Source organism: Janibacter sp. A1S7 (assembly GCF_037198315.1).
In the GTDB taxonomy this organism is placed as follows: domain Bacteria; phylum Actinomycetota; class Actinomycetes; order Actinomycetales; family Dermatophilaceae; genus Janibacter; species Janibacter alittae.
In genome coordinates, this window is sequence record NZ_CP144913.1 from 1763063 (window position 1) to 1820324 (window position 57262).

Annotated in this window: 53 protein-coding genes (2 of these 53 cut by a window edge); 18 read left to right on the forward strand and 35 right to left on the reverse strand. The window is 69.5% G+C overall.

Annotation, left to right across the window (positions count from 1 at the left end):
* Positions 1-105: the 3' end of a phosphoserine phosphatase SerB gene (gene serB, locus V1351_RS08430; protein WP_338747717.1), read on the forward strand. 600 nt of this gene lie to the left of the window's left edge; 105 of the gene's 705 nt are visible here — the last part of the coding sequence; its start codon lies off the left edge, out of view; its stop codon occupies positions 103-105.
* 86 nt (positions 106-191) lie between these two features.
* Here the strand turns inward: serB and fabI are convergent, their stop codons facing one another.
* Both fabI and fabG read right to left on the reverse strand, forming a co-directional pair.
* Positions 192-947, reverse strand: a complete 756-nt coding sequence (gene fabI / locus V1351_RS08435; RefSeq protein ID WP_338747718.1) for an enoyl-ACP reductase FabI — start codon at positions 945-947, stop codon at positions 192-194.
* A gap of 47 nt (positions 948-994) precedes the next feature.
* The gene (gene fabG, locus V1351_RS08440; RefSeq protein ID WP_338747719.1) at positions 995-1705 is read right to left on the reverse strand and encodes a 3-oxoacyl-ACP reductase FabG; all 711 of its coding nucleotides are present in this window, start codon (positions 1703-1705) and stop codon (positions 995-997) included.
* 139 nt (positions 1706-1844) lie between these two features.
* On the opposite strand from fabG, the gene V1351_RS08445 reads away from it, so the two are divergent.
* The 3 genes from V1351_RS08445 to V1351_RS08455 are packed head-to-tail and all read left to right on the forward strand — an operon-like array spanning position 1845 to position 3105.
* Entirely contained in the window at positions 1845-2126 is a 282-nt protein-coding gene (locus tag V1351_RS08445; RefSeq protein ID WP_338747720.1) for a DUF3099 domain-containing protein, read from the forward strand.
* Positions 2123-2335 (forward strand): hypothetical protein, encoded by a 213-nt coding sequence (locus V1351_RS08450; protein WP_338747721.1) that lies wholly within the window; start codon positions 2123-2125, stop codon positions 2333-2335. Before V1351_RS08445 ends, V1351_RS08450 begins: the two co-directional genes overlap by 4 nt.
* Positions 2335-3105 carry an SURF1 family protein gene (locus V1351_RS08455; protein WP_338747722.1) on the forward strand — a complete coding sequence of 257 codons (771 nt, stop codon included), beginning with the start codon at positions 2335-2337 and terminating at the stop codon, positions 3103-3105. The genes V1351_RS08450 and V1351_RS08455 overlap by 1 nt, the downstream gene beginning before the upstream one ends.
* Before the next feature lie 4 nt (positions 3106-3109).
* Here V1351_RS08455 and V1351_RS08460 read toward each other — a convergent pair whose 3' ends face one another.
* From V1351_RS08460 to V1351_RS08530, 15 genes are all read right to left on the reverse strand, one after another.
* A complete protein-coding gene (locus tag V1351_RS08460; protein ID WP_338752487.1) occupies positions 3110-5014 on the reverse strand; it encodes an ABC transporter ATP-binding protein in 1905 nt (634 codons plus the stop codon).
* Between the two features lie 81 nt (positions 5015-5095).
* Positions 5096-5749 carry a sirohydrochlorin chelatase gene (locus V1351_RS08465; protein ID WP_338747723.1) on the reverse strand — a complete coding sequence of 218 codons (654 nt, stop codon included), beginning with the start codon at positions 5747-5749 and terminating at the stop codon, positions 5096-5098.
* A gap of 4 nt (positions 5750-5753) precedes the next feature.
* Positions 5754-6491, reverse strand: a complete 738-nt coding sequence (locus V1351_RS08470; RefSeq protein ID WP_338747724.1) for a phosphoadenylyl-sulfate reductase — start codon at positions 6489-6491, stop codon at positions 5754-5756.
* Entirely contained in the window at positions 6488-8176 is a 1689-nt protein-coding gene (locus V1351_RS08475) for a nitrite/sulfite reductase (RefSeq protein WP_422388960.1), read from the reverse strand. Before V1351_RS08475 ends, V1351_RS08470 begins: the two co-directional genes overlap by 4 nt.
* 50 nt (positions 8177-8226) lie before the next feature.
* Complete coding sequence (locus tag V1351_RS08480; RefSeq protein WP_338747726.1) at positions 8227-9360, reverse strand: iron-containing alcohol dehydrogenase; 1134 nt, start codon at positions 9358-9360, stop codon at positions 8227-8229.
* A gap of 1441 nt (positions 9361-10801) precedes the next feature.
* Positions 10802-12400, reverse strand: a complete 1599-nt coding sequence (locus tag V1351_RS08485) for an ABC-F family ATP-binding cassette domain-containing protein (protein ID WP_338747727.1) — start codon at positions 12398-12400, stop codon at positions 10802-10804.
* Positions 12401-12513: 113 nt separating this feature from the next.
* Positions 12514-13074, reverse strand: coding sequence for an acVLRF1 family peptidyl-tRNA hydrolase (locus V1351_RS08490; protein ID WP_338747728.1), 561 nt, complete (start codon positions 13072-13074; stop codon positions 12514-12516).
* A 13-nt stretch (positions 13075-13087) separates the two neighbouring features.
* On the reverse strand, positions 13088-13417 hold the full coding sequence (locus V1351_RS08495) for a metal-sulfur cluster assembly factor (protein ID WP_338747729.1): 330 nt from the start codon (positions 13415-13417) through the stop codon (positions 13088-13090).
* On the reverse strand, positions 13414-13884 hold the full coding sequence (sufU, locus tag V1351_RS08500) for a Fe-S cluster assembly sulfur transfer protein SufU (RefSeq protein ID WP_338747730.1): 471 nt from the start codon (positions 13882-13884) through the stop codon (positions 13414-13416). Before sufU ends, V1351_RS08495 begins: the two co-directional genes overlap by 4 nt.
* Positions 13884-15164: a SufS family cysteine desulfurase gene (locus V1351_RS08505; protein WP_338752489.1), complete on the reverse strand. Its 1281-nt coding sequence runs from the start codon at positions 15162-15164 to the stop codon at positions 13884-13886. The genes sufU and V1351_RS08505 overlap by 1 nt, the downstream gene beginning before the upstream one ends.
* A 2-nt stretch (positions 15165-15166) precedes the next feature.
* Positions 15167-15946 carry a Fe-S cluster assembly ATPase SufC gene (gene sufC, locus V1351_RS08510; RefSeq protein ID WP_338747731.1) on the reverse strand — a complete coding sequence of 260 codons (780 nt, stop codon included), beginning with the start codon at positions 15944-15946 and terminating at the stop codon, positions 15167-15169.
* 49 nt (positions 15947-15995) lie between these two features.
* Complete coding sequence (locus V1351_RS08515) at positions 15996-16346, reverse strand: non-heme iron oxygenase ferredoxin subunit (protein ID WP_338747732.1); 351 nt, start codon at positions 16344-16346, stop codon at positions 15996-15998.
* The gene (gene sufD, locus V1351_RS08520; protein WP_338747733.1) at positions 16343-17527 is read right to left on the reverse strand and encodes a Fe-S cluster assembly protein SufD; all 1185 of its coding nucleotides are present in this window, start codon (positions 17525-17527) and stop codon (positions 16343-16345) included. Before sufD ends, V1351_RS08515 begins: the two co-directional genes overlap by 4 nt.
* On the reverse strand, positions 17527-18948 hold the full coding sequence (gene sufB / locus V1351_RS08525) for a Fe-S cluster assembly protein SufB (RefSeq protein ID WP_338747734.1): 1422 nt from the start codon (positions 18946-18948) through the stop codon (positions 17527-17529). Before sufB ends, sufD begins: the two co-directional genes overlap by 1 nt.
* A complete protein-coding gene (locus V1351_RS08530; protein ID WP_338747735.1) occupies positions 18945-19670 on the reverse strand; it encodes a helix-turn-helix transcriptional regulator in 726 nt (241 codons plus the stop codon). Before V1351_RS08530 ends, sufB begins: the two co-directional genes overlap by 4 nt.
* Positions 19671-19757: 87 nt before the next feature.
* Here V1351_RS08530 and V1351_RS08535 point away from each other — a divergent pair, with 87 nt between their 5' ends.
* Genes V1351_RS08535 through V1351_RS08545 form a run of 3 tightly spaced genes read left to right on the forward strand, consistent with a single transcriptional unit; the run spans position 19758 to position 22181 of the window.
* Positions 19758-20468 (forward strand): ABC transporter ATP-binding protein, encoded by a 711-nt coding sequence (locus tag V1351_RS08535; protein WP_338747736.1) that lies wholly within the window; start codon positions 19758-19760, stop codon positions 20466-20468.
* Positions 20458-21225: an ABC transporter permease gene (locus V1351_RS08540; protein WP_338747737.1), complete on the forward strand. Its 768-nt coding sequence runs from the start codon at positions 20458-20460 to the stop codon at positions 21223-21225. Before V1351_RS08535 ends, V1351_RS08540 begins: the two co-directional genes overlap by 11 nt.
* 47 nt (positions 21226-21272) lie before the next feature.
* On the forward strand, positions 21273-22181 hold the full coding sequence (locus tag V1351_RS08545) for a COX15/CtaA family protein (RefSeq protein ID WP_338747738.1): 909 nt from the start codon (positions 21273-21275) through the stop codon (positions 22179-22181).
* A gap of 314 nt (positions 22182-22495) precedes the next feature.
* Here V1351_RS08545 and V1351_RS08550 read toward each other — a convergent pair whose 3' ends face one another.
* The gene (locus tag V1351_RS08550; RefSeq protein ID WP_338747739.1) at positions 22496-23446 is read right to left on the reverse strand and encodes a heme o synthase; all 951 of its coding nucleotides are present in this window, start codon (positions 23444-23446) and stop codon (positions 22496-22498) included.
* Positions 23447-23756: 310 nt separating this feature from the next.
* On the opposite strand from V1351_RS08550, the gene tkt reads away from it, so the two are divergent.
* From tkt to pgl, 6 genes are read left to right on the forward strand one after another with little or no spacing between them, the layout of a single operon-like run.
* Positions 23757-25859, forward strand: a complete 2103-nt coding sequence (tkt, locus tag V1351_RS08555; RefSeq protein WP_338752491.1) for a transketolase — start codon at positions 23757-23759, stop codon at positions 25857-25859.
* Between the two features lie 6 nt (positions 25860-25865).
* Positions 25866-26999, forward strand: coding sequence for a transaldolase (gene tal / locus V1351_RS08560; RefSeq protein WP_338747740.1), 1134 nt, complete (start codon positions 25866-25868; stop codon positions 26997-26999).
* The gene (locus tag V1351_RS08565) at positions 26996-28618 is read left to right on the forward strand and encodes a glucose-6-phosphate isomerase (protein ID WP_338747741.1); all 1623 of its coding nucleotides are present in this window, start codon (positions 26996-26998) and stop codon (positions 28616-28618) included. Before tal ends, V1351_RS08565 begins: the two co-directional genes overlap by 4 nt.
* Positions 28615-30156: a glucose-6-phosphate dehydrogenase gene (gene zwf, locus V1351_RS08570; protein WP_338747742.1), complete on the forward strand. Its 1542-nt coding sequence runs from the start codon at positions 28615-28617 to the stop codon at positions 30154-30156. Before V1351_RS08565 ends, zwf begins: the two co-directional genes overlap by 4 nt.
* The gene (locus tag V1351_RS08575; RefSeq protein ID WP_338747743.1) at positions 30153-31271 is read left to right on the forward strand and encodes a glucose-6-phosphate dehydrogenase assembly protein OpcA; all 1119 of its coding nucleotides are present in this window, start codon (positions 30153-30155) and stop codon (positions 31269-31271) included. The genes zwf and V1351_RS08575 overlap by 4 nt, the downstream gene beginning before the upstream one ends.
* A 2-nt stretch (positions 31272-31273) precedes the next feature.
* Positions 31274-32014 (forward strand): 6-phosphogluconolactonase, encoded by a 741-nt coding sequence (gene pgl, locus V1351_RS08580; RefSeq protein ID WP_338747744.1) that lies wholly within the window; start codon positions 31274-31276, stop codon positions 32012-32014.
* Here the strand turns inward: pgl and V1351_RS08585 are convergent.
* From V1351_RS08585 to uvrA, 11 genes are all read right to left on the reverse strand, one after another.
* Positions 32004-32354 carry an RNA polymerase-binding protein RbpA gene (locus tag V1351_RS08585; protein ID WP_338747745.1) on the reverse strand — a complete coding sequence of 117 codons (351 nt, stop codon included), beginning with the start codon at positions 32352-32354 and terminating at the stop codon, positions 32004-32006. The two genes, pgl and V1351_RS08585, sit on opposite strands and share 11 nt — an antisense overlap.
* 26 nt (positions 32355-32380) lie before the next feature.
* Positions 32381-32626 carry a preprotein translocase subunit SecG gene (gene secG / locus V1351_RS08590; protein WP_185992306.1) on the reverse strand — a complete coding sequence of 82 codons (246 nt, stop codon included), beginning with the start codon at positions 32624-32626 and terminating at the stop codon, positions 32381-32383.
* A 98-nt stretch (positions 32627-32724) separates the two neighbouring features.
* Positions 32725-33516: a triose-phosphate isomerase gene (gene tpiA / locus V1351_RS08595; RefSeq protein ID WP_338747746.1), complete on the reverse strand. Its 792-nt coding sequence runs from the start codon at positions 33514-33516 to the stop codon at positions 32725-32727.
* A gap of 2 nt (positions 33517-33518) precedes the next feature.
* A complete protein-coding gene (locus V1351_RS08600; RefSeq protein WP_338747747.1) occupies positions 33519-34727 on the reverse strand; it encodes a phosphoglycerate kinase in 1209 nt (402 codons plus the stop codon).
* Between the two features lie 40 nt (positions 34728-34767).
* A complete protein-coding gene (gap, locus tag V1351_RS08605; RefSeq protein WP_338747748.1) occupies positions 34768-35775 on the reverse strand; it encodes a type I glyceraldehyde-3-phosphate dehydrogenase in 1008 nt (335 codons plus the stop codon).
* 115 nt (positions 35776-35890) lie between these two features.
* The gene (gene whiA, locus V1351_RS08610) at positions 35891-36871 is read right to left on the reverse strand and encodes a DNA-binding protein WhiA (protein WP_338747749.1); all 981 of its coding nucleotides are present in this window, start codon (positions 36869-36871) and stop codon (positions 35891-35893) included.
* Positions 36872-36905: 34 nt separating this feature from the next.
* Positions 36906-37856 carry a gluconeogenesis factor YvcK family protein gene (locus V1351_RS08615; RefSeq protein WP_338747750.1) on the reverse strand — a complete coding sequence of 317 codons (951 nt, stop codon included), beginning with the start codon at positions 37854-37856 and terminating at the stop codon, positions 36906-36908.
* Positions 37857-37858: 2 nt separating this feature from the next.
* Positions 37859-38776: an RNase adapter RapZ gene (gene rapZ / locus V1351_RS08620; protein ID WP_338747751.1), complete on the reverse strand. Its 918-nt coding sequence runs from the start codon at positions 38774-38776 to the stop codon at positions 37859-37861.
* Positions 38773-40713: an excinuclease ABC subunit UvrC gene (gene uvrC, locus V1351_RS08625; RefSeq protein WP_338747752.1), complete on the reverse strand. Its 1941-nt coding sequence runs from the start codon at positions 40711-40713 to the stop codon at positions 38773-38775. The genes rapZ and uvrC overlap by 4 nt, the downstream gene beginning before the upstream one ends.
* 3 nt (positions 40714-40716) lie before the next feature.
* On the reverse strand, positions 40717-41106 hold the full coding sequence (locus V1351_RS08630; RefSeq protein ID WP_338747753.1) for a Rieske (2Fe-2S) protein: 390 nt from the start codon (positions 41104-41106) through the stop codon (positions 40717-40719).
* Between the two features lie 59 nt (positions 41107-41165).
* Positions 41166-44252: an excinuclease ABC subunit UvrA gene (uvrA, locus tag V1351_RS08635; protein WP_338747754.1), complete on the reverse strand. Its 3087-nt coding sequence runs from the start codon at positions 44250-44252 to the stop codon at positions 41166-41168.
* A 76-nt stretch (positions 44253-44328) separates the two neighbouring features.
* Here uvrA and V1351_RS08640 point away from each other — a divergent pair, with 76 nt between their 5' ends.
* Genes V1351_RS08640 through V1351_RS08650 form a run of 3 tightly spaced genes read left to right on the forward strand, consistent with a single transcriptional unit; the run spans position 44329 to position 47694 of the window.
* Positions 44329-46143 (forward strand): glycoside hydrolase family 15 protein, encoded by a 1815-nt coding sequence (locus tag V1351_RS08640; protein ID WP_338747755.1) that lies wholly within the window; start codon positions 44329-44331, stop codon positions 46141-46143.
* Between the two features lies 1 nt (position 46144).
* Positions 46145-46813, forward strand: coding sequence for an MBL fold metallo-hydrolase (locus V1351_RS08645; protein WP_338747756.1), 669 nt, complete (start codon positions 46145-46147; stop codon positions 46811-46813).
* The gene (locus V1351_RS08650; protein WP_422388961.1) at positions 46807-47694 is read left to right on the forward strand and encodes an EamA family transporter; all 888 of its coding nucleotides are present in this window, start codon (positions 46807-46809) and stop codon (positions 47692-47694) included. The genes V1351_RS08645 and V1351_RS08650 overlap by 7 nt, the downstream gene beginning before the upstream one ends.
* Before the next feature lie 18 nt (positions 47695-47712).
* Here the strand turns inward: V1351_RS08650 and V1351_RS08655 are convergent, their stop codons facing one another.
* From V1351_RS08655 to coaE, 4 genes are all read right to left on the reverse strand, one after another.
* Positions 47713-48696: a TerC/Alx family metal homeostasis membrane protein gene (locus V1351_RS08655; RefSeq protein WP_338752493.1), complete on the reverse strand. Its 984-nt coding sequence runs from the start codon at positions 48694-48696 to the stop codon at positions 47713-47715.
* Positions 48697-48913: 217 nt separating this feature from the next.
* The gene (gene uvrB, locus V1351_RS08660; RefSeq protein ID WP_338747758.1) at positions 48914-51001 is read right to left on the reverse strand and encodes an excinuclease ABC subunit UvrB; all 2088 of its coding nucleotides are present in this window, start codon (positions 50999-51001) and stop codon (positions 48914-48916) included.
* Between the two features lie 79 nt (positions 51002-51080).
* Entirely contained in the window at positions 51081-51401 is a 321-nt protein-coding gene (locus tag V1351_RS08665) for a hypothetical protein (RefSeq protein WP_338747759.1), read from the reverse strand.
* Complete coding sequence (gene coaE / locus V1351_RS08670) at positions 51401-52600, reverse strand: dephospho-CoA kinase (protein WP_338747760.1); 1200 nt, start codon at positions 52598-52600, stop codon at positions 51401-51403. Before coaE ends, V1351_RS08665 begins: the two co-directional genes overlap by 1 nt.
* Positions 52601-52663: 63 nt before the next feature.
* Here coaE and V1351_RS08675 point away from each other — a divergent pair, with 63 nt between their 5' ends.
* Complete coding sequence (locus V1351_RS08675) at positions 52664-53968, forward strand: hemolysin family protein (RefSeq protein WP_338747761.1); 1305 nt, start codon at positions 52664-52666, stop codon at positions 53966-53968.
* 78 nt (positions 53969-54046) lie between these two features.
* Here V1351_RS08675 and rpsA read toward each other — a convergent pair whose 3' ends face one another.
* Positions 54047-55552, reverse strand: coding sequence for a 30S ribosomal protein S1 (gene rpsA / locus V1351_RS08680; protein WP_338747762.1), 1506 nt, complete (start codon positions 55550-55552; stop codon positions 54047-54049).
* A gap of 120 nt (positions 55553-55672) precedes the next feature.
* Between rpsA and V1351_RS08685 the strand changes: the two genes are divergently transcribed.
* Positions 55673-56527, forward strand: a complete 855-nt coding sequence (locus tag V1351_RS08685) for a class I SAM-dependent methyltransferase (RefSeq protein ID WP_338747763.1) — start codon at positions 55673-55675, stop codon at positions 56525-56527.
* Between the two features lie 6 nt (positions 56528-56533).
* Here V1351_RS08685 and V1351_RS08690 read toward each other — a convergent pair whose 3' ends face one another.
* A protein-coding gene (locus V1351_RS08690) for a UDP-glucuronic acid decarboxylase family protein (protein ID WP_338747764.1) crosses the window boundary here: on the reverse strand, positions 56534-57262 show its 3' portion. Its footprint extends 267 nt past the window's final position; the window shows 729 of its 996 coding nt (coding positions 268-996); the start codon falls outside the window, past its right edge; it ends in the stop codon at positions 56534-56536.

A 57262-nucleotide genomic window follows, 5' to 3' on the forward strand; every position in this document is an offset into this window, starting at 1 on the left:
GCCATCGACGAGCGCGATCTGCGGCGCGTCCTCGACCTGCTGGGGATCGAGCCCGTGCCGCAGCAAGACGACGAGGGCGGCCACCCCCTCCTCGCACGAGCCTAAGCAGGTGCGAGCCACAACCGCAGGAGCCCAAGCGGTGCGGGCCACAACCGCAGGAGCCTACGCAGGTGCGGAAGAAGGGCCGGTTCTCACAGGCCCATCGCGTGGACGCCGCCGTCGACGTGCAGGATCTCGCCCGTCGTTGCCGGGAACCAGTCGGAGAGCAGCATCGTGCACGCCTTGGCGGTGGGTACCGGGTCCCCGACGTCCCAGCCGAGCGGCGCCCGGTCGTCCCAGTTCTCCTCGAACTGCTCGAAGCCGGGGATCGACTTCGCCGCCGTGGTCTTGATCGGCCCGGCAGCGACGAGGTTGCAGCGCACGCCCTTCGGCCCGAGGTCGCGGGCGAGGTAACGGTTGGTCGACTCGAAGGCCGCCTTGGCCACGCCCATCCAGTCGTAGACGGGCCAGGCGTAGGACGCGTCGAAGGTCAGGCCGACGACGGAGCCACCGTCGGCCATCCGCGGCAGCGCGGCGACGGCGAGGGCCTTGAGCGAGAAGGCGGAGACGTGGATCGCGGTGGAGACGTCCTCCCAGTCGGCCTCGAGGAAGTTGAAGGCACCCTCGGGCGCGAAGCCGATCGAGTGCAGCACCCCGTCGAGCGTCTCGGCGTGCTCACCGATGCGGTCGGCCAGGGCAGCGAGGTCGTCCTCGTTGGTGACGTCGAGCTCGACGACCGGGGCCTCCTGCGGCAGGCGCTTGGCGATGGTCTTGGTGATCTTGCTCGTGCGTCCGAAGCTGGTGAGGATGACCTGCGCGCCGTGCTCCTGCGCGAGCTTCGCGACGTGGAAGGCGATGGAGGACTCCATGAGGACGCCCGTGATGAGGAAGGTCTTGCCGGTCAGCATCTGCTGCCTTTCGTCAGGTGGGTGTGTTGTGGCGAGCGGTGGCCCATTCAGTGCCCCATCCCCAGACCGCCGTCGACGGGGATGACGGCGCCCGAGACGTAGGCGGCGTCGTCGGAGGCGAGGAAGGCGACCGCGCCGGCGACCTCTGCGGCCTGCCCGTAGCGCTTGGCCGGGATGGCCGCCTGGTACTCCGAACGGGTCTTCTCGGGCAGCTCTGCCGTCATGTCGGTCTCGATGAAGCCGGGCGCGACGACATTGGCCGTGATGCCCCGCGCACCGAGCTCACGCGTCATCGACCGGGCGATCCCGATCAGGCCCGACTTCGATGCCGCGTAGTTCGCCTGGCCCGGTGAGCCGTAGAGCCCGACGACGCTCGAGAGCAGGATGACCCGCCCGAAACGGGCCTTCACCATGGCGGTCGAGGCGCGGCGCACGCAGCGGAAGGTGCCGTGCAGATTGGTGTCGACGACCGAGGAGAAGTCCTCGTCGGACATGCGCATCAGCAGGGTGTCCTTGGTCATCCCCGCGTTGGCGACGAGCACCTCGACGTCGCCGTCGAGGTGCTCCCTGGCCTCGGCGAAGGCGGCATCCACCGAGTCACTGTCGGTGATCTCGCAGGCCACGACCTGCAGGCCGTCGACGGGGTCGCCGGACCGGGAAGTCACCACGACCCGGTGCCCCTCGGACTGCATCCGTCGGGCGATGGCCTCGCCGATCCCCCGGTTGCCCCCGGTCACGAGTACGCGGCGTGCGGTCATCGCCTCTCCTAAAGTCGATCTGCTGCTGGATGTGGGTTACATCACCACGGGTGCGACGCTAGAGCACTACCGTCGAGTAGGCCCAAACGACCCTTGGCCCACCGGGGTACGCACAGGGTCCGGGCGTATCCTTGACGACGTGCAGCACTCCACCGTCCCGTCGGTCACGACCGCTCCGGTCACGCTCCATGAGGAGCAGGCCGGACGGATGCGGCAGTACCTGTGGACGATGGCCCTGCGGACTGCCTGCTTCATCGGCGCCTTCTTCTTCGACGGGTGGCTGCGGTGGACCTGCGTCGCGCTCGCGGTGGTGCTCCCGTACTTCGCCGTCGTGCTCGTCAACAGCGTCCGGCCGCGCGGCGTCTCGGAGATCGACACCCCGGCCGGTCAGCACCGGCAGAAGCAGCTGGGGCCATCATGAGCGAGGACCTGGTGTGCAGCCGCAAGGCGTGCCGAGGGGCCGCCACCCGCGCGGTGCTGTGGCGCAATCCCCGCATCCACGACGAGTCCCGCCAGAAGGTGTGGCTCGCCTGCGACGAGCACGAGCACGTGCTGCGTGACCACCTGTCGGTCCGTGGCTTCCCGGTCCGGACGTGCGGGATCGACGAGATCCCGGCTGACGCCGGCTGATGCTGCGCCTGCTGCTGACCCCGAGGTGGCTCGGGTGGCTCGCTCTGGCCGTGCTGGTCGCGCTGGTGTGCACCTGGCTCGGTCAGTGGCAGTGGTCCCGGTACGAGGACAAGGCCGCCCGGGCCGATCGCATCGAGACCCACTACGGGGGCGACCCCGTCCCCGTCACGGACGTGCTCACCACAGATCCCCTGCCGATCGAGCGCCAGTGGACCAAGGTCAGGGCCACCGGCGAGTACCTGCCCGACGAGCAGCTGCTCGTGCGCAACCGCCCCCTGGCGGGGACCTACGGGTACGAGGTGCTCGTCCCCCTTCGACTCGAGGGCGGTGAGCAGCTCATCGTCGACCGGGGCTGGGTGGTCAACAGTCCGAAGGGGGCCGACGTCGCCCCCGACGTGCCGCCCCCGCCCGAGGGCACCGTCACGATCACCGGGTGGGTGCTGGAGAGCGAGCCCGACCTGGACCGGGACATGCCCGCCGGGCAGGTCGCCAGCATCCACCTGCCGGAGGTCGCCCAGCGTGTCGACGGGCCGATCCTCGGCGGCTACGTCTCCCTGGAGTCCGAGGACCCCTCCGTGGCGCGTCCTGCTCCCCTCGAGGTGCCGGACACCGGCACCGGACCGCACATGGCCTACGCCATCCAGTGGTGGCTCGTCGGCCCGGCCGCCTTCATCTTCTACGGCATGGCGCTGCGCCGGGAGGCGCAGTCGGGCGCGGGCCACCTTCCCCGCGAGAAGAAGGTGCGCATCTGGGACGAGGAGGACGGCTGACCCGTCAGCCGACCTCGATACCGTCCCGCTCCGGAGCGAGCGCGGTGGTGACCGGGCCGTCGTACTGTGTCGCGTAGAGCGTGGCGTACAGACCGCCTTGCCCGAGCAGCTGCTCGTGCGTGCCCCGCTCGACGATCCGCCCCCGGTCGACGACGAGGATCTGGTCCGCCGCGCGGATCGTCGACAACCGGTGCGCGATGACGATCGCGGTGCGGCCCTCGAGCGCGGAGTCCAGGGCGCGCTGGACCGCCACCTCGGACTCGCTGTCCAGGTGCGCGGTCGCCTCATCGAGGATGAGCACACCCGGGGACTTCAGCAGCAGGCGCGCGATGGCGAAGCGCTGCTTCTCGCCCCCGGACAGCCGGTGTCCGCGATCACCGACGACGGTGTCCAGACCAGCCGGCAGTGCCGCGACGAGCGAGCGGACCTGGGCGGCGTCGAGCGCAGCCAGCATCTCCTCCTCGGTGGCGTCCGGTCGGGCATAGGCCAAGTTGTTGCGGATGGTGTCGTGGAAGAGGTGCGCCTCCTGGGTGACCATGCCGACGGTGTCCCCGACCGACTCCAGCGTCGCGTCCTGCAGGTCCACTCCCCCGATGCGCACGGCGCCGCTGGTCGGGTCGTAGAAGCGGGCGACCAGTGAGGTGATCGTGCTCTTTCCGGCACCGCTCGGACCCACGAGCGCGATGAGCTGCCCGGGTTCCGCACGCAGGTCCACGCCCCGCAGCACCGGCTCGCCGCTCTCGCGGTCACCCGTCCGGCCGCCGTCCAGGGAGGGCAGGGAGATCTCGTCGGCGCCGGGGTAGGTGAAGTGCACGTCGTCCAGCTCCACCGCCAGCGCCTCGCCCTGCGGGAGGGCCCGGGCGTCGGGCTTCTCGGTGATGCTCGAGGGCATGTCGAGCAGCTCGAAGAGGCGCGCGAAGGAGACGAGCGCGGTGAGGATGTCGATGTGGACGTTGGACAGCGCGGTCAGCGGCCCGTAGAGCCGCGCGAGCAGCGCGGCGAGGGCGAGGAGGGTACCGACGGTCATCGTGCCCTCGACGGCCATGAGCCCGCCGAAGCCGTAGACCATCGCCGTCGCCAGCGACGCCAGTGCGGTGATCGTGACGAAGAAGAAGGCCCGGTTGACCGCGATCCGCACCCCGATGTCGCGCACCCGAGCCGCGCGCAGGTCGTACTCGGCCACCTCGCGCGAGGGCCGCCCGAAGATCTTCACCAGCAGCGCCCCGGCGACGTTGAACCGCTCGGTCATCTGCGTGCCGAGCTCGGCGTTGAGGTTCATCTGCTCCCGGGACAGGCCGGCCAGACGCCGTCCCATCAGCTTGGCCGGGATGATGAAGAACGGGACGAGCACGAGCGAGGCGATCGTCAGCTGCCAGGACAGGGAGATCATCGCCGCGAGGATGAGCACGAGCGAGATGACGTTGCTGACCACGGACGACAGGACGGTCGTGAAGGCCTGCTGCGCGCCGATGACGTCGTTGTTGAGCCGGCTGACGAGGGCACCGGTCTGCGCGCGGGTGAAGAACGCGATCGGCTGGCCCAGCACGTGCTCGAAGACCTCGGTGCGCATGTGGTGGATCAGGCCCTCGCCGATGCGCGCGGAGAGCCACCGCTGCACCAGCGTGGTGACGGCCTCGACGACGGCGATGGCGGCGACGAGGAGCGCGAGGGTGATGACCACCTGCCGGTTGCCCGGGGTGACGCCGTCGTCGATGAGGCGCTGCAGCATCAGGGGCACGGCGACGACGGTGAGCGAACCGAGCGCGACGAGGACGAGGAAGGCGATGATCGTGCGCGTGAACGGCCTGGCGTAGCCGAGCACCCGCCGCGCGGTGCCGGGCGGCAGCGGCGTCGCGGCGATGTCGTCGCTGCGGCTCATCGAGCGCATCAGCGACCACGCGTTGGTCATCGACACCGGCGTCCTCCTTCTCCTGCGGTCACCCGGGGGCGACAACCGTCGAGCGGCCCCGGTGATTCCCGGGGCATCGTCTCAGCAGGAGTGCAGCACCCGCCGGACGACGAGGTCGGCGACGGCCCGGGAGTCGGCCAGCCCACCACGGACGAAGGGGGCGCCCCCCTCGTCGGCATAGGCGGCCACCTTGTCGTGGAGCACGCCCTCGGCGAGGACCGCAGGCACGACGGTGCGCCCGATGGCCGCGCCCAGCCGGGGCGCGCTGAGCGTCGTCGAGCTCCAGGTGCGCCTGGGGCCGTCGGCCACGAGGGAGGCCAGGCTGCGGGCCGCCTCGCCGGAGCTGGAGCCGCCGGCGACGAGCAGGGTCGGCGCACCGGGGTCGTGCCCGGCGGCGACGAGCCGCTCCTCGACGGCGGCGAGGAGCAGGCGGTCACCACCCAGCGGCGCGACCGCGCGCACCCGTGCGCCGTGCGCGGCCAGCGCACGGACGGCCGCCGGCACGTCGACGCGGGCGTGGAGGGCGGGGGTGATGAGCATCGGGACCACGGTGACCGCTCCGGAGAGCTCGCGGCCCAGCTCGGTCGGGGTGGGTCCGTCGTGCTCGATGTGGGCCAGCCGGGTCGGGCCGTGGCCGGCCGCGCGCAGCGGCCCGGCGACGCGCCGCCGCAGCCGCTCGAGGGTCGTGGCGTGGCGTCGGTCCGGGGAGCCGTGGGCGAGCAGGACGGTCGTCACGCGCTCACGTGTGCAGACCGCACTCGACCTTGTCCTGCCCCGACCAGCGTCCGGCCCGCGCGTCCTCCCCCGGGGCGACCGGCCGGGTGCACGGGGCGCACCCGATCGAGGTGTAACCGCTCTGGCGAAGGGGGTTGAGGAAGACGTCCTCCTCGGCGACGAAGCGGTCGACGTCGGCCTGGGTCCAGCCGGCGATCGGGTTGATCTTGACCATCCCGCGCCGCTCGTCCCACCCGACGACGCCGATGTCGGTGCGGGTGGGCGCGTCCTCCCGACGCATGCCGGTCACCCACGCGTCCCGGTCGGCCAGGGCGCGGTTCAGCGGCTCGACCTTGCGCATGGCGCAGCAGGCGTTGGGGTCACGGTCGTGCAGCCGCGGGCCGTGCTCGGCGTCCTGCTCGGCGACGGTGAGCAGTGGCAGGATCGTGCGGATGCGCACCGGGAGCATCTCGTCGTAGGCGTCCCGGGTCCCCAGCGTCTCGGCGAAGTGGTACCCGGTGTCGAGGAAGAAGACGTCGGTGCCGGTCAGCGTCGTGCCCACCAGGTGGACGAGCACCTCGTCGCCCATGGAGCTGGCGACGGTCAGGCCGCTGCCGAAGGTCTCGTCGGCCCAGGCGAGCGCCCGACGAGCCAGCTGCACCCTTCCTTCGTAGGTCCCGGACAGCTCCGACTCGAGGTGGGTGAAGCGCGCCTCCCCCCGGGCAGCGACGGCGCGCAGGTCGGCCGCGGCGACCGCGCTCATCGCAGGTCGTCCTCGTCCGCGCGCCGCGCCCAGCCGTGGAAGGACTCCCCGTCCTCGCGCTGGTCGAGGTAGGTGCGGGCGAGCCGCTCGATGTAGTCCGGCAGGTCCTCCGCGGCGACCTTGAGGGAGCGGGCCTTGCGGGCCAGGGCGGTGTCCTCGGCCAGCGAGCCGCCGAGGAGGACCTGGAAGACCTCCTGGTGGGACCCGTCCTCCTTCTTCTCGAGCATGCCCTTCAGGCCGACGTCGCCGACCTGGCTGCGGGCGCAGGCATTGGGGCAGCCGTTGATGTGGATGCTGAAGGGGATGTCGATGTGCGGCAGGCGCTTCTCCAGCTCCTCGACCGTCCAGCGCGCGCGCTCCTTGGTGTCGGTCAGGGCGAGCTTGCAGTACTCCAGGCCGGTGCACGCGAGCACGTTGCGGCGCCACTCGCTCGGGTGGACGACGAGGTCGATCTCGCGCAGGTCCTGCGCGAGACGGTCCGCCTCCTGCGGTGGGACGTCGAGGATCAGGACCTTCTGGTGGGGGGTGAAGCGGATGCGCCGGCTCCCCACGCCCTCGGCGAGCTCGACCAGCCGGACCAGCCTGTCGCCACTCATCCGACCGGCGATCGGTGCTGCCCCGACCCAGACACGACCGTCGTGCTGCTCGTGGATCCCGACGTGGTCGCGGCGCGTCCCCGGTGCCACCGTCGCGGCCGGTCCGTCGAGGAGGCGGCGACCGAGGTAGTCGTTCTCCAGGACCTCGCGGAACTTCTGCGCGCCCCAGTCCTTGACGAGGAACTTCATCCTCGCCCGGTTGCGCAGCCGGCGGTAGCCGTGGTCGCGGAAGATCGAGGTGACGCCCTCCCAGACGGCGGGGACCTCCTGCACCGGGACCCACACACCCAGCCGTTGGGCGAAGATCGGCTGGACCGACAGCCCACCGCCGACCCAGACGTCGAATCCCGGCCCGTGCTCGGGGTGGTGGACGCCCACGAAGGAGACGTCGTTGATCTCGTGGGCGATGTCGTGGACCGGGGACCCGGAGATGGCCGTCTTGTACTTGCGCGGCAGGTTGGAGAACTCGGGGTTGCCGATCCAGCGACGCTTGATCTCCTGCATCGCGCTCGTCCCGTCGACGATCTCGTCCTTCTCGACCCCGGCCACGGGAGAGGCGATGATCGTGCGCGGGCAGTCGCCGCAGGCCTCCGTCGAGCCCAGGTCGACCGCCTCGAGTCGCCGCCAGATCTCGGGGACGTCCTCGATCCGCACGTTGTGCAGCTGGATGTTCTGCCGGTCGGTGATGTCGGCGCTGCCCTCGGCGAAGTCGTTGCTGATCTCGGCGATGGTGCGCACCTGCTGCGTCGTCAGCTGACCCCCGTCGCTGCGCACGCGCATCATGAACCGGTCGTCGGAGACGTCCTCCTCGCCGGTGTGGGTGCCGTCGAGACCGGGCTTGCGCTGCGTGTACAGCCCCATCCAGCGGAAGCGACCGGTGAGGTCGTCGTGCGAGATCGACGCGAAGCCCTGCCGCGAGTACACGTCGATGATCCGCTGGCGGACGTTGAGGGCGTCGTCCTCCTGCTTGAACGCCTCGTTGTCGTTCAACGGGGTCCGGTCGCCGTCGGCCCAGGCGCCGGTGGCCTTGGTGCGGGTGGGTCGGGTCGTCACAGTCACGCCGCTCAGCCTACGGCGCGACTTATGCATTGCATAACCTGTCGTTATGTCCGTCTCGCCATCCGAGCGTCTCGGCTACCTCAGGCCGTCACCACGTCATAGATGAGGCCACCCACCCCCTCCTCACCGGCACGATGGATGTCTGGATGGCCGCCCCACAACTTCATTGTCTCCCGGGCGCACGCCCCGTAGTCCAGCGATGGTGGCGCCTTTGCCTTCGCGCCAGCCCGATAAGATTTGCACATCTGGACCACGCGCGCCTTGACACAATTAGCCCCTTGACCCAAGAGTGCCAGCCGCTCTGGACTGCCCAACCATGTAGCGCCGTCCTCGATTCTCTCGAAGAGGATTGGCAGCGCCCGCCTTAACAATTCTCCCTTTGTCCACCCGGCATACGTCATCAAAGTATTCTGGATGCACCACCAAGAAGGCATGACTGGATTCCACCCTTCAGTATGGGGCCCAGTCGCGGTCTGTGTACTCAACTCCACCAACGATGCTTGTTCATCGATGGTCGGTGTACGGCCGTCAACTACTAGGCGTTCACCGAGGCTCAGCACCTCCTCCAACATGGTCAGCGCTTGGACGTCCGTCTCGCGCGTACTGGTCTGGGTCACCATGAACGGCCCAATCACCCGGAAGATCATTTCGAAGAGGCCATCCATCCACTGCTCAAGGATCAGCCCGCCACACAGGCCAAGGTCGATCATTACATCGTCGGGCACCAAAGCATCACCAACAATGAGTCGACGAACTGATAATGGATCTGGCGCTATGGCAGCTCGGGGTGCCACCTCCGCCGCCGAACCGAACCTGGTCGGCACGGCGAAGACAGGCACTTCACCCCTTCTCGCGTTCACCATGGAAACAAGTCCACGCTGAGCCCTCATGCTTACGGGATCCAACAGCCATGGATACCGCGTGGCAAGCGCAGCCACCTTGCACGTATCCACAACGCTTCCACCGCCCAGAGCAACGATGCCAAACTGGCCCAACGAGTTGCGAGCCAGTCGATCATGGATTTCTTGGACCCCGGCGACTGTCGCCGCCGCAGACTGCATGAGCACGAGCACGTCGCTGCGCACACCGCCCTCTTCGAGCAACCGACCGATCCGGTACAGATGTCCTGCTGTGCGCACACCCACGTCGGTCACAACAATCACGTGGTCGAAATCCGCGAGGCGGCCCACATTATCGAGCGTTGAGTCTGCCATCAGCGCCGAGGTGACATTACATGCATTATCAGCATCCCAACGCCCACCACGACAAGGACCCAACCCAGTACCTGTCCGCCCGAGACAATTCTATCCACGCCAAGAATTGTGATAAGTAGGCAGCACAGGGCGAAAACATAGAATCGGATCATCGATGCAAATGACTGGTCCTGTTGAGCGCTTTCTGGAGTCTTCACGTCGGGTACACGCACGTTGAGCAAACTGCGTGTGCAGACGCGCAGCATGCATCAACAGCAGCGGGACACGAAGCCATCGCACAGAGGATGCAGGTGAACCAGCCGCTGCACGACAGGCACCCGATGCAACTGACTGTTCCTGCCACACACTGCCACGTCGCTGCCCAGTCGCACTCCTCCGTCATGTGCTTCTCACCACAGGTATTGCCCGGGCCGCACGACAGATTGCACCCTCCACATGGGTCGCTCGCCATATTCAGGAGATCAGCGTCCTGCGGGACAGGCACTGGGACATCTCCGTTGACGCTCACGGCCACATTTTCGAACGACGACAGGTCGCCCGACTCTAGTAGGTCCACGTGCATATGCTGCGCACGGGATACGAATCCATCGACCGGCTCGGTACGACGAGTGTGCGTAAGAAAGATCCGCTGTTCGTGCTGGTAGCACAACACCGTCCGCTCAATTACGCCGTTCGACAACCTGTGCTCAACTCCCGACACTTCGATTGCCCCGGTGCCCGTCGACACACTGCCAGTTCCGTCTCCCGCTTGCTGCAATAGATCCTTGGAAACGCTGGACAATTCGGAGGACTTAGCCTGTGACCCCAGTAGGGCGTGGGCACCGACTACATTCCTCATATCAGTTGAGGCGAAGGCTCGTTCAACCTCGTCAATCAAATCGCGACCTTCGAGATACACCCCAGCCGACTTCGTAGTTGTTGTTGACGTGGGCTTGGCTGACGGCTTTGCCACTGCGTTGCTTGTTCGTGCCAACAACCCGATCCCCACGGCTGCTCCAAGACTACCGCGGATAAGTGCCCGCCGCTGAATGAGGGCCTTCCATGGAGAACCACTGAGAGCGTCGCCACCGAGAGCCGCAAGGATCCGCCAAGTGGTTCGCGTGTCAAGATGGCGCGAAAGCACGGGCGCAATCTGCCACCCCGTCCACGCTTGAATATCTCCTCCCTTCTCCACAACCAGCGTGGGCGCCCAAGGTGGATTCTTGCCCAAGGCTCGCTGTCGCCACTCCTGCATTGCGTGCGACCGCAAGGACATCACTTGGACGCGTTCGCCTGACCCCTCGGTGATCCTTCGTGCTATTCGGGAGCACTCCCCACACGACGCGTCGAAGCCCAGAAAAAGATTCGTCGTAGTGCCCATTTGGCTTTTCCCCTTGGCTCGGTTCAAGCGTGCCTGTACCACCATCACACGAGGCTGGAGGTCGCGCAACCGGAGAAGGTCTTACGCCAAGGCGATGAGTTCTCGATAGTCGGCGTTCCAGAAGTCCTCGATCCCGTCGGGCAGCAGCAGGATCCGCTCCGGCTGCAGGGCGTCGACCGCGCCCTCGTCGTGGGTGACGAGAACGACGGCGCCGGAGAACGTCGACAACGCCCCGAGGATCTCCTCGCGGCTGGCCGGGTCGAGGTTGTTCGTCGGCTCGTCGAGGAGCAGGACGTTGGCGCTGGAGACGACGAGCAGTGCCAGGGACAGCCGGGTCTTCTCCCCGCCGGAGAGCACGCCGGCGGGCTTGTCCACGTCGTCGCCGGAGAAGAGGAAGGACCCCAGCACCTTGCGCACCTCGGTCTCGCCGAGATCCGGCGCCGCGGACTTCATGTTGGCCAGCACGCTGCGGTCGACGTCGAGGTTCTCGTGCTCCTGGGCGTAGTAGCCGAGCTTGAGCCCGTGCCCCGGCTCGACCTGGCCGGTGTCCGGTGCGTCGACGCCGGCGAGCATGCGCAGCAGGGTGGTCTTCCCGGCACCGTTGAGGCCGAGGACGACGACCTTGCTCCCCCGGTCGATCGCCAGGTCGACGTCGGTGAAGATCTCCAGGCTTCCGTAGGAGCGCGACAGCCCCGAGGCACGAAGGGGGGTCCGCCCGCACGGTGCGGGGTCGGGGAAGCGCAACCGGGCCACCCGGTCGCTGGCCCGCTCCCCCTCGACGCCGGCGAGCATCTTCTCCGCCCGCTTGATCATCTGCTGGGCGGCGGTGGCCTTCGTCGCCTTCGCCCGCATCTTGTCGGCCTGCTCGAGCAGCGCGCCGGCCTTCTTCTGCGCGTTCTGCAGCTCGCGCTTGCGGCGGCGCTCGTCGGTCTCGCGCTGCTGGAGGTAGTTCTTCCAGCCCATGTTGTAGATGTCGAGCTCGCACCGGTTGGCGTCGAGGTGGAAGACGCGGTTGACGACGACCTCGAGCAGCTCGACGTCGTGGCTGATGATGATCAGCCCGCCCTTGTAGTTCTTCAGGTGCTCCCGCAGCCAGGCGATGGAGTCGGCGTCGAGGTGGTTCGTCGGCTCGTCGAGAAGCAGGGTCTCGTTGCCGGAGAAGAGGATCCGGGCCAGCTCCACGCGCCGCCGCTGACCGCCGGAGAGGGTCTCGAGCGTCTGGTCGAGACGGTCCTCGTCGATGCCCAGGGCCGAGGCCATGCTCGCCGCCTCCGACTCGGCCGCGTAGCCGCCGACGGCCTCGAACTCCTCCTGCAGTCGCGCGAAGCGGGCCATCGCCCGCTCCAGGGTCTCCGGGTCGGCGCTCGCCATCCGCTGCTCCGCGGTCCGCCGCTCGGTGACGATGCGGTCGAGACCTCGGGCCGAGAGGATGCGTTCGCGTGCGGTCACGCTCAGGTCACCTGTCCGCGGGTCCTGCGGCAGGTAGCCGATGCCCCCACCGGAGGTGACCTCGCCCGTTGCCGCCTGCCCCTGACCGGCGAGCACCTTCGTCAGGGTCGTCTTGCCGGCGCCGTTGCGCCCGACGAGGCCGACCCGGTCACCCGGCGCGACCCGGAAGGTCGCGCCCTCGAGAAGGATCCGGGAGCCAGCGCGCAGCTCGATCCCGGTTGCTGTGATCACGGGGTTGTTCTCCTGCAGGGTCGAAGGGGGTCGGCGGTCAGTGTAGGTCGCGGTCCGTCGGGTCACCGCATTCGCTCGACGACGCGGGCCGGGGCTCCCGGCATCCCGCGTGCTCAGTCGTCGAGCGTGAAGCGCACTGCCCGGGACCGTCTCGCGGCATCCTCGAGGACGGACAGCCGTGGATCGGGCAGGTTCCACAGCGTTCGTCGCTCGAGGTCACCCAAGTGGGCCAGTCGCGGGTCGGTCAGCACCTGCTCGGCCAACGTCCGGTCGCCGCCCAGGACGAGGGCGTCCACTCGCCCGGGAGGCAGGTGCTTGCACGCGAGCTCGGCCACCGCGGAGACGACCGAGTCGGCCTGGTTGCCGCGTCGGCGGCTGTACCGCTGCTGGCTCCACCCACCGGCCTTGGTCCGCGACTGGACGTACCGGGTGCCGCACGTGTGGGAGGTGAGCTCGCCCCCTTCGTCCACACCGACGGCGTGGCCGCCGCGACGCACGAGCACCAGACCGATGTGCTCGTGCTCGAACGTCTCCCCCACGGCACGGGCACCGTCACCGCCGACGAGCAGCACACGGCCCGGCTCGACGGAGCGGGTGACGCCGTCGTGCCGGGCCGCGAAGCCATCGACCCACCGGTCGAGGCGATGCGCATCGACCTCGATGAGGCGGGTCATCGGGCGTGGATGATCAGATGTTGAAGCCGAGGGCGCGCAGTTGCTCGCGCCCGTCGTCGGTGATCTTGTCCGGGCCCCACGGCGGCATCCAGATCCAGTTGATCCGCATGCCGGCAACCAGGTCGGTCAGCACGGAGTCGACCTGGTCCTCGATGACGTCCTGCAAGGGGCAGGCGGCAGACGTGAGGGTCATGTCGATGACCGCATGGTTCTGCGGGTCGACGGTGATGCCGTAGACGAGGCCGAGATCGACGACGTTGATGCCGAGCTCGGGGTCGACGACGTCGCGCAGCGCCTCTTCGACGTCTGCGACGTTGGTGGGGGTCGGTGCCTGGGCGGTCATGCGGTCTCTCCTTCGGTTTCTTTCGCGATATCGACGCCGGCCTGGACGAGGGCGTCGGTGAGAGCCATCCAACTCAGCAGCGCGCACTTCACGCGCGCCGGGTACTGGGCGACGCCGGCCAGGGCGACACCGTCCCCGATGATCTCCTCGTCGCCGCTCTCCTGGCCGCGGCTGGTGAGCATCTGGCGCATGGCGGCGTGGATCTCCATGGCGTCCGCGATCGACTCACCGGTCAGCTCGTCGGCCAGGATCGAGGTGCTCGCCATCGAGATCGAGCAGCCCATCGCCTCGTAGGAGATGTCGGTGATCGTCGCGTCCGGTCCGGTGCCGTCGAGGTGCACCCGCAGGGTGACCTCGTCGCCGCAGGTCGGGTTGACGTGGCTGACCTCGGCCAGGTGCCCCTCACGCAGGCCGTGCCCGACCTGACGCTTCGAGTGGTCGAGAATCAGCTCCTGGTAGAGATTCATCAGGCAGCCCCCCGATCCACACCGAAGATGCCGGGAACGGTGTCCAGTGCCTCCACGAGGCGATCGATCTCGGCCGGGGTGTTGTAGACGGCCATCGAGGCGCGCGTGGTGGCCGCGATCTTGTAGGCGCGGTGCAGCGGCCAGGCGCAGTGGTGACCGACGCGCACGGCGACACCGTGGTCGTCGAGTACCTGACCGACGTCGTGCGCGTGCACGCCGTCGACGACGAAGCTGACCGCCGCACCCCGGTGGACAGTGTCCGCCGGGCCGACGAGGCGCACCCAGTCCCGGGCCGCAACCGCATCCAGCAGCCGGGCGGTGAGCGCCTGCTCGTGCGCGGCGATGCGCTCGACGCCGATCTCGCGCATCCAGCGCACGGCGGCACCCAGGCCGATGGCCTGGCTGGTCATCGGCACGCCTGCCTCGAAGCGGGTCGGAGGGGCCATGTACGTGCTGCCCTCCATCCGCACGATCTCGATCATCGAGCCGCCGGTGAGGAAGGCCGGCATCCGGTCGAGCAGGTCGTAACGACCCCACAGGATCCCGATACCGCTGGGGCCGTACATCTTGTGGCCGGAGAAGGCCATCAGGTCCACACCGAGCTCGGAGACGTCCACCGGCAGGTGGGGTACCGACTGGCAGGCATCGAGGACGGTGATCGCTCCGACCGACGTCGCCGCGGCGACGAAGCGCGGGACGTCACTGATGGCGCCGAGCACGTTCGAGGCGTGGGTGAAGGCCATGACCTTGGTGCGCTCGGTGACCATGCCCTCCAGCTGGTCCATGTCGAGTCGGCCGTCCTCGGTGACTCCGATCCACCGCAGGGTCGCGCCGGTGCGTCGGCACAACTCCTGCCACGGCACGAGGTTGGCGTGGTGCTCTGCCTCGGTGATGAGGATCTCGTCCCCCTCACCGACGCGCAGGGGTGATCCCGCCTCCGCGTTGGAGAAGGCGTAGGCCGCCAGGTTCAGCGCCTCGGTGGCGTTCTTGGTGAAGACGACCTCGCGCTCGGCCGCGCCGATGAAGGCGGCGATGTCCGCACGCGCCTGCTCGTAGGCCTCGGTGGCCTCCTCGGAGAGCGCGTGCGCGCCGCGATGCGGAGCGGAGTTGGCCGTGACGAGGAACTCCCGCTCCGCGTCGAGCACCGCAAGCGGCTTGTGCGAGGTCGCCCCCGAGTCGAGGTAGACCAGCGGCTTGCCCCCGCGCACGCTGCGCCCGAGGATCGGGAACTGGTCGCGCAGTGCGGCCAGCTCCGTGTCCGGGATCAGCTGCTCGGTCATCATCACGCCCCGGTGATCGCGGCGGGCTCCCCCGTCGGCACGAAGCGGTCGTAGCCCTCGGCCTCGAGCTGGTCGGCCAGCTCCGCACCACCCTGCTCGGCAATGCGTCCGTCGACGAAGACGTGCACGTGGTCCGGCTTGATGTAGCGCAGGATCCGCGTGTAGTGCGTGATGAGCAGGACACCGGAGTCGGTCTTGTCCTGCACGCGGTTGACGCCCTCGGCGACGACGCGCAGGGCGTCGACGTCCAGACCGGAGTCCGTCTCGTCGAGGACGGCGAACTTCGGCTTGAGCAGCTCCATCTGCAGGATCTCGTGGCGCTTCTTCTCACCACCGGAGAAGCCCTCGTTGACGTTGCGGTCGGCGAAGGTCGGGTCCATGCGCAGCTCGCTCATGGTCGTGCGCACGTCCTTGACCCAGTGGCGCAGCTTCGGGGCCTCCCCGTCGATGGCGGTCCTGGCGGTCCGCAGGAAGTTGCTCACCGTGACACCGGGAACCTCGACCGGGTACTGCATCGCGAGGAAGAGCCCTGCGCGGGCGCGCTCGTCGACGCTCATCGACAACACGTCCTCGCCGTCGAGGGTGATCGACCCGGAGGTGACCGTGTACTTGGGGTGACCCGCGATGGAGTAGGCGAGGGTCGACTTGCCGGAGCCGTTCGGCCCCATGATCGCGTGCGTCTCGCCGGACTTCAGGGTCAGCGTGACACCCTTGAGGATCTCCTTGGAGCCCTCCTCGGTGTCGACGCTGACGTGCAGGTCGGTGATCTCGAGCGTTGCCATGTCTGTTCGTCCTTCGTATGTGGAGATGATTGGGGTGGGCCGGCGACCGTCAGACCGTGCGAGGCGCCTCGTCGGACAGTGCGACGAACACCTCGCCATCGATGACTCGCGTGGCGTGCACGACCACGGGGACCGTGGCCGGGAGACTGGTCGGTTTGCCGGACACGAGGTTGAAGCGCGAACCGTGCAGCCAGCACTCGATCTCGCACCCCTCGACCTCGCCCTCGGACAGCGACACACGACCGTGCGTGCACTCGTCGTCGATGCAGTGCACGCTGCCGTCCTCGGCGTGGATGATCGAGACGACCCGTCCCTGGATCTCCGCCTTGGCAGCGCCCACGTCCGGCAACTCGTCGAGCCGGCAGACGCGGATGAAGTCGGCCTCGGTCGCGGTGCTCATGCCGTGGCCCCCGAGCTCGCCTCGAGCTCCTCGTCGATGGCGGCCATGACCTTCTCGCTGATCTCGTCGTCACCGATGCGCTGGACGATGCTGTTGAAGAACCCGCGCACGACCAGACGGCGGGCCAGCTCCTGCGGGACACCACGGGACTGCAGGTAGAACAACTGCTGGTCGTCGAAACGTCCGGTCGTCGAGGCGTGACCGGCGCCGACGATCTCTCCGGTCTCGATCTCGAGGTTGGGCACCGAGTCCGCCCGCGCCCCGTCGGTGAGGATGAGGTTGCGGTTGAGCTCGTAGGTGTCGGTCCCCTCCGCGGCAGCCCGGATGAGGACGTCGCCCACCCAGACGGTCTGCGCCGTCTCGCCCTGCAGCGCGCCCTTGTACTCGACGTTGCTGCGGCAGTGCGGCGCCTCGTGGTCGACGAAGAGACGGTGCTCCAGGTGCTGGCCGGCGTCGGCGAAGTACACGCCCAGGCCCTCGAAGGACCCACCGGGACCGGTGTAGGTCGCGTTGGTGTTCAGCCGCACGATGCCGCCACCGATGGAGATGGCGATGTGCCGCGCCGACGCGTCCCGGCCGACGACGACGTCGTGCTGGGCGAGGTGGTGGGTGTCGTCCTGCCAGTCCTGCACCGTGACGAGCGTGACCTTCGAGGAGTCCCCGGCAATCACGGTGACCAGCTCGTTGTAGTCGCTCGACCCGGTGTGGTTGAGCACGATCGTCGCCGAGGAGAACGCGCCGACGCGCACGACGAGGTGGCCGTTCACGGTCTGTCGCTCGGTTCCCTCCAGCGAGATGCGCACCGGCTCGGTGAGCTCGCTCTCCTTCGGCACGTCGACGAGGGAGATGCCCTCACCGTGGGTCGCCGCCAGCGCCGCCGGCCGGTCGATCGGCTTGGGCAGCGAGTCACGGCCCAGCTCCTCCACGGATGTCGTCGTGAGGGTGACGCCCTCCGGCAGGTGCGTGGTCCACTCGAGGGACGCGCCGCTCGCCTCGTCCGCGAGGAGGTTCGTCAGGCGACTGATCGGGGTGAACCGCCAGTCCTCCTCGCGACCCTCGGGCATCGGGAAGTCGGCAACCTCCCACGAGCGGATCCGTTCGCCACGGGAGGCGTCCGGAACCATGGTCTCGCCGGAGTGGGTGTGAGCCTGTCGGCTCGGTGTGTCAGCCAGCAGGCTCATCAGCCAACGGCTCCTTCCATCTGGAGTTCAATGAGGCGGTTCAGCTCGAGGGCGTACTCCATCGGGAGCTCCTTGGCGATCGGCTCGACGAAGCCGCGCACGATCATCGCCATCGCCTCCTCCTCGCTCATCCCGCGGGACATGAGGTAGAAGAGCTGGTCGGCGGAGACCTTCGACACGGTCGCCTCGTGGCCCATCTGCACGTCGTCCTCGCGGACGTCGACGTAGGGGTAGGTGTCCGATCGGCTGATCGTGTCGACGAGCAACGCGTCGCAGACGACGTTCGACTTGGAGTTCGTCGCCCCCTCGAGCACCTGCACCAGGCCCCGGTAGGAGCTGCGTCCACCGCCACGGGCGACGGACTTGGAGATGATCGAGCTGGAGGTGTTCGGCGCGGCATGGACCATCTTCGCGCCCGCGTCCTGGTGCTGGCCCTCGCCGGCGAGGGCGACCGAGAGGGTCTCACCCTTGGCGTACTCGCCCATGAGGAAGCAGGCGGGGTACTTCATCGTCACCTTGGAGCCGATGTTGCCGTCGATCCACTCCATCGTGCCGCCCTCCTCGACCGTGGTGCGCTTGGTCACGAGGTTGTACACGTTGTTCGACCAGTTCTGGATGGTCGTGTAGCGCACCCGGGCGTTCTTCTTCACGACGATCTCGACCACGGCGCTGTGCAGCGATGCAGTGGTGTAGATCGGTGCGGTGCAGCCCTCGACGTAGTGCACGGAGGAGCCCTCGTCCGCGATGATCAGCGTGCGCTCGAACTGGCCCATGTTCTCGGTGTTGATCCGGAAGTAGGCCTGCAGCGGGATGTCCACGTGGACGCCCGGCGGCACGTAGATGAAGGAACCACCCGACCAGACGGCGGTGTTCAGCGCCGAGAACTTGTTGTCACCGGCCGGGATGACGGTACCGAAGTACTCCCGGAAGAGGTCCTCGTGCTCGCGCAGACCGGAGTCGGTGTCGACGAAGATGACGCCCTTCTCCTCCAGGTCCTCACGGATCTGGTGGTAGACGACCTCCGACTCGTACTGGGCCGCGACGCCCGCGACGAGACGCTGCTTCTCCGCCTCGGGGATGCCGAGCTTGTCGTAGGTGTTGCGGATGTCCTCGGGCAGCTCCTCCCAGGAGCTGGCCTGGTTCTCGGTGGACTTCACGAAGTACTTGATGTTCTGGAAGTCGATGCCGGTGAGGTCGCTGCCCCAGGTGGGCATCGGCTTCTTGCCGAACAGGCGCAGCGACTTCAGGCGCAGGTCCCGCATCCACGTCGGCTCACTCTTGCGATCGCTGATGTCGAGCACGACCTCTTCGTTGAGGCCCCGCTTGGCCGACTCCCCGGCAGCATCGCTGTCGGACCAGCCGTACTCGTAGCGGCCGATGTCCTTGAGTCCTGGGTTCAGCTCTTCGATGTTGGTGCTCATCGGGTGGACCTCTCTGTGTGGGATCGCGTCCCCGGTGCGGGGACGAAGGTGGTGCAGACGTGATGGCCCTGGGCCAAGGTGGCCAGACGCTGGACGTGCACGCCGAGGAGGCGGCTGAAGGCGTCGGTCTCCGCCTCGCACAGCTCGGGGAACTCCGTGGCGACGTGTCGGACCGGGCAGTGCCCCTGGCACAGCTGGACACCGACACTGCTGTCCTCGCCGACCGGGCGGGCGCTGGCAGCGTAACCCTCGAGCCCCAGTGCCTCGACCAGCGCCTGCGTGCGGGCGTGCGGATCGGGGCCCGCGGCGTCGAGCCGGTCGCGCACCCGTGCCTCGAAGCCGGCGACCCGCTCGTCGGCGAAGGCACGCACGGCGTCCTCACCGCCCCGCTCCCGCAGGAAGCGCATCACCTCGGTGGCCAGCTCGTCGTACTCGGAGGGGAGGTGATCGTGCCCGGAGTCGGCCACGACCCACTCACGGGCAGGGCGACCGCGGCCCCGCTTGCCCTGGTGGGGTGCCCGGCTGGTGACCGAGGAGTCCTCGGCCAGCTGGTCGAGGTGGCGCCGTACGCCGGTGGCCGTCAGGCCGAGGTGGACGGCGATGTCAGCGGCGGTGATCGGGCCGTGCTCGCTGATCACCGCGAGCACCCGGTCGCGGGTGCTGGCATCACGGGTGTCGACGTCGCCCTGCGACGTCGAGAGGTCCCGCGGTGAATTAAGCACACACCCATGTTACGTAATTCTCCACAGGAGACAACACAGGCACCCCTAACCATGGGACCGCCCCGGCATTGCCTAGACTTGCCCACCGTGACCCGAGCCGTTGTCGTGGAGGACCTGCGCCGCGTCTTCGGTGACGTCATCGCCGTCGACGGGGCCACGTGGGGCGCCGACACGGGCGAGATCACCTGCGTTCTCGGCCCCAATGGCGCCGGCAAGACCACCACCATCGAATGCCTCGAGGGCCTGCTGCGGCCCGACTCCGGCAACTGCCGCGTCCTGGGCGTGACCCCGTGGCAGGCGGGTGCGGCCCACCGGGCCCGCGTCGGCGTCATGCTCCAGGACGGCGGCCTGCCCCAGAGCGTGAACGCCGGGCGACTGATGGCGCACCTCGCTCGCCTCCACACTGCCGACCGCGCAGCCGAACTGATCGAGCGTCTGGACATCACCCCCTTCGCCACCACCCCCATCCGTCGCCTCAGCGGCGGCCAACGGCAGCGGGTCGCGTTGGCGGCCGCCCTCGTCGGAGGGCCCCTGGTCGCCTTCCTCGACGAGCCGACCGCCGGGCTCGACCCCCACGCCCGGTTGGAGGTGTGGGACCTGCTGCGGGACGAGGCCGAGGCAGGCGTCGGCCTCGTCGTGACCACGCACAGCTTCGAGGAGGCCGAGCGTCTCGCGGCGCGGGTCGTCATCCTCGACCGGGGGCGCGTCGTGGCCGACGGGGCACCGGAGCAGATCTCCGGCGGCGGCCGCCTCGAGGACGCCTACTTCTCACTCACCGGAGGCCCCCGTGACCGCTGAGACCGGGACCCACGTCCCCACCCCGGCTCGTCGACCGGCCCGTGTCGCCGCCCAGGCCCGCTTCGAGGCGGGCATCCTGGCACGCAACGGAGAGCAGCTGCTCGTCTCCCTCGTCCTGCCGGCCCTCGCCCTCGTGGCCCTCGTCACGACCTCGTACCCGGACCTGGCCGCGCCGCGGATCGCCGTGGTGGCTCCCGGTGTCCTCGCGCTGGCCGTCGTGTCCACGGCATTCACGGGCCAGGCCATCCAGACCGCCTTCGACCGCCGCTACGGCGTACTGCGCATGCTCGCGACCACCCCCGTCGGCACCGACGGGCTCCTCGCGGGGAAGGCCCTGGCGATCTGCGCCGTGGCGGCCGTCCAGCTCGTGGTGCTCGGCCTGCTCGCCGTCGCCATGGGCTGGCAGCCCGATCTCGTGGGGCTGCTCATCGCCCCGGTGACGGCGGCGCTCGGGGTGTGGGTCTTCGTCGCCCTCGCCCTCTTCCTGGCCGGAGCCATGCGGGCCGAGGCCGTCCTCGCGGTCGCCAACCTCGTGTGGGTGCTCCTCGCCGGCCTGGGTGGCCTGCTGCTGCCCGCTGAGACACTCGGCAGCACGGCCGCCGCGGTCGTGCAGTGGCTGCCGTCGGCGGCCCTCGGTGACGCCTTCCGCGACCAGCTGGGGCACGGGGACGTGCCACTGCTGCCGTGGCTGGTCCTGCTCGTCTGGGGCACCGCACTGAGCCTGCTCGTGGTGCGTACCTTCCGCTGGCGCGAGTGACCGCCCCCGACGACCGGCACCGACGACGCGCCACATACCGTGATGGGGTGTCCGAGTACCCCGCTGCCGCACGCACGTGGCTGCCCCGCCTGCTCCTGCTCAACCTGGTCGTCGAGATCGGCATCGTCCTCACCGGCGGCCTGGTCCGCCTCACCGGCTCCGGGCTCGGGTGCCCCACCTGGCCCCAGTGCGTCCCGGGGTCGTACGTCCCCACCGTCGAGCAGGCCGAGGGGGTCCACAAGTTCATCGAGTTCGGCAACCGCACCCTCACCGGGGTCGTCGGTGTCGTCGCCCTCGTCCTGCTCATCGCGCTGTACCGCTGGGCCCGTGACCGCCCGGAGCTGATCCGCGGCACCTGGGTCGTCCTCGGCGGCGTCGCGGCACAGGCGATCGTCGGTGGCATCACGGTGCTCACCGGCCTCAACCCGTGGATCGTCGGCTTCCACTTCCTGTGCTCCATGGTGATCATCGGCATCTCGGCATGGCTGCTGTGGCGCTACCGACAGAGCGCCGGCCCGACCCGGTCGCTGCTCCACCCACTGGTCGGGCGCACCATCTGGTTGCTGGGCACCGTGGCCGTCGTCGTGCTCGTGCTCGGCACCGTCGTGACGGGCTCGGGTCCGCACTCCGGCGACGCGGACACCCCGGCCCGCACCGGCTTCGACCCCCGCACGATCTCCTGGCTGCACGCCGACGCCGTCATGCTCTTCATCGGCATCGGCGTCGCCGTCTGGCTGGGTGCCAAGCTCACCGAGCGCGCGGACGGTCCTGCCCGCGCCTGGGCGGTCGTCCTCGTGGTCACCCTCGCCCAGGGTCTCGTCGGGTACGTGCAGTACCTCACGAAGCTGCCCGAGGTCCTCGTCCTGGCCCACATGTTCGGCGCGGCCGCGCTCGTCGTCGTCATCGCCCGAGCGATCGTGCTCTCCCGCACGACGGACCCCCTCGTGGCTGACTGACCCGAGCAGGCGGACGCGGGCTCGTCTGTGGCGCGTGTGTGCTCCGTCCGTGAACGGATGCCCCGGATGTCGGGAGATGGCCGGGAAGTCTCACCGTGGTCGAGACACGACGCGGCCCATCCGCGGCGACCCAGTCACCACGAGGCGACCCGGCGGAGGTCTGCGCCCCGGGAGCGGACGAAGGGAGGGTGTGGGCCGGCTCAGGCCACAGCCCGGTCCGACACGACAAGGCGCAGCACAGTCCGAGGGGGCCGGGCCGTGCGCCAAGGCCCGCGCGCGTCCCTTCGTTCGTGGACGCAGGCCGGGAGGGTAACTCAGGCCAGGCCGGGTAGCGGCAGGTGTAGCAGCGGGTCGATGGCCACACCGAGGAAGAGCAGCGTCACGTAGGTGATCGAGAAGTGGAAGAGCCGCATCGGCTTGAGCACCTGCTGGCTGGCGCCCTTGCGGGCCGCCGACATCAGCCGGTGCGCCTCGGCGACGAAGAGCCCACCCGAGAGCAGGGCCGCCCCGAGGTAGATCCAGCCCATGTCGGCCACGGGGACGAGCGCGAGCGAGGTGAGGACCATCAGCCAGGAGTAGGCGACGATCTGCTTCGCCACGGTGGTCTGCTCCTGCACCACGGGGGCCATGGGCACGCCCGCGGCGGAGTAGTCGTCGGTGAAGCGCATGGACAGCGGCCAGTAGTGCGGCGGCGTCCAGAAGAAGATCACGAGGAAGAGGATGATCGCCGGCCACTCGACCGAGTTGGTCACCGCGGACCACCCGATGAGGGTCGGCATGCACCCGGCGATACCGCCCCAGACGATGTTCTGCGCCGTGCGGCGCTTGAGGATCATCGTGTAGCCGACGGCGTAGAGCAGGATCGCCGCGAGCGACAGGGCCGCGGACAACCAGTTGACCAGCAGTCCCAACCACAGCGTGGAGACGAGCGTGAGGACGAGCCCGAAGACCATCGCCCCTCGGGGCGTGGCCTCGCCGGTCACCAGGGGACGGTTGATGGTGCGGCCCATCTTCGCGTCGATGTCCCGGTCGTAGACCATGTTGAAGGTGTTGGCCGCACCGGCGCTGAGCGATCCGCCGACGAGGGTGAGGACGATCAGGCCCAACGAGGGGACGCCGCGCTGGGCGAGGAACATCACCGGCACCGTCGTGACGAGGAGCAGCTCGATGATCCGAGGCTTCGTCAACGCGACGTACGCACGCACGGTGCGCCGCCACGGACGGGTCGCCGGCGACAGGTCGCGCGTCGACTCGAGAGTGCTCACGGACTGCCTTTGCCGAAGGGGGTGGGACGCGGTGGCGCGGTGCGCCGACCGTGCCGACAGTCTACCTGTGTCGAAAGGACCCTCGAGCCCGCCCCCGCACGTCGTGGCACACACCCACGGTCCCACTAGTGTGGGACGTGAGCACCCGACGATCTGCAGAGAAAGGTCCTCCGTGAGCACGGACACCGACAACTCCCCCACGGCCCCCGCCAAGAAGTCGGCCGGTGCCGCGGCCCCCGCGGGAACCACCACGACGGTCACCTCGGCGAACCCCGCCGGTCCTGCGGGGACGTCCTCGCGCTCCAGCGACCTGCCCCGTCCGGTCGCGACGCAGGCCGGCTGGAGCGACCTGGATGTCCGTGCGGTCGACACCGGCCGGGTCCTGGCCGCGGACGCGGTGCAGAAGTGCGGCAGCGGGCACCCCGGTACCGCGATGAGCCTCTCCCCCGCCGCCTACCTGCTCTACCAGCAGGTGATGACGCACGACCCGAGCGATCCGACGTGGCTGGGCCGCGACCGTTTCGTGCTGTCGGTGGGCCACTCCTCACTCACCCAGTACATCCAGCTCTTCCTCTCCGGCTACGGCATGGAGCTCAGCGACCTCGAGGCGCTGCGCACCTGGGGGTCCCTCACCCCCGGCCACCCCGAGGTCCACCACACGCCCGGTGTCGAGATCACCACCGGGCCGCTCGGCTCCGGCTTCGCCTCCGCAGTGGGCATGGCGATGGCCCAGCGCCGTCAGCGGGGCATGTTCGACCCGGACGCCGAGCCGGGCACCTCCCCCTTCGACCACACCATCTGGTGCATCGCCTCCGACGGTGACCTCCAGGAGGGCGTCTCGTCCGAGGGCAGCTCACTGGCCGGTCACCAGGAGCTGGGCAACCTCAACGTCATCTACGACGCCAACCATATCTCCATCGAGGACGACACCGACATCTCCTTCAGCGAGGACGTCGGTGCCCGTTACCGCGCCTACGGGTGGCACGTCATCCACGTCGACTGGCGCCGGACCGGTGACGGCTCGGAGTACGTCGAGGACATCGACGCGCTCCTGGCGGCCTGCACGGCAGCGAAGGAGAACACCTCGGCACCCACGATGATCGTCCTGCACACGATCATCGGCTGGCCCGCCCCCACCAAGCAGGACACGGGTGCCGCCCACGGCGCCGCGCTCGGCGAGGACGAGGTCGCCGGCATCAAGCAGGTGCTCGGCTTCGACGCGGCAGTGGACTTCCCCGTCGAGGAGGCCGTGCTCGAGCACACCCGCGCGGTCGTCGCCCGTGGCCGGAGCGCCCACGCCGAGTGGGACGAGCGGATGACGGCCTGGCGTGCAGCCAACCCCGAGCGCGCCGCGCTGCTCGACCGCGTCGTCGACGCCAAGGTCCCCGAGGGCCTCGACGAGGCACTTCCCACCTTCGAGCCCGACGAGAAGGGCATGGCCACCCGCAAGGCCTCCGGCGAGGTCCTGACCGCCCTCGCCGACGTCATGCCCGAGCTGTGGGGCGGCTCCGCCGACCTGGCCGGATCGAACAACACCACGATGGACGGCCAGCCCTCCTTCATCCCCAAGGGCAAGCAGACCGACACCTGGTCGGGCCACGAGTACGGCCGCACACTGCACTTCGGCATCCGCGAGAACGGCATGGGCATGGCGATGAACGGCATCGCGCTCGAGGGCCTGACCCGCGTCTACGGCGGGACGTTCCTCGTCTTCTCCGACTACATGCGCCCTGCCGTGCGCCTGGCCGCCCTCCAGCAGCTGCCGGTGACCTACGTGTGGACGCACGACTCCATCGGCTTGGGTGAGGACGGACCGACCCACCAGCCGATCGAGCACCTGGCCGCCCTGCGCGCCATGCCGGGTCTGGACGTCGTCCGTCCGGGCGACGCCAACGAGGTCAGCGTCTGCTGGGGCCAGGTCCTGAGGAACACCTCCACCGCGGCACTGGCTCTTTCCCGCCAGGGCACCCCGGTCATCGACCGCCGCGAGTTCGCGTCGGCGGCCGGGGCGGCGAAGGGCGCCTACGTCCTGGCCGAGTCCAGCAGCGACGTGCCGGAGGTGGTCCTCATCGCCACCGGAACCGAGGTCGCCGTCGCCATGGCGGCCCGCGCCACGCTCGAGGAGGCCGGCACCGGTACGCGCGTGGTGTCCATGCCCTGCCGGGAGTGGTTCGACCGGCAGCCGAGGGCCTACCGCGACGAGGTCCTCCCGCCCGCCGTCCGGGCACGCGTCTCCGTCGAGGCCGCGACCCCCTTCGGCTGGCGCGAGGTCATCGGCGATGCCGGCGAGAGCGTCGGGATCGACCACTTCGGCGCCTCGGCGGACCACGCGACCCTGTACGAGAAGTTCGGCATCACGCCCGACGCCGTCGTCACGGCGGCCAAGGCGTCCATCGACAACGCAAAGGGATGAGTGAACATGGCAGGACATCTCCCGACCAAGCCCGCAGCGGTCGAGGCCCTGGACCGGGCCGGAGTGTCGGTCTGGCTGGATGACCTCAGCCGCGAGCGACTCCGCTCGGGCAACTTGCAGGACCTCATCGACACCAAGGGGATCGTCGGGGTCACCACGAACCCATCCATCTTCCAAGCGGCACTGGCCCAGGGAGACGCCTATGACGAGCAGCTCAACGCACTCGCTGCCCGGGGCACGGACGTCGACGAGGTCGTCTTCGCCCTGACCACCGACGACGTGCGCGACGCCTGTGACGTCTTCCGACCGATCCACCAGGCCACCGACGGCGTCGACGGCCGCGTCTCGATCGAGGTCGACCCGCGTCTGGCCCACGATGCCGAGCAGACCGTCACGGTCGCTCGCCAGCTGGCCGAGGCCGTCGACCGACCGCAGGTCTTCATCAAGATCCCGGCGACCGAGGCCGGGCTGCCCGCGATCACCGAGACCCTCGCGGCGGGGATCAGCGTCAACGTCACGCTGATCTTCAGCCTCGAGCGCTACCGCGCGGTGATGAATGCCTTCATCGAGGGCCTCGAGCGGGCTCTGGACGCAGGCAGGGACCTGTCGACGATCCACTCCGTCGCCTCCTTCTTCGTCTCCCGGGTCGACTCGGAGGTCGACGGCCAGCTCGAGCGGATCGGCACCGACGAGGCGCTCGCCCTGCGTGGCAAGGCCGGCGTGGCCAACGCCCGGCTGGCCTACCAGGCCTACGAGGAGGTCTTTGCCACGCCGCGGTGGCAGCGACTCCAGGACGAAGGGGGACGCCGTCAGCGCCCGTTGTGGGCCTCCACCGGTGTGAAGAACCCGGACTACCCGGACACGATGTACGTCACGGACCTGGTCGCGGACAACACCGTCAACACCATGCCGGAGAAGACGCTGGACGCGACCATCGACCATGCCACGGTCACCGGTGACGCCGTCACCGGGTCCTATGCCGATGCCCGGGAGGTCCTGGACGCGCTCGCCGGCCTGGGCATCAGCTACACCGACGTCACCGACACGCTGGAGACCGAGGGCGTCGAGAAGTTCGAGAAGGCTTGGGAGGAGCTGCTCGACGGCGTGCGCGCCGAGCTCGGCAAGGCGGCCACGCGATGACCAGTCTGGCCGTCCTGGCCTCCGGCGCCGCCGCCGACGCGGTGGGCGACCACGTCCCCGACCTGGTGTCGGACCGGGTGGCCAGCCGACTCTTCGAGCGTGATGCCGGCCTGTGGGGTGACGCCGCCCGGGGGGAAGCGGCCCAGCGTCTGTCCTGGGTCGGCCTCGGCCGCACCTCCCGACACCTCGTCGGTGAGATCGGCGCGTTGCGCGAGGCGTTGCGCGAGCAGGGCGTGGACCGGATCGTGCTGTGCGGCATGGGCGGCAGCTCGCTCGCGCCCGAGGTCATCTGCGCGAGCGCCGGTGTCCCGCTGACGGTGCTGGACTCCAGCCACCCCGACGTCGTGCGTGCCGCGACGACCGATGTGGCCCGCACGGCCGTCGTCGTCTCCAGCAAGTCCGGCTCGACCGTGGAGACCGACAGCCAGCGGCGCGTCTTCGAGCAGGCCTTCGCCGACGCAGGCATCGATGCCGCCGCACGGATCGTCGTCGTGACCGATCCGGGCAGCCCCCTCGAGGAGGATGCCCGCAGCAAGGGCCAGCGGGTCGTGACCGCGGACCCGGACGTCGGTGGACGCTACTCCGCCCTGACCGCCTTCGGACTGGTCCCCTCGGGGCTGGCCGGTGTCGACATCGAGGCACTGCTCGACGACGCCGAGGCGGTCACCGACCTGCTCGCCGAGGACGACGAGGCCAACCCGGGCCTGCGCCTCGGCGCGGCCATCGCGGGCACCCAACCACCGCGCGACAAGCTCTACCTCGTCGACCACGGGACGAGCGCGCGTGGTCTCGGCGACTGGATCGAGCAGCTGGTCGCCGAGTCCACCGGCAAGCAGCAGCGCGGTCTGCTCCCCGTCGTCCTCGACGCACCCGGACCAACCTCGCTGCCGGCTGATGCCACCCTCTGCCGCCTGGTCGAGGTCGGCGAGGACGACCATCCCGCCCCGACCGTGGCCCCCTCCACCGTGGACGTCGGCGGCTCGCTGGGCGCCCAGTTCCTCCTGTGGGAGGTCGCCACCGCGGTGGCCGGCCGACTGCTCGGGATCAACCCCTTCGACCAGCCCGACGTCGAGAGTGCCAAGCAGGCCGCGCGTGAGCGGATGTCGGGGTCCGACACCGCCACGACTGCCGTGGACGCCGTGGACGGCCCGGTCGAGATCAGTCACCTCGGAGGCCAGTGGCTGGGCGGAGCGACCACGACCCAGGAGGCTCTCGAGGCCCTGCTCGCCCAGCTCGACACCGAGCACGGGTACGTCGCCGTCATGGCCTACCTCGACCGGGCAGCCGATGCCCCCTTCGCCGAGGCGGTGGACGCGCTGGCTGCCCGCGTGCGGCGACCGACCACCCTCGGGTGGGGGCCTCGCTTCCTGCACTCGACCGGCCAGTACCACAAGGGCGGCCCCCGCACCGGGGTCTACCTGCAGATCACCGACGCACCCGCGCAGGACCTGCCCGTCCCCGGTCGCGACTTCACGCTCGGTGAGTTCATCCGCGCCCAGGCCGGTGGCGATGCTGCCGTGCTGGCCGACCACGGACGTCCGGTCCTCGTGCTGCACCTGAGCGACCACGACCGCGGGCTGGCCCTGGTCGGCGACGCGCTCCGGGGTGGCCGCGCATGAACCCCGCCCGCGTCACCGCCGAGACCAATCCGCTGCGGGACCCGCGGGACAAGCGTCTGCCGCGCATCGCCGGCCCGTGCAGCCTGGTCCTCTTCGGGGTCACCGGGGACCTGGCCCGCAAGAAGCTGCTCCCGGCGATCTACGATCTGGCCAACCGCGGACTGCTGCCGCCGGGCTTCTCGCTCGTCGGCTTCGCCCGTCGCGACTGGGCCGACCAGGACTTCGGCAAGGTCGTCCACGACTCCGTGCGCGAGCACGCTCGCACCCCCTTCCGGGAGGAGGTCTGGCGTTCGCTGTCCGAGGGCTTCCGGTTCGTCCCCGGGGTGTTCGACGACGACGCGGCCTTCGACCTGCTCGCCAGGACGGTGCACGAGCTCGACGAGGAGCGCGGCACCGGGGGCAACCACGCCTTCTACCTGTCCATCCCCCCGGACTACTTCTCCATCGTCTGCGAGCAGCTCCAGCGCAGCGGTCTGGCCACCCCCCAGGAGGACTCCTGGCGGCGTGTGGTCATCGAGAAGCCCTTCGGCCACGACCTGGCGAGCGCGCAGGAACTCAACGGGATCGTCGAAGCGGTCTTCCCGCCCGACGCGATCTTCCGGATCGACCACTACCTGGGCAAGGAGACCGTCCAGAACCTGCTCGCGGTGCGCTTCGCCAACCAGATGTTCGAGCCGGTGTGGAACAGCCACTACGTCGACCACGTGCAGATCACGATGGCCGAGGACATCGGCATCGGTGGACGAGCGGGCTACTACGACGACGTCGGGGCGGCCCGGGACGTCATCCAGAACCACCTGCTGCAGCTGCTGGCCCTCACCGCCATGGAGGAACCGACGAGCTTCGACGCGGGGGCGTTGCGGATGGAGAAGGAGAAGGTCCTCGCGGCCGTCCGGGTCCCGGACGACCTCGGCGCCGCCACCGTCCGCGGGCAGTACACGGCCGGCTGGCAGGGCGGTGAGAAGGTCAAGGGCTACCGGCAGGAGAAGGGGGTCGCCGACGGCTCCACCACCGAGACCTACGCGGCCATGCGGCTGGACATCGAGACCCGCCGGTGGGCCGGGGTGCCGTTCTACCTGCGGACCGGCAAGCGGCTCGGCCGGCGGGTGACCGAGATCGCCGTCGTCTTCCGGCGCGCCCCCCACCTTCCCTTCACGGACACCGAGACCGAGGAGCTCGGCCAGAACGCCGTGGTCATCCGCGTCCAGCCGGACGAGGGGGTGACCATGCGCTTCGGCGCGAAGGTCCCGGGCAACCAGATGGAGGTGCGGGACGTAACGATGGACTTCGGCTACGGTCGCGCCTTCACCGAGTCCAGCCCGGAGGCCTACGAGCGGTTGATCCTCGACGTCCTGCTCGGGGACCCCCCGCTCTTCCCCCGCCACGAGGAGGTCGAGCTCTCCTGGCGGATCCTCGACCCGATCGAACGGTTCTGGACGAGACAGGGCACCGTCGAGGAGTACGCCGCCGGGACCTGGGGACCGGAGGCCGCCGACACGATGATGCAGCGTGACGGACGCACCTGGAGGATGCCGTGATCGTCGATCTGCCCAGCGCGAGCACCGCGCAGGTGGCCCAGCGCCTGATCGAGGTCCGTGAGGACGTCGGCGCGATGGCCCTCAGCCGGGTACTCACCCTCGTCGTCGTCGTCCCGGAGGGGGACGCCGAGGACGCCCTGGCCGTGGCCAACACGGCCAGCCACCAGCACCCCGCACGGATCGTGTGCGTCATCCTGGCCAATGCCCGCGGCAAGGCACGGTTGGACGCCCAGATCCGGGTGGGTGGCGATGCCGGGGCCTCGGAGGTCGTCGTGCTGCGCCTGTACGGAGAGCTCGTCAGGCATGCCCGCAGCGTCGTGACGCCACTCCTGCTGCCCGACTCGCCCGTCGTCGCCTGGTGGCCGACCGAGGGCCCGAAGGATCCCGGGGCCGACCCCGTCGGCGCCATGGCCCAACGCCGCATCACCGACAGCGCTGCCGGCGCCGGAGCCATCACCACCACGCTCAAGCGCCTGGCCCGTACCTACACCTCCGGCGACACCGATCTGGCGTGGAGCCGGGTCACCCTCTGGCGGGGGCTACTCGCCACGACCCTGGATCGGGCCCCCTTCGAGCCGGTCACTGCTGCCACCGTCGTCGGTGCGCAGGACTCGCCGTCGGCCGACCTGCTCGCCGGCTGGCTCCGGTACCGGCTGAACTGCCCGGTCTCCCTCGTCCGCTCGCGCACGGGCACCGGGGTGGTCAGTGTCCGCCTGCAGCGCGACTCCGGCCCCATCGACCTGGTCCGTCCGCTCCTGGGTGCCACCGCGACCCTCGACCAACCCGGCCAACCCCGACGGGCCATCGCCCTCGCCCCCCGGTCCGACGCCGAGTGCCTCGCCGACGAGTTGCGCCGACTCGACGCGGACGAGGTGTACGAGGATGCCCTGACCAAGGGTCTGCCCGAGCTGATCCGACGCAGGATGACGATGACCGAGGCCGTCGAGGAGCACCTCGTACCGTCACCGAGCGACGCCCGGCGCACCACCGAGCGTCTCGCCGAGGGGTCCAGGGGCACCATCCGCAACGCGATGGTCGACGCCGACCCCGAGTCCGCCGGCACGAGCACGGATGCCGTCAAGAACGCCGTGCGCGATCGACTCGACCAGGAGTAACCATGACCGCACCGCTACTCGTCATCCACCCCGGCCCCAGCCGGTTGATCACCCTGGCCGGCGGGCGCCTGCTCACCGCCGTGCAGGACGCCGTCGCCGCCCGGGGAGAGGCACACGTCGCCCTCACCGGCGGCTCCATGGGCTCGGCGGTCGTCGCTGCCCTGACGGACCACCCGGCCGGCGATGTCGTGGACTGGTCATGCGTGCACTTCTGGTGGGGGGACGAGAGGTACCTGCCGGCGGGTGATCCCGATCGCAACGACACCCAGAGCGACGATGCCGGCCTGCGCACGCTCACCGCCACCGCGGAGACCGTCCACCGGGTCCTCGGACCGGACGAGGCCGACTCCGCCGAGGATGCGGCGAGGCGCTACGAGGAGGAGCTGCGCACCCACGGGAACGGTGCCTTCGACGTCGTCCTGCTCGGTGTCGGCCCCGACGGCCACGTTGCCTCGCTCTTCCCCGGCCATCCGAAGCAGCAGGACACCTCCGGCATCGCCGTGGCGGTCCACGACTCGCCCAAGCCACCGCCGACGCGGGTGACGCTCACGGCGGAGTGCCTCTCCCGGTCACGTCAGGTGTGGTTCATCGTCTCCGGTCAGGACAAGGCCGAGGCCGTGGCGAAGGGGGTGGCCGGTGCGCCCGCCGAGGAGAGCAGCACGGGCCTGGTCCGTGGTCAGGAACGCACGGTCTGGCTGGTCGACGAGGCAGCAGCCTCGGGTGTGGGTCAGGTCAGCGGATGAGACCGCGGTTGCGCAGCTCCCCGAGACGCTCCTCGAGGATGGCCTCACCCTCGGAGTCGGAGCGGCGTTCCTTCACATAGGCCAAGTGGGTCTTGTAGACCTCGGCCGTCGGTGCTGCCGGGGGGTTGTCCCTGTCACGACCGGCCGGTAGCCCACAGCGCTTGCACACCCACTCGGCCGGGATCTCCACGCCGTCGTCGACGGAGAAGGACGGAGTCATCTCGTGGCCGTTGGCGCACCAGTAGGAGACGAAACCCCGGGCAGCAGCCTCGCCGCGCTCTGCCTCCCCCATCGGGCCGGCGCCGATACGGCTGCCGCGGATTGCGTTGCCACCTGCCATGAGGAACTCCTAGATCGAGACGGGGATCAGGCGTCGAAACGGTCGACGAGTCCGAGGCCGACGATCGAGGTGAACCACACCAGACCGATGACGACCGTGAAGCGGGTGAGGTTGCGCTCCGCGACCGACGAACTGCCCAACGAGGCCGACATGCCGCCACCGAACATGTCGGAGAGGCCACCACCCTTGCCCTTGTGCATGAGGATGAGCAGGATTTGGATCAGGCCGGTGATCACGAGGATCACCTGGAGTCCGATGCGGACGGCATTCACTCGATCAGGTCCTTGTCGGTCGGGACGGTCGGTCGGTTCAAGCGGGCACCCGAGACGAGCACCCGGGTCAGGATACCTCCCCGGTCCGGCTGTCGGTGTCAGGCGGTCAGGTGCTGCTGGTATCGGCAGATCGAGGCGAAGTCCTCGGCCTCGAGGGAGGCACCGCCGACGAGCGCCCCGTCGACATCGGCGCCGGCCATGATCGAGGCGATGTTGCCGGGCTTGACCGAACCGCCGTAGAGGACCCGAACGGTCTCTGCGGCACCGGTGGAGTACAGCCGCGCGATCGTGGCGCGGATGGCGGCACAGACCTCTTGCGCGTCCTCGGGCGTCGCGACCTCGCCGGTGCCGATCGCCCAGACCGGCTCGTAGGCGATGACGAGGTTCGCGGCCTGCTCCGGCGTGATGCCGGCGAGGCTGCCCTCGATCTGGCCCACGACATGGGTGACGTGCTCACCGGCCTGACGGACATCCAGGCCTTCGCCGACACAGACGATGGGCACGATCCCGTGGCGGAGGGCGGCGCCCGCCTTGCTCGCGACGACCTCGTCGGTCTCACCGTGGTCATGGCGTCGCTCGCTGTGCCCCACCACGGCATACCTGCAGCCGAGCTTGGCGAGGAAAGCGCCCGAGATGTCGCCGGTGTGGGCACCGGAGTCGTGGGGACTGAGGTCCTGGGCGCCGTACCCCATGAGCAACCGGTCACCCTCGACGAGCGTCTGCACGGACCGCAGGTCGGTGAAGGGCGGCAGGACGACGACCTCCACGGCCCCGTAGTCGTGCTTGCCGTCCCGCAGGGTCCAGTCGAGCTTCTGCACGAGGTGGGTGCCCTGGAGGTGATCCAGGTTCATCTTCCAGTTGCCCGCCATCAGCGGCTTGCGGCTGGTCATGATCAGTTCTCCTGCTGGTCGAGGACGGACAGGCCCGGCAGGTCCCTGCCCTCGAGGTACTCGAGGCTGGCACCACCGCCGGTGCTGATATGGCTGAAGTCGCCATCAGCGAAACCGAGTCGGCGCACGGCCGCGGCGGAGTCGCCACCCCCGACGACCGTGAGGGCACCCGACCCGGTCACGTCGGCCAGCGCTCGGGCGACGGCCCGGGTGCCGGCGGCGAAGGGCTCCATCTCGAAGGCACCCATCGGACCGTTCCAGAAGACGGTGCGGCAGTCCCCGAGCGTGTCCGCGAAGAGCTGACCGGACCTCGGGCCGATGTCCAGCCCCATCCTGTCGGCGGGGATCGCATCAGCCGCGACGACCTCGTGGTCCGCGTCCGCAGCGAAGTCGGTGGCCGCGACGACGTCGGTGGGCAGCACGATCTCGACGCCGTCCCGCTCGGCACGCTCGAGGTACTCGCGCACGATCTCCAGCTGGTCCTCCTCGAGCAGGCTCGTGCCCACCTCGTACCCCTGGGCCTTGAGGAAGGTGAAGACCATGCCGCCGCCGATGAGGAGGCGGTCGGCCGTCCCGAGGAGGTTGTCGATGACGCCGAGCTTGTCACTGACCTTGGCACCGCCGAGGACGACCGCGTAGGGCCGCGTCGGGTCGCTCGTCAGGCGACGCAGCACCTCGACCTCGGTCTGGACGAGTCCGCCGACGACGGCCGGCAACCGGGTCGCGATGTCGTAGACGGAGGCCTGGGCACGGTGCACGACGCCGAAGCCGTCGGAGACGTAGACCTCGGCGAGGGAGGCGAGAGAATCGGCGAAGGCCTCCCGCTCGCTCGGGTCCTTGCTCGTCTCCCCCGCGTTGAAGCGCAGGTTCTCCAGCACCGCCACCCGGCCGTCGGCGAGGTCTGCGACGGTGCGGCGGGCGGAGTCGCCCACGGTGTCGGTGGCGAAGGCCACCTCGGCGCCGAGCAGCTCGCCCAGTCGTGTGGCGACCGGGGCGAGTGAGTAGCGCGAGTCCGGCTCCCCCTTCGGCCGACCCAGGTGGGCGCACACGATGACCCGTGCGCCCGCCTCGGCCAGACGGGTGATCGTCGGCAGCGAGGCCCGGATTCGTCCGTCGTCGGTGATCGTCTCCCCGTCCAGCGGGACGTTGAGGTCGGACCGGACGAGGACGCGTCGGCCGCGCACGTCGCCGAGGTCAGCGATGGTCTTCACGGATGCCTTTCTTGCCGTCGATCGTGGGTCGGGGTGGGGATCAGAGGGAGGAGCCGACGAGGGCGACCACGTCGACGAGCCGGTTGGAGTAGCCCCACTCGTTGTCGTACCAGCCGACCACCTTGACCTGGTTCCCGATGACCCGGGTCATGCCCGCGTCGAAGATGCAGCTCGCCGGGTCGGTCTCGATGTCGGTGGAGACGATCGGCTCCTCGGTGTAGGTGACCAGCCCCTTCATCGGCCCCTCGGACGCGACCGCACGCATGATCGCGTTGACCTCCTCGACGGAGGTCTCCCGAGCGGCTTCGATGGTCAGGTCGGTGGCCGAGCCGGTGGGCACGGGCACGCGGAAGGCGAAGCCGTCGAGCCTGCCCTCCAGCTCCGGCAGGACCAGGGAGACGGCCTTGGCCGCACCGGTCGTGGTCGGCACGATGTTCATCGCAGCGGCCCGGGCCCGGCGCAGGTCCTTGTGCGGGCCGTCCTGGAGGTTCTGGTCGGCGGTGTAGGCATGGATGGTGGTCATCAGGCCCTTGGTGATCCCCAGGCCGTCATTGAGCGCCTTGGCCATCGGGGCCAGGCAGTTCGTCGTGCAGGACGCGTTGGAGATGATGGTGTGCTTGCTCGCGTCGTACAGGTCGTCGTTGACACCCATGACGACCGTGAGGTCCTCGTTCTTGGCCGGGGCCGAGATGATGACCTTCTTCGCGCCGGCCTCGACGTGCGCCTTGGCCTTGGTCGCGTCGGTGAAGCGACCGGTGGACTCGACCACCACGTCCACACCGAGGTCGCCCCAGGGCAGCTGCGCCGGGTCCGTCTCGGCGAGGGACCTGATCAGCCTCCCGTCGACCTCGATGCCGCCCTCGACGACCTTCACCTCACCGTCGAAGCGACCCAGGACCGAGTCGTACTTGAGCAGGTGCGCCTGGGTGGCGTCGTCACCCAGGTCGTTGAAGGCCACGACCTCCATGTCGGCCCCGGACGCCTTGACGGCGCGGAAGAAGTTGCGGCCGATCCGACCGAACCCGTTGATGCCAACTCGTACTGTCACGGTGGTGCCTCCCGGGAGTGGTTGCGCACTGATGGCCGCGGATCGCGGCTCCCGTCCACCCTATGGCCTGTCGGGGCCCGGTGCGGATCCGGGCCCGCACCGTGGCTGAGCTGCCTCAACCGTCGAGCATGTCCGAGGTGAGGGAGGCCTCGGTACCGGGGATCCCCTGGTCGTCGGCGCGCTTGTCCGCCATGGCCAGCAACCGGCGGATGCGGCCGGCGACGGCGTCCTTGGTCATTGGGGGGTCGGCCCGCTGTCCGAGCTCCTCCAAGGAGGCCTCCTTGTGCTGCAGCCGCAGCTGGCCGGCCTCGCGCAGGTGGTCCGGGATGTCCTCACCGAGGATCTCCAGCGCGCGTTGGACCCGGGCTCCTGCAGCGACCGCTGCCCGCGCCGAGCGGCGCAGGTTGGCGTCGTCGAAGTTGGCCAGGCGGTTGGCCGTCGCCCGCACCTCCCGGCGCATGCGCCGCTCCTCCCAGGCCAGTACCGCGTCATGGGCGCCGAGACGGGTCAGCATGGCACCGATGGCGTCGCCGTCACGGATGACGACCCGGTCGACCCCGCGGACCTCGCGTGCCTTGGACGAGATCCCCAGACGACGAGCGGCTCCCACGAGGGCGAGCCCGGCCTCGGGTCCGGGGCAGGTGATCTCGAGCGACGAGCTGCGCCCGGGCTCCGTCAGCGAGCCGTGCGCGAGGAAGGCACCCCGCCACGCGGCCTCGGCATCGCAGACCGCTCCCCCGACCACGCGGGGCGGCAGGCCCCGTACGGGTCGGCCCTCGGCGTCGACGAGGCCGGTCTGTCGGGCCAGCGCCTGGCCGTCGCTGGCCACGCGGACGATGTACCGACTACGGCGGCGCAGGCCACCGGCAGCCAGCTGCATGATCTCGGTCTCGTAGCCGTAGAGCTCGATGATGTCCTTGCGCAGCCGACGGGCCGCACTGGCGGTGTCGAGCTCGGCCTCGACCACGATCTGCCGACCGACCTTGTGCAGACCGCCGGCGAAGCGGAGCACACTGGCGACCTCGGCCTTGCGGCAGCAGGTCCGGGTGACCTGGAACCTGCTCAGCTCGTCCTTGACCTTGTCGGTCATCGCCATGGGGTCCGTCCTTCCGGGGTGGTGGCCAGCGCGTTCACGAGAGGATGTCACGATAGGCCGCCGCGAGCCGCAATTCGTCATGGCGGTCCGTGTGCTGCGCCTGCGACAGCGGCGCCACCACGAGTTGCGCGCCGAGGGTGTCACAGGCTGCGGACAGGCGGCTCGCGTCCTCGACGATGGTGGGGTCGGCGAGGACGACATCGACCGCCAGCTCCGGTGCAGCCTGGTGCAACGTCTCGATGTGCCGGGTGGCTGAGAAGCCACGCGTCTCGGCGGTTTCCATGTCGAGGTTGAGGGTGAGCACCTTGCGGGCGGGCGACTCGGCCAGCGCGGTACGCAGCTCGGGGACGAGCAGGTGCGTGAGGACCGAGGTGTACCAGGAGCCGGGCCCCAGGACGATGTGGTCGGCCTCGCGCACGGCCGACAGCGACTCGGGCTGCGCCGGGGGATCCTGCGGCTCGAGACGGATCGACTCGACGAGACCCCGGGTCTTCGCGATGGCCACCTGGCCGACCACGGTCTCGGTGGCCCGTGGGTCGTGAGCGTCGAGACCGCTGACCTGCGCGCGCAGGTCAAGGGGCACCGCCGCCATGGGCAGCACCCTTCCGCGTGCGCTGAGCAGTCGCCCGACGAGGTCGAGCCCCAGCACCGGGTCGTCGTGCAGCTGCCAGAGCGCGACGATGAGCAGGTTGCCCAGGGCATGCCCCGCGAGGTCGCCCTCACCGGTGAAGCGGTGCTGGAGGACGTCGCTCCACGTCTGCCCCCACTCGTTGTCGTCGCACAGCGCGGTCAGCGCCATGCGCAGGTCTCCGGGCGGCAGCACCCCGAAGTCCTCCCGCAGGCGGCCGGAGGAGCCGCCGTTGTCGGCGACGGTGACGATGGCGGTCACCTGCTCGCACACGAGACGAAGGGCGGATAGCGAGGCCGCAAGACCGTGGCCACCCCCGAGGGCGACCACCTTGGACGAGCGCAGGAGGTCGGGCACACTCACTCCTGGCCGAGGTCACGGTGGACGACGAAGGTCGCGATCTCCTTCGACCCCAGCCGGGTGGCCAGGGCCTCGGCGATCGCCACGGAGCGGTGCTTGCCCCCGGTGCACCCCACGGCGAGGGTGACGTACCGGCGGTTCTCCCTCAGGTAGCCCGCGATCACCGGGGTGAGCATGGTCTCGACGCCGTCGATGAACTCCTGTGCCCCGGGCTGGGACAGGACGTACTCGGCGACCTGGGTCTCCCGACCCGTGAACGGCCGCAGCTCCGGCACCCAGAAGGGGTTGGGCAGGAACCGCATGTCGAGGACGAAGTCGGCGTCGAGCGGGACTCCGTACTTGAAGCCGAAGGAGAGGACGGCCAGGCGCAACCGCTCGGAGGTGTCGTCGTGGAAGATCGGACTGATCTTGCGTCCGAGCTGGTGGACGTTCAGCCCTGAGGTGTCGACGACCATCTCGGCGCTCGCCCGGATGTCGGAGAGGACCTCGCGCTCGTGCTGGATGGCATCCAGCAGACGTCCATCGCCCTGCAGGGGGTGGGGACGACGCACGCTCTCGAACCGACGCACGAGAGCCTCGTTGGTCGCGTCGAGGAACATCAGGTGCGTGCGCCAGCCGCGCTCGCGCAGTCGTTGCAGTGAGCTGGCCAGGGTCTCGAAGCCCTGTGCGCGCACATCGAGGGCGATGCCGACGCGTACCGGGTCGCCCGGCTCGCCCGCTGCCTCCGCGCGGGACTCCGACAGGCGCATCAGCTCACCGAGGAGCATCACGGGGAGGTTGTCGATGACGTACCAGCCGTAGTCCTCCATGACCTTGCCGACCGTCGAGCGGCCGGCCCCACTCATGCCGGTGACGATGACGATCTCCGGGATCGGGCCCTCGGTCTCGCGCTCGGGGGTGGCAGCAGGCTGGCTCATCCTGGTTCTCCTTCGTCGAGGACCTCACCCGTGGTGAGGTTCACGGCGGGCGTGGACTCCGTCGTGGTCAACTCTGCCGCAATCCGTTCGGCAAGTGCGGGTCCGATCCCCGGGGTCTGCGCCAGATCCTCCGCGCCGGCGGCCCGGATGCGCTTGACCGATCCGTACCGGGCCAGCAGGGCCTTGCGTCGACTGCGGCCCAGGCCCGGGATCTCGTCGAGTGCGCTGCGGGTCATCGACTTGCTGCGGCGCTCCCGGTGGAAGGTGTTGGCGAAACGGTGCGCCTCGTCGCGCAGGCGCTGCAGGAGGAACAGCGCCTCGCTGGTGCGCGGCAGGATCACCGGGTACTCCTCGCCCGGGACCCAGACCTCCTCGAGGCGCTTGGCCAGACCCGCGAGCGCGACGTCCACGATCCCGAGCTCGTCCAGGACACGCTGCGCGGCAGCCACCTGCGGAGCCCCGCCGTCGACGACGACGAGGTTGGGGGGGTAGGCGAACCGGCGCACCTCGGTCGGCTGTTCCGCGCCCGGGGTCGTCCCGGCATCGCGCTCCTTGACGTGCCGGGCGAAGCGCCGCGTGAGCACCTCGTGCATGGATGCCGTGTCGTCCGTGCGGCCGTCGACGTCCCCGCGCACGATGAACCGTCGGTACTCGTTCTTGCGGGCGACCCCGTCCTCGAAGACGACCATGGAGCCCACGACATCGCTGCCCTGCACGTGCGCGATGTCGTAGCCCTCGATCCGCAAGGGCGCGTCGTCGAGCCCGAGTGCCTCCTGCAGCTCCTGCAGGGCCTGGCTGCGGGCCGTCAGGTCGCCGGCGCGGGAGACCTTGTGCCGGGCCAGGGACTGGACCGCGTTGCGTTCGACGGTGGCCATCAGGGCGCGCTTGTCACCGCGCTGGGGCACGCGCAGGGTGACGCGGCTCCCCCTTCGCTCCCCGAGCCAGGCCGCCACGTCCCCGCTCTGCGACGGGAGGACCGGCACGAGGACCTCGCGCGGCACCTGCTCGCCACCGTAGACCTGCTGCAGCAGGTGCTCCACGAGATCCGGGAGGTCCTCCGCGTCCTTCTCAGCGACCCATCCGCGCTGACCGCGGATCCGCCCGCCCCGGACGTGGAAGACCTGGATGGCGACCTCGAGCTCGTCGTCGGCCAGGGCGAAGACGTCCGCATCCGTGCCGTCGGGCAGGACGACGGCCGACTTCTCCAGGGCCTTGGTCAGCGCCGCCACGTCGTCCCGCAGCCGGGCCGCCCGCTCGAAGTCGAGCTCGGTCGCGGCCGCGCGCATCTCCTGCTCGAGGCGCTTGACGAAGCGCGAGGTGTTTCCCGCGAGGAAGTCACACAGGTCGTCGGCCAGGGCGCGGTGGTCCTCCGGCGTGATCCACCCGACGCAGGGCGCGGAGCACTTGTCGATGTAGGCCAGCAGGCAGGGGCGCCCCGACTGCTCCGCGCGCCTGAAGACACCAGGGCTGCACGTCCGCACCGGGAAGACCCGCAGCAGCAGGTCGAGGGTCTCGCGGATGGCCCACGCATGGGTGTACGGACCGAAGTAGCGCGTGCCCTTGCGCTTGGCGGTCCGCAGCACCTGGGCACGGGGGAACTCCTCGCCCATCGTCACCGCGAGGTACGGGTAGGACTTGTCGTCGCGATACTTGACGTTGAACCGGGGGTCGTACTCCTTGATCCAGGAGTACTCGAGCTGGAGCGCCTCGACCTCGTTGGCGACGACCGTCCACTCGACACTCGCGCCGGTGCGCACCATGCGCTGGGTGCGCGGGTGCAGCGCCGCGATGTCCTGAAAGTACGAGGACAGCCGGGACCGCAGCGACTTCGCCTTGCCGACGTAGATGACCCGACCGTGCTCGTCGCGGAAGCGGTAGACGCCCGGGTCGGTCGGGATCGACCCGGGCGCGGGTCGGTAGGTTGCCGGGTCCGCCACTGCCTACCCCCGGGCGACGACCACGTCGTCGCCCTCGACGGTCACCGTGCGCTCGTCGAGCCCCTCGGTGGCCGGGCCCCGGGTCATGTCCCCGGACTCCGGGTCGAACTCGCTGCCGTGGCAGGGACAGACGATCGCGCGCGAGGTGACCTCGGCGACGGTGCAGCCCTGGTGGGGGCACCGTGCGTCGAAGGCCTTGTAGTCGCCCGCTCTCGGTTGGGTCACGACGACTCCGTCAGTGACGGTGCCCCCGCCCTCGGGAACCTCCTCGACCGGCACGCGGACCGGCTCCGACGAGTCGACCGGCTCCTGGCTGCCACCACAGGCCGTCAGCGGTACCGCTGCGCCTGTGGTCGCGACCACTGCGAAGACCTCACGTCGTGTCGTCGTCACATCGAACTCCATCTGCGGAAGGGGTCGGCTTGATCCTGTCACTGCCGGCTGAACGTGCCTCAGCCGGCCTTCTTGGCCCGTCGGGCGGCCGCACCTGCGGCGGAGGAGACACCGGACTTCGTCGCAGACGGGGTCCGTGTCGTGGTCGTCCTCGTGGGGGCAGGCTTGGCCGTCTTCTTCGCAGTCGTCTTGGCCTTCTTCGTCGGTGGGGCGGCAGGCTCCTCGTCGACGAGCTCGCCGATGACCGGGGTGGTGTCCGACTTCGCCAGGACCGGTGCGAGGAACTGCCCGGTGTGGGAACCCGGGTTGGCGGCCACGTCCTCGGGGGTCCCGGTGGCGACCACCCGGCCTCCACCGTCGCCGCCCTCGGGCCCCATGTCGATGATCCAGTCGGCACTCTTGACGACATCGAGGTTGTGCTCGATGACCAGGACGCTGTTGCCCTTGTCCACGAGCCCCTGGAGGACGATCAGCAGCTTGCGGATGTCCTCGAAGTGCAGGCCGGTGGTCGGCTCGTCGAGCACGTAGACGGTGCGACCGTTGGACCGCTTCTGCAGCTCCGCAGCGAGCTTGACGCGCTGCGCCTCACCGCCGGAGAGGGTGGTGGCGGGCTGACCGAGGCGCACATAGCCCAGGCCGACCGCGTTGAGGGTTCTCATGTGGCGCGCGATCGCCGGGACCGCGGCGAAGAAGTCCTCCGCCTCCTCGATCGGCATGTCGAGCACCTCGGCGATGTTCTTGCCCTTGAAGTGCACCTCCAGCGTCTCGCGGTTGTAGCGCGCGCCGTGGCACACCTCACACGGGACGTAGACGTCGGGCAGGAAGTTCATCTCGATCTTCAGCGTCCCGTCACCGGAGCACGCGTCGCACCGACCGCCCTTGACGTTGAAGGAGAAGCGGCCGGGCTGGTACCCGCGCACCTTCGCCTCGCTCGTCTCGGCGAAGAGTCGACGCACGTGGTCGAAGACACCCGTGTAGGTGGCCGGGTTCGACCGCGGCGTCCGACCGATGGGGCTCTGGTCGACGTGCACGACCTTGTCGAGGTGCTCGAGCCCGGTGACGGTCTTGTGCCGACCGGGCACCTGCCGGGCACCGTTGAGCTTGTTGGCCAGCACGCGGTAGAGGATGTCGTTGACGAGCGTGGACTTGCCCGAGCCGGACACACCGGTGATCGCGATGAAGTTCCCGAGCGGGAAGCTCACGTCGATGTCGTGCAGGTTGTGCTCGCGTGCACCCCGCACGCTCAGTTCCCGCCCGGGGCGCTGGGGACGGCGTGACGCAGGCAGCGGGATCTCCAGGTGCCCGGCGAGGTACCGGCCGGTCGCCGAGCGCTCGTTCGTGAGCAGCTCCGACAGCGGTCCGGAGTGCACGACGTCACCGCCGTGCTCGCCGGCGCCGGGACCGATGTCGACGACCCAGTCGGACGAGGCGATCGTGTCCTCGTCGTGCTCCACGACGATGAGCGTGTTGCCGAGGTCACGCAACCGGGTGAGCGTCTCGATGAGGCGGTGGTTGTCCCGCTGGTGCAGACCGATGCTCGGCTCGTCGAGGACGTAGAGGACACCGACGAGACCGGAGCCGATCTGGGTGGCCAGTCGGATCCGCTGCGCCTCACCGCCGGAGAGGGTCCCGGCGGCGCGGGAGAGCGAGAGGTACTCCAGACCGACGTCGAGGAGGAAGCCGAGCCGGGCGTCGATCTCCTTGATCACCTGCTCGGCGATCTGCAGCTCCCGGTCGGTGAAGTCCACGGTCCCCAGGAAGCCGGCGGCCCGGGCGATGGACATGGACGAGACGTCGGCGATGCTGTACCCCCCGACGAGCACGGCCAGCGACTCCGGCTTGAGCCGGGTCCCGTTGCACGTGGGGCACGGGATCTCGCGCATGTACCCCTCGTAGCGCTCCCGGCTCCAGTCCGACTCGGTCTCCGCGTGCCGGCGCTTGACGAAGGAGATGGCCCCCTCGAAGCCCGTGCTGTACGCACGCTCCCGGCCGAAGCGGTTGCGGTAGCGCACGTGCACCTTGTGCTTGTGACCGTGCAGCAGTGCCCTGCGGGCACGCTCCGGCAGGGCCCGCCACGGGGTGTCCATGTCGAATCCCAGGTCGTCACCGAGCGCGGCCATCGTCCGCTGGAAGTACTGGGCCGACTGCGTTCCCTTGGCCCAGGGGGCGATCGCTCCCTCACCGAGGCTCAAATCGTCGTCCGGGACGACGAGCTCGGAGTCGACCTCCAGCTCCGTGCCCAGACCGGTGCAGACCGGGCAGGCACCGAAGGGGGAGTTGAAGGAGAACGATCGCGGCTCGATCTCGTCGATGTCGAGCGGGTGGTCGTTGGGGCAGGCCATCGTCTCCGAGTAGCGGCGCTGGCGCTGCGGGTCGTCCTCCGCCAGGTCGACGAAGTCGACGACGACGACGCCGCCGGCCAGACCCAGTGCGGTCTCGACCGAGTCGGTCAGGCGCTGCTTGTTGGCCCGGTCCTGGTCCCCCTTCGCCACCAGTCGGTCGACGACGACGTCGATGGTGTGCTTGACCTGCTTCTCCAGCGTCGGCGGCTCCGAGAGGGTGATCACCTCGCCGTCGACGAGGGCACGGCTGTACCCCTTGGCCCGCAGCTCGGCGAAGAGATCGACGAACTCGCCCTTGCGGGCACGCACCACCGGGGCCAGGACCTGGAAGCGGGTGCGCTCCGGCAGCTCGAGCAGTCGGTCGACGATCTGCTGGGGGCTCTGCCGGGTGATGGGCTCACCGCACACCGGGCAGTGGGGGCGACCGACGCGGGCGAAGAGCAGACGCAGGTAGTCGTGGACCTCGGTGATCGTGCCGACCGTCGAGCGCGGGTTGCGGTTCGTCGACTTCTGGTCGATCGACACGGCCGGCGACAGGCCCTCGATGAAGTCGACGTCGGGCTTGTCCATCTGCCCGAGGAACTGCCGGGCATACGCGGACAGCGACTCGACGTAGCGACGCTGGCCCTCCGCGAAGATGGTGTCGAAGGCGAGCGAGGACTTGCCCGACCCGGACAGGCCGGTGAAGACCACGAGCGAGTCCCGTGGGATGTCGATGTGGATGTTCTTGAGGTTGTGCTCACGGGCTCCCTGGACGACGATCCGGTCGTGCAGTCGGGAACCAGCGGCCTTGGCAACAGTCACCCTCCCCACTCTAGGTGCCCCCACCGACAGCCACCTCCCCCTCCGCCATCAAGCGGAGGGGCCTAGCCTGTGGAGGATGAGCACCCCCATCGAGGACTACGCAGCCGTCGGCGACACGGAGACGGCCGCCCTCATCTCACGCAAGGGCTCGGTGGACTGGCTGTGCCTCCCGCGCTTCGACTCGCCCTCGTGCTTCACGGCCCTCCTCGGGACTCCCGAGCACGGACGATGGCTCATCGGCCCCGTGGGCGAGGCGAGCACCACCCGCTCCTACCGGGACGACACCTTCATCCTCGAGACCGAGCACCGGACGGCCACCGGCGCAGTCAGGGTGACCGACGTCATGCCCCTCAGCGACGGCCGCGCGGACCTCGTCCGGGTCGTCGAGGGCCTCGAGGGCGAGGTCGACATGGAGCACGAGTGGATCGTGCGGCCCAGCTACGGCCGGATCCGTCCCTGGGTGGCCCACTCCCCCGGCCACGTGCGCGACCACGACGTGATCACGGCCATCGCCGGCAACGACATGCTGGTCCTGCGCGGCTCGCGGCTCCCGCACGCCGACAACGGCCACCACTACGACCGGTGGACCGTCCGGGCCGGGGAGCACTACAACTTCTCGACCACCTGGTTCGCCTCCTACAAGCCGATCCCTCCGCCGCTGGACATCCAGGACCGGATCGCGAGCACCCACGCGCGCTCCCAGCGATGGGCCTCGCACTGCACCTACGAGGGCCCGTACCGGGACGAGGTCGTGCGCTCGCTCCTCACCCTCCGGCTGCTCACCGACACCCGGCGGGGAGGAATCGTCGCCGCCGCGACGACCAGCCTGCCCGAGGACTTCGGCGGCGTCCGCAACTGGGACTACCGGTACTGCTGGCTGCGCGACGCCTCGCTCGCGCTCGAGTCGCTGCTGAAGTCCGGCTACGTCGAGGTCACCAAGCTGTGGCGGGACTGGCTCGTGCGGGCCATCGCGGGTGACCCGGAGGACATGCAGATCATGTACGCGGTCGACGGCGGTCGGGAGCTGCCCGAGCGCGAGCTCGACCACCTCCCGGGCTATGCGGACTCCCGCCCGGTCCGCGTCGGGAACGGCGCCGTGGACCAGAAGCAGACCGACGTCCTGGGCGAGGTGATGATCGCCCTCGAGGATGCCCGGACCCAGGGGCTGGAGGAGTCTCGGCAGTCCTGGGCCATCCAGCGGGCCATGGTGGACAACCTGGCCCGGCACTGGCAGGAGCCCGACCACGGGCTCTGGGAGATGCGCGGCCCCAAGCAGCACTTCACCCATTCCCGGGTCATGGTCTGGGCCGCCTTCGACCGCGCGATCCGCGGCGTGGAGATCCACGGCTACGAGGGTGACGTCGAGACCTGGCGCGACCTGCGCGACCGCGTGCGCGCCGACATCCTGGACAAGGGGTGGAACGAGGCGAGGCAGACCTTCACCCAGCACTACGCGACCGACGAGGTCGATGCCTCGCTCCTGCTGATCCCGGTGGTGGGCTTCCTCCCGCCGGACGACCCACGGGTCCACGGGACCATCGCCGCCGTCGAGAAGGACCTCATGCGCGACGGCTTCCTGCTGCGGTACCGCACGGAGAGCGGGGTCGACGGCCTCGCCGGCGACGAGCACCCCTTCCTCGCCTGCTCCTGGTGGCTGGTGAGTGCGTACGCGCTCACCGGTCAGTTGGACAAGGGGCACGCGCTGATGCGACGACTGCTCTCGCTGCTCAACGACGTCGGCCTCATCGCCGAGGAGTACGACGTGGGGGGCGACCGTCAGGTCGGCAACTTCCCCCAGGCCTTCAGCCACCTGACCCTCATCGGTGCCGCGTACGCCTTGTGCGACGCCGAGAACGCCGCCACACCCACCCACCCCGTGGAGGAGGACTGACATGACCACCACCTACGACCCCGACGTCCAGCCCGGAGGCCCCGTCGCGGTACGCACCCTGCCGGCCCTGACGATCCGCAAGATGTCCGTCTCGCAGATGCACAACAACGTCTACCTGCTCACCTGCGCCGGCACGGGCGAGCAGCTGCTCATCGATGCCGCGGACGAGGCCGAGCGGATCAACGAGCTCATCGCCACCGCGGGCTCGGGGCTCGGCCACCTCGTCACGACGCACCAGCACTGGGACCACGTGCGTGCCCTGGCCGACATCAGCCGCGACCACACCCCGGAGATGTATGCCGGGGAGGACGATGCGCCCGCCCTGCCCGTACGCCCGGACCACCGGTTGCGCCACGGCGACACCATCCGCTTCGGCGACGTCTCCCTCGACGTCATCCACCTACGGGGGCACACTCCCGGCTCGGTCGCGCTGGCCTACGACGACCCGGAGGGGCACACCCACCTCTTCACCGGCGACAGCCTCTTCCCGGGCGGCGTCGGGGCCACCGATCGCCCGGGCCAGAACTTCGCGTCCCTCTACGCCGATGTCACCGACCGCGTCTTCGACGTGTACGGCGACGACACCTGGGTCTACCCGGGCCACGGCTCCGACACCACGCTCGGTACAGAGCGACCCCACCTGCAGGAGTGGCGAGAGCGGGGGTGGTGACGACACCACGGTTCGTCCCCGCTCCCCTGCTCGTCCTGGGGGCCATCGTCTCCGTCCAGTTCGGCGGAGCGCTCGCCGCCACCCTCGTGCCGCAGATCGGCGCGGCCGGTTCCGTGCTGCTGCGACTCGGCTTCGCCACCACCGTGCTGCTCGTGGTCGCCCGTCCGCGGTGGCGCGGGCACAGCCGCCGCGCGTGGCTGACCGTCACGGCGTTCGGCGTGGCCATGGGGCTGATGAACTTCGCCTTCTACGGCTCACTGGCGCACCTGCCCATCGGCGTGGCCGTCACCATCGAGTTCACCGGCCCGCTGACGCTGGCCGCGGTGCTGTCCCGTCGCCCCAGGGACCTCTTCGCCGTGGCAGCAGCCGCCGTCGGCGTGCTGCTCATCTCCCGCGCGCTCAGCGTGCCGATGGCACAGCTCGAGGGCACCGGTATCGTCCTGGCGCTCCTCGCGGGTGTCTGCTGGGCCGGCTACATCATCTTCTCGGGTCGGACGGGCGCCGAGTTCCCTGCGCTCGAGGGGCTGGCGTTGGCCATGGTCGTGGCCACGCTCGTCATCCTCCCCTTCGGTCTCTGGGACGTCACCGTGCACGGGACGAGCGCCTGGAGCGGTGCGGTCGTCCTCACCGGCCTCGGTGTCGCCGTGCTGTCCTCGGTCCTGCCGTACTCGCTGGAGCTGCTCGCCCTCCGGCGGCTGCCGGCGAAGGTCTTCGGCATCCTGCTCAGCCTCGAGCCCGCCGTCGCCGCCCTCGCCGGTCTGGTCGTGCTCGGACAACGGCTGGACCCGGTCCAGCTCGGCGGGATGGTCCTCGTCGTCCTGGCCAGCACGATGGTCCTCGGCCTGGGCGCCCGCCGCGAGCCGGAGCCCTCCGGCATCTGAGGGTCGGGGCGAGGGAGGTCAGCTGCCGGAGCCGGCCCGGGCCTCGTCCTTCTTCGTCTTCCACAGGCTGGCGATCGTCGTGACGCCGAGGATGACCACGATGGCACCCATGGAGACGCCGATCGGGATCTCCGGGACGGACAGCGGCTCACCACCGTTGATGAAGGGCACCTCGTTCTCGTGGAGAGCGTGCAGGATCAGCTTGACGCCGATGAAGGCGAGCAGGACCGACAGGCCGATCGTGAGGTACACCAGCTTCTTCAGCAGACCACCGATGAGGAAGTACAGCTGGCGCAGCCCCATCAGGGCGAAGAGGTTGGCCGTCAGGACGATGTACGGCTCCTTGGTGAGCCCGTAGATCGCCGGGATGGAATCGAGCGCGAAGAGCAGATCGGTCATCCCCAGGGCGAACACGGCGATGAACATCGGCGTGACGACCAGCGTGGCGTTCTTCTTCGTGAACAGTTTCGAGGACCACTCGGTCGTGCTGGGCAGGGTCTTCTGCATCCAGTCGACGACGCGGTTCTGCTCGTACTCCTCCTCGGCCTCGCCCTCGGTGGCGAGCTTGACCGCGGTGTAGAGGAGGAAGACACCGAAGATGTAGAAGACCCAGGAGAACTGGTTGATCGCGGCGGCACCGAGAAAGATGAAGATCGTGCGCAGGACGATCGCGATGATGATGCCCCACAGGAGCGCGGTCTGCTGGTACTTCTGCGGCACCCCGAACTTGGCCATGATCAGCAGGAAGATGAACAGGTTGTCGATCGAGAGCGAGTACTCGGTCAACCACCCCGCGAAGAACTCGGTTCCTCGCTCGGGCCCGGCCATGATCCACATGCCGATGCCGAAGAGGACGGCCGCGGTGATGTAGATCCCCAGGACGACGGAGACCTCGCGGGTGGAGGGCACGTGTGGGTTGCGGGCCACCCAGATGACGTCGAAGATCAGCACGAGGGCAGCCACCCCGAGCGTGAGCAGCCAGGCCCACGTGGGCACGACCATCGTGCCGCCACTGATGATCGTCGGCTGGAGAGCGGAGAACGTTGACAATGGTTACCTTCCGGACAGAGACATCACGTCCGGAGGTCTCTCCCGCCCGTGGGCCGCTGCCCCGGGACGGTGAGGACCGACCGTGATGACGAGGCTGACGCTCGGGGATACTCCCCTCCGACTCGACCATGTTGGCACATCGGGGGCGTTCAGGCGCATCCGACGGTGATCACCGTGTGGCCGCCGTCATCTGGCGCAGCTCCTTCTTCAGGTCGCCGATCTCGTCCCGCAACCGGGCAGCGAGCTCGAAGTGCAGGTCGGTGGCCGCCTGGTGCATCTGGTCGGTCAACTCCTGGATGAGGCGCGCCAGCTCGGTCGCCGGCAGGTCACGCTCACGACCCTCGGTTGACGCGCTCGACGCGGAGCGGCTCGACTTGCCGCGCGACTGGGCCCGGGCCGACCCGAGCAGCTCGTCGGTGTCGGCGTCCTCGCGCTGCAGCATGTCGGTGATGTCCGCGATCTTCTTGCGCAACGGTTGCGGGTCCAGACCGCGCTCGAGGTTGTAGGCGATCTGCTTCTCCCGGCGACGGTTGGTCTCGTCGAGCGCCTCCTGCATCGACGGCGTGACCTTGTCGGCGTACATGTGCACCTGGCCGGAGACGTTGCGGGCCGCACGACCGATCGTCTGGATCAGTGACCGCGCGCTGCGCAGGAAGCCTTCCTTGTCGGCGTCCAGGATGCTCACGAGCGAGACCTCGGGCAGGTCCAGCCCCTCGCGCAGCAGGTTGATGCCGACGAGCACGTCGTACTCCCCCAGCCGCAGCTCTCGCAGCAGCTCCACCCGCCGCAGGGTGTCGATGTCCGAGTGGAGATACCGCACGCGCACCCCCTTGTCGAGCAGGTAGTCGGTGAGGTCCTCGGCCATCTTCTTCGTCAGCGTCGTCACGAGCACGCGCTCATCGCGCTCCGCCCGCTCCCGGATCTCGTGCAGGAGGTCGTCGATCTGTCCCCTGGTCGGCTTGAGGACCACCTCCGGGTCGATGAGTCCGGTCGGACGGATGACCTGCTCGACGTGACCATCGGACTTGGCCATCTCGTAGTCCCCCGGCGTCGCCGAGAGGTAGACGGTCTGGCCGATGCGCCCGAGGAACTCCTCCCACGTCAGGGGCCGGTTGTCCATGGCACTCGGCAACCGGAACCCGTGCTCGACCAGCGTCCGCTTGCGGGAGGCGTCGCCCTCGTACATCGCCCCGATCTGCGGCACGGTCTGGTGGGACTCGTCGATGACGAGCAGGAAGTCCTCGGGGAAGTAGTCCAGGAGGCAGTTGGGCGCACTGCCCGGCTCACGACCGTCGATGTGCATCGAGTAGTTCTCGATGCCGGCGCACGAGCCGATCTGACGCATCATCTCGATGTCGTAGGTGGTGCGCATGCGCAGTCGCTGGGCCTCGAGCATCTTGCCCTGTCGCTCCAGGTCCTCCAGCCGCGTCGCCAGCTCGGTCTCGATCCCCGAGACCGCTCGCTCCATCCGCTCCGGACCCGCGACGTAGTGCGTCGCCGGGAAGATGTGGATCTCGCTCTCCTCGCGCACGACCTCGCCGGTGAGCGGGTGCAGGGTGTGGATCCGCTCGATCTCGTCGCCGAAGAACTCGATGCGCACCGCCAGTTCCTCGTACATCGGGATGATCTCGACGGTGTCACCACGCACCCGGAAGGTCCCGCGGGTGAAGGCCAGGTCGTTGCGGGTGTACTGCATCGTCACGAACTGGCGCAGCAGGTCGTCCCGCTCGATCTCCTCCCCGACCTTCAGCGTCACCATGCGGTCGACGTACTCCTGCGGGGTCCCCAGGCCGTAGATGCAGGACACCGAGGCCACGACGACGACGTCCCGCCGGGTGAGCAGACTGTTGGTCGCCGAGTGGCGCAGGCGCTCGACCTCCTCGTTGATCGAGGAGTCCTTCTCGATGTAGGTGTCGCTCTGCGGGACGTACGCCTCGGGCTGGAAGTAGTCGTAGTAGCTGACGAAGTACTCGACGGCGTTGTTGGGCAGCAGGTCACGGAACTCGTTCGCCAGCTGCGCCGCGAGCGTCTTGTTGGGGGCCATGACCAGGGTCGGCCGCTGGACCTCCTCGATCAGCCAGGCCGTCGTCGCCGACTTGCCCGTACCGGTGGCGCCGAGCAGGACGATGTCCTGCTCGCCCGACCGGACCCGGCCCGCGAGGTCGGCGATCGCGGTGGGCTGGTCGCCGGCGGGCTCGAAGTCGGAGACGACCTCGAAGGGAGCCACCGTGCGTTGCAGGTCGGTTACGGGGCGCATGGTCCTCACGGTATGTCAGGGGTGTGACAGGGCGGTCACCCAAGAGCAACACCGACCGGAGCGCCCGGATTCCCGCCCGTCACACCCCGCCGGAGCGGACCGTGCGCCAGTGCCGACCGGGCCCTCGTCGCAGCGTCCACCGACCGAGATGGGCGATCGCGCCCAGGTCGCGGGCCATGACCCGCACTGCGTCCTCGGCGAGGTCGTCCTCGTGGACGTCGCGGCTCGCAGTGACGAGGAAACGCAGGTGCAGCTGCGGTTGACCCCGCACGACCTCCACCGACCGGTCCTCGACCAGGTGCGTGCGCGACAGCAGCTCATCGGCCCGCGGCAGGACGGTCGGTGGGTCCACCCCGGCGCGCACGCCGAGCACGTCGAGGGCGAGCCGATAGGACGGCATCAGGAGTCCTCGTGCAGTGGCGTCCACCCGGCCCGACGCGCCCACGCCCGCGCCCCCTGGTGCACGGAGTCGAACCACGGCTCCTTGGCCGCGGCGTACTCCTCCCGCGGGAGTCCGAGCGCTGCGAGGCGCTCCTTCTCGGCACGGTAGACCGCCCGGGCGTCGGGCTCCGCACGCAGCCAGTCGCGGAAGAGCAGCGCCCAGCGCCACCCCGGGGAGCCGACCTCCCGCACGTGCAGGTGGATCGGGACTGCCGGGTCGCACCCCCGGTGGTACCGCTTCGGCCAGTGCCCCCCGCCCTTCGGGTTGTCCCGGGTGATGTCCGCCCGGCGAGGCCACCCCCCTTCGCGCATCGCGCTGGTGAAGTCCGCCGAGTCCGCGACCTCCAGCGACGCGACGCCGACCTGCAGATCGATGATCGGCTTGGCATACATCGGCACCGACGTGGAGCCGATGTGGTCGACGGTGAGGGCGAGGTCACCGAGGCGGTGCCGCAGTCGGGCGATCTCGCGCGCGGCCATGTCCGGCCAGGCGGGATCGGGTTCGGTGAGGACGAGCTCCTCGGGAGCGGTCACCGGACGCATCGCGGCGAGGTTGTCGGCGAAGGGGGTCAGCCGCTCCCGCCAGAGCCGGTCCACCGCAGTCAGGAGGGCCCCAGGGGTGCCGTTGTTGTCCAGCAGGACGTCGGCGACCGACCGCCGTTGCTCGTCGCCGGCCTGCGCCGCCACCCGTGATCGGGCCTCGTCCTCCGGCGTCCCGCGAAACTCCACGAGGCGCCGCACGCGCTCCTCTTCGGCGGTGTCCACGACGACCACCAGGTGGTACCCACCGGCCATCTGCTTCTCGACGAGCAAGGGCATGTCGTGCACCGCGACCCGGGCGCCCCCGGCCGCCGCCGCGTCGAGCCTTCGGGCAGTCCGCTCCCAGATCGCCGGATGGGTGATCTCCTCCAAGGCGGTCAGCGCGTGCGGATCACCGAAGACCAGCCGACCCAGTGCCGGACGATCCAGGGCTCCCTCGGCGTCGAAGACCCCGTCCCCGAACTGCGCCCGGATCAGCGCCAGTGCCGGCTCCCCCGGCTCGACCACCTCCCGGGCCATGAGGTCGGCATCCACGACGACCGCGCCGAGCTCGGCCAGGCGCCGTGAGACGGTCGACTTGCCGGAACCGATCCCACCGGTGAGGCCCACGCGCAGCATGTCGGTTATCCTAGCCGCGCTCCGTCCGACACAGGGTGCCCTGTCGTGGGTAGCGTCGTCGTCGTGGACTCGCAGACACTCGTCAACCTCCTGCTCGTCATGGTCTTCGTCCTCGTCGGGGGTGTCTTCGCAGCCACCGAGATGGCCATCGTGACCCTTCGTGAGGGGCAGGTCCGGGCGCTCGAGGACAGTGGTGAGCGCGGACGACGACTGGCAGGTCTGGTGCGCAACCCGAACCAGTTCCTCTCGGCGGTGCAGATCGGCGTGACCGTGGCCGGCTTCTTCTCCTCGGCCTACGGAGGCTCGACGATCGCCCCGGACCTCGTGCCCGGTCTGGTCGCCGTCGGCGTCCCCGAGGCCGCGGCCGGCACCCTCGCGCTCGTCGCGATGACCCTGCTCATCGCCTACCTGTCCCTCGTCTTCGGCGAACTGGCGCCCAAACGCCTGGCGATGCAGCACAACCTCGCCTTCACCCGGGTCCTGGGGACCCCCCTTCGGCTGTTCGCCACCATGGTCCGCCCGGTCATCTGGTTGCTCTCGGTCTCCACGAACGCCGTCGTCCGGCTGGTGGGAGGCAACCCCTCGGCCTCGGAGGACGAGATGAGTCCGGAGGAGATCCGTGACCTCATCGAGGGACACCAGGGATTGCGCCCCTACCCCGGGCGCATCCTCACGGACGTCTTCCGGGCGGGCGAGCGTTCGCTGACCCGCGTGATGCGCCCGCGCACGGACGTGCACTTCCTCGATGCGGACCTGACGCTCGACGAGGCCAGGAGCACGGTGCGCGACCTCCCCCACTCACGCTTCCCCGTCATCGGCAAGGACGTCGACGACGTGGTCGGGTTCGTCCACATCCGCGACCTGCTGCTGCCTCCCTCGCCGCAGGAGAGCACCACCCGCGTCCGGGAGCTCGCCCGCACCATCCTCGCGCTGCCCGACAGCCTCGAGGTCCTCCCCGCGCTGTCCCACCTGCGATCGGAGAAGCAGCCACTGGCCATCGTCGTCGACGAGTACGGGGGAACGAGTGGGTTGGTCACCACCGAGGACCTCGTCGAGGAGTTCGTCGGCGAGATCTACGACGAGCACGACATCGGCTCCGACCCGGAGGACGCCACCCGCCGCCGCGGGGAGAGCCTCGTCGTGGACGGGTCGCTCAACGTCGAGGAGCTGTCCGACCTGATCGGTACCGACGTCTCCGACGAGGACGTGGACACGGCCGGCGGCCTGGTCATGTCACGACTCGGCCGCCTGGCCAGGGCCGGTGACGTCGTGGAGGTGGCCGGGCAGCGCCTCGAGGTCCTGTCCGTCGACGGTCATCGCGTTGCGCGTCTGCGGGTCACCGCCGTCGACCGACCACCCCACCCATGACGAAGCGACCACCCCATCCATGACGACGGGGGCGTCGCACCAGTGGTGCGACGCCCCCGTCGTGGGGTGCTGCTCGAGTCAGTTGCCCGTGAGCTTCTCGCGAAGCGCGGCCAGCGCCTCGTCCGAGGCCAGCGTGCCCTCGTTGGTCGACGCGGCGGCGGGAGCCGCCGGACCGGTGCTGCTCGGGGCGGGAGTGCTGCTGTCGGAGCTGTACGAGGTGCTCGCGACCTCGTCGCCTCCCTCGGCCGCAGCGGCGTCGTCGGCCGCGGCCTTCTCCATCTGGGCGCGGTGCGCTTCCCAGCGGGCGTGTGCGTCGGCGTACTGCTTCTCCCACGCCTCACGCTGCGCCTCGTAGCCCTCGAGCCACTCGTTGGTCTCGGAGTCGAAGCCCTCGGGGTACTTGTAGTTCCCCTGCTCGTCGTACTCAGCGGCCATGCCGTAGAGGGTCGGGTCGAACTCGGTGAGGTTGGCGCCGTCCTCGTTGGCCTGCTTGAGGCTCAGCGAGATGCGGCGACGCTCGAGGTCGATGTCGATGACCTTGACGAAGATCTCCTGACCGACGTTGACGACCTGCTCGGGCAGCTCCACGTGGCGCTCGGCCAGCTCGGAGATGTGCACCAGGCCCTCGATGCCGTCCTCGACGCGCACGAACGCACCGAAGGGGACGAGCTTGGTGACCTTGCCCGGGACGACCTGACCGATCGCGTGGGTCCGGGCGAAGTGCTGCCACGGGTCCTCCTGCGTCGCCTTGAGCGACAGGGAGACGCGCTCGCGGTCCATGTCGACGTCCAGGACCTCGACCGTGACCTCGTCGCCGACCTCGACGACCTCGGACGGGTGGTCGATGTGCTTCCAGGACAGCTCGGAGACGTGGACGAGACCGTCGACGCCACCCAGGTCCACGAAGGCACCGAAGTTGACGATCGACGAGACGACCCCGGTGCGGACCTGACCCTTCTGCAGCTCCTTGAGGAAGGTGGTGCGGACCTCGGACTGCGTCTGCTCGAGCCACGCGCGCCGTGAGAGCACGACGTTGTTGCGGTTCTTGTCGAGCTCGATGATCTTGGCCTCGATCTCCTTGCCGACGTACGGCTGGAGGTCGCGGACGCGGCGCATCTCCACCAGGGAGGCAGGAAGGAAGCCACGCAGGCCGATGTCGAGGATGAGACCACCCTTGACGACCTCGATGACGGTGCCGGTGACGACCCCGTCCTCTTCCTTGATCTTCTCGATGGTGCCCCAGGCACGCTCGTACTGAGCGCGCTTCTTGGACAGGATCAGGCGACCTTCCTTGTCCTCCTTCTGGAGGACGAGGGCCTCGACCTCGTCGCCGACGGCGACGATCTCGGCGGGGTCGACATCGTGCTTGATGGACAGCTCGCGCGAGGGGATGACGCCCTCGGTCTTGTAGCCGATGTCGAGGAGCACCTCGTCGCGATCGACCTTGACGATGTGGCCCTCGACGATGTCGCCATCGTTGAAGTCCTTGATCGTGGCGTCGATGGCGGCGAGAAGATCTTCCTCAGAGCCGATGTCGTTGACGGCGATCTGAGGGGCGGTCGTGTCGACCGTGCTGGCAGTCATGTAGTAGGAACTCCGATTGTGGACAATTGATCGTACGGGCAGGTGGATACACAAAAGTGCTCTCTCATGCTAGTCGCCGCCGGGCACGTGGGCAAAACCCGATCCGGGTACGGTCCGCACATGGGTGACGCGTGGTCCGACGAGTCGAGTGATGGGTGGTCGGGCGGGATGAGTAGGGTCGCACGCCGCGACAGCGGGCACCGCGAGACGGTGGCAGCCAACCGCTCCTGGTGGGACCGTGAGGCCACGGGGTACCTCCACGAGCACGGCGACTTCCTCGGCGATGCCGAGCTGGTCTGGGGTCCCGAGGGGTGGACGGAGTCGCAGCTGCGCGTCCTCGGCCCACCGGAGGACCTCCGGGGCGCCGATGTCCTCGAGTTCGGCGGTGGCGCGGCGCAGGGTGGACGGTGGTGCGCCGCCCAGGGCGCCCGCGTCGTCTCCAGCGACCTGTCGGGCGGGATGCTGCGCACCGCACGCCAGGTCGACGCGCGGTCTCCGGGGCCCGCGCCGGAGCTCCTCCAGGCGGACGCCACCCGGTTGGGGCTGGCCGACGCCAGCTTCGACATCGTCTTCTCCGCGTACGGGGCGACTCCCTTCGTCGCGGACAGTGCCGGGCTCATGGCCGAGCTGGCCCGTGTCCTACGGCCCGGGGGGACGCTCGCCTTCTCCACCTCGCACCCCATCCGCTGGGCCTTCCCCGACGTCCCGGGACCGACCGGGCTGACCGCCACGGCCTCCTACTTCGACGAGACCCCCTACGTCGAGGACGACGGGGGGCGGGCCAGCTATGTCGAGCACCACCGGACGATGGGTCACCGGATCGCCGAGATCATCGACGCCGGTCTGGTGCTGCGCGCGGTGATCGAACCGGAGTGGCCCGCCGACAACACCGGGGTCTGGGGAGGATGGTCGCCCTTGCGCGGCCGGCACTTCCCCGGGACGGCGATCTTCGTCGCCACCCGTCCCGGCGGATGAGACCGGTCAGGTGCCGCCGAGGAGCGACGTGGTCCGCTGCGAGTCCAGCGGCAGGTGCGAGCGGTGCGCCATCTGCGACTCGGTCCGGAACCAGTCGATCGTGCGCCGCAGAGCCGTCTCGATGTCGACCTCCGGCCCCCAGCCGAGCAGGTGCCGGGCCAGGGTGGTGTCGGGCTGACGCACGGTCGGGTCGTCGACGGGACGCGGGATGTACTCGATGACCGAGGTGGACCCGGCCAACTCGATGATCCACGCCGCCAGGTCGTGCATGGAGATCTCGTGCGGGTTCCCGATGTTGACCGGCCCGGGGTGGTCGCTGTCGGCCAGTGCGAGGATCCCGGCAACGAGGTCGTCGACGAAGCAGATCGACCGGGTCTGCGACCCGTCACCGGCCACGGTCACCGGGTCACCGGCGAGCGACTGCCGGATGAAGTTGGGTATCGCCCGTCCGTCGTTGGGCCGCATCCTCGGACCGAAGGTGTTGAAGATCCGCACGATGCCGGTGTTGATCCCGTGCGTGTTGCGGTGGGCCAGGGTGACTGCCTCGCCGAAGCGCTTCGCCTCGTCGTAGACACCGCGAGGTCCCACCGGGTTGACGTGCCCCCAGTAGCTCTCCGGCTGCGGGTGCACCTGAGGATCGCCGTAGACCTCGGACGTCGAGGCGAGGACGAAGCGGGCCCCCTTGTCCCGAGCCAGGGAGAGGGCGTGCATCGTCCCGATCGACCCGACCTCGAG

Excerpts from the sequence above, each read along its gene's own strand:
- V1351_RS08505 (WP_338752489.1), bottom strand. The coding sequence starts at position 15,164 with ATGACCGAGCAGCTGATCCCGGACACGGAGCTGGCCGCACTGCGCGAC.
- V1351_RS08490 (WP_338747728.1), bottom strand. The coding sequence starts at position 13,074 with ATGACCCGCCTCATCGAGGTCGATGCGCATCGCCTCGACCGGTGGGTC.
- V1351_RS08450 (WP_338747721.1), top strand. The coding sequence starts at position 2,123 with ATGAGCGAGGACCTGGTGTGCAGCCGCAAGGCGTGCCGAGGGGCCGCC.
- fabG (WP_338747719.1), bottom strand. The coding sequence starts at position 1,705 with ATGACCGCACGCCGCGTACTCGTGACCGGGGGCAACCGGGGGATCGGC.
- V1351_RS08475 (WP_422388960.1), bottom strand. The coding sequence starts at position 8,176 with ATGCATAAGTCGCGCCGTAGGCTGAGCGGCGTGACTGTGACGACCCGA.
- V1351_RS08665 (WP_338747759.1), bottom strand. The coding sequence starts at position 51,401 with ATGCCGTCCTATCGGCTCGCCCTCGACGTGCTCGGCGTGCGCGCCGGG.
- V1351_RS08495 (WP_338747729.1), bottom strand. The coding sequence starts at position 13,417 with ATGACCGCCCAGGCACCGACCCCCACCAACGTCGCAGACGTCGAAGAG.
- V1351_RS08645 (WP_338747756.1), top strand. The coding sequence starts at position 46,145 with ATGACCACCACCTACGACCCCGACGTCCAGCCCGGAGGCCCCGTCGCG.
- fabI (WP_338747718.1), bottom strand. The coding sequence starts at position 947 with ATGCTGACCGGCAAGACCTTCCTCATCACGGGCGTCCTCATGGAGTCC.
- V1351_RS08565 (WP_338747741.1), top strand. The coding sequence starts at position 26,996 with ATGACCAGTCTGGCCGTCCTGGCCTCCGGCGCCGCCGCCGACGCGGTG.
- coaE (WP_338747760.1), bottom strand. The coding sequence starts at position 52,600 with ATGCTGCGCGTGGGCCTCACCGGTGGGATCGGTTCCGGCAAGTCGACC.
- whiA (WP_338747749.1), bottom strand. The coding sequence starts at position 36,871 with ATGGCGATGACCGACAAGGTCAAGGACGAGCTGAGCAGGTTCCAGGTC.
- sufD (WP_338747733.1), bottom strand. The coding sequence starts at position 17,527 with ATGAGCCTGCTGGCTGACACACCGAGCCGACAGGCTCACACCCACTCC.
- V1351_RS08470 (WP_338747724.1), bottom strand. The coding sequence starts at position 6,491 with ATGAGCGCGGTCGCCGCGGCCGACCTGCGCGCCGTCGCTGCCCGGGGG.
- sufC (WP_338747731.1), bottom strand. The coding sequence starts at position 15,946 with ATGGCAACGCTCGAGATCACCGACCTGCACGTCAGCGTCGACACCGAG.
- rpsA (WP_338747762.1), bottom strand. The coding sequence starts at position 55,552 with ATGACTGCCAGCACGGTCGACACGACCGCCCCTCAGATCGCCGTCAAC.
- rapZ (WP_338747751.1), bottom strand. The coding sequence starts at position 38,776 with ATGAGCCAGCCTGCTGCCACCCCCGAGCGCGAGACCGAGGGCCCGATC.
- V1351_RS08460 (WP_338752487.1), bottom strand. The coding sequence starts at position 5,014 with ATGACCAACGCGTGGTCGCTGATGCGCTCGATGAGCCGCAGCGACGAC.
- V1351_RS08640 (WP_338747755.1), top strand. The coding sequence starts at position 44,329 with ATGAGCACCCCCATCGAGGACTACGCAGCCGTCGGCGACACGGAGACG.
- tpiA (WP_338747746.1), bottom strand. The coding sequence starts at position 33,516 with ATGACCAGCCGCAAGCCGCTGATGGCGGGCAACTGGAAGATGAACCTG.
- zwf (WP_338747742.1), top strand. The coding sequence starts at position 28,615 with ATGAACCCCGCCCGCGTCACCGCCGAGACCAATCCGCTGCGGGACCCG.
- uvrB (WP_338747758.1), bottom strand. The coding sequence starts at position 51,001 with ATGCGCCCCGTAACCGACCTGCAACGCACGGTGGCTCCCTTCGAGGTC.
- V1351_RS08515 (WP_338747732.1), bottom strand. The coding sequence starts at position 16,346 with ATGAGCACCGCGACCGAGGCCGACTTCATCCGCGTCTGCCGGCTCGAC.
- V1351_RS08480 (WP_338747726.1), bottom strand. The coding sequence starts at position 9,360 with ATGGCAGACTCAACGCTCGATAATGTGGGCCGCCTCGCGGATTTCGAC.
- V1351_RS08585 (WP_338747745.1), bottom strand. The coding sequence starts at position 32,354 with ATGGCAGGTGGCAACGCAATCCGCGGCAGCCGTATCGGCGCCGGCCCG.
- tal (WP_338747740.1), top strand. The coding sequence starts at position 25,866 with ATGGCAGGACATCTCCCGACCAAGCCCGCAGCGGTCGAGGCCCTGGAC.
- V1351_RS08655 (WP_338752493.1), bottom strand. The coding sequence starts at position 48,696 with ATGGTCGTGCCCACGTGGGCCTGGCTGCTCACGCTCGGGGTGGCTGCC.
- sufU (WP_338747730.1), bottom strand. The coding sequence starts at position 13,884 with ATGAATCTCTACCAGGAGCTGATTCTCGACCACTCGAAGCGTCAGGTC.
- pgl (WP_338747744.1), top strand. The coding sequence starts at position 31,274 with ATGACCGCACCGCTACTCGTCATCCACCCCGGCCCCAGCCGGTTGATC.
- V1351_RS08455 (WP_338747722.1), top strand. The coding sequence starts at position 2,335 with ATGCTGCGCCTGCTGCTGACCCCGAGGTGGCTCGGGTGGCTCGCTCTG.
- sufB (WP_338747734.1), bottom strand. The coding sequence starts at position 18,948 with ATGAGCACCAACATCGAAGAGCTGAACCCAGGACTCAAGGACATCGGC.
- V1351_RS08685 (WP_338747763.1), top strand. The coding sequence starts at position 55,673 with ATGGGTGACGCGTGGTCCGACGAGTCGAGTGATGGGTGGTCGGGCGGG.